46 protein-coding genes and 2 pseudogenes (1 of these 48 cut by a window edge) are annotated in these 56,643 nt (G+C 62.1%); 9 read left to right on the forward strand and 39 right to left on the reverse strand.

Features of this window, described 5'->3' with window-relative positions; genetic code table 11:
• Together OEG82_RS23325 and OEG82_RS23330 are read right to left on the reverse strand one after the other, a co-directional pair.
• Positions 1–374, reverse strand: the 5' end (the start) of a protein-coding gene (locus OEG82_RS23325) for a TRAP transporter permease (protein ID WP_267614753.1). It extends 1,555 nt beyond the left edge of the window; 374 of the gene's 1,929 nt are visible here — the first part of the coding sequence; the start codon lies at positions 372–374; its stop codon lies off the left edge, out of view.
• A gap of 73 nt (positions 375–447) precedes the next feature.
• Entirely contained in the window at positions 448–1,437 is a 990-nt protein-coding gene (locus OEG82_RS23330) for a TAXI family TRAP transporter solute-binding subunit (RefSeq protein WP_267614754.1), read from the reverse strand.
• 293 nt (positions 1,438–1,730) lie between these two features.
• On the opposite strand from OEG82_RS23330, the gene OEG82_RS23335 reads away from it, so the two are divergent.
• Positions 1,731–2,456 carry a class II aldolase/adducin family protein gene (locus OEG82_RS23335; protein ID WP_267614755.1) on the forward strand — a complete coding sequence of 242 codons (726 nt, stop codon included), beginning with the start codon at positions 1,731–1,733 and terminating at the stop codon, positions 2,454–2,456.
• A gap of 37 nt (positions 2,457–2,493) precedes the next feature.
• On the opposite strand, the gene OEG82_RS23340 is transcribed toward OEG82_RS23335, so the two are convergent.
• From OEG82_RS23340 to OEG82_RS23395, 12 genes and pseudogenes are all read right to left on the reverse strand, one after another.
• Complete coding sequence (locus OEG82_RS23340; RefSeq protein ID WP_267614756.1) at positions 2,494–2,718, reverse strand: hypothetical protein; 225 nt, start codon at positions 2,716–2,718, stop codon at positions 2,494–2,496.
• Positions 2,715–2,921 (reverse strand): hypothetical protein, encoded by a 207-nt coding sequence (locus OEG82_RS23345; protein WP_267614757.1) that lies wholly within the window; start codon positions 2,919–2,921, stop codon positions 2,715–2,717. The genes OEG82_RS23340 and OEG82_RS23345 overlap by 4 nt, the downstream gene beginning before the upstream one ends.
• 63 nt (positions 2,922–2,984) lie before the next feature.
• Entirely contained in the window at positions 2,985–3,248 is a 264-nt protein-coding gene (locus tag OEG82_RS23350) for a DUF2934 domain-containing protein (RefSeq protein WP_267614758.1), read from the reverse strand.
• A gap of 60 nt (positions 3,249–3,308) precedes the next feature.
• Positions 3,309–5,783 (reverse strand): malto-oligosyltrehalose synthase, encoded by a 2,475-nt coding sequence (gene treY / locus OEG82_RS23355; RefSeq protein ID WP_267614759.1) that lies wholly within the window; start codon positions 5,781–5,783, stop codon positions 3,309–3,311.
• Positions 5,780–6,430 (reverse strand): 4-alpha-glucanotransferase, encoded by a 651-nt coding sequence (locus tag OEG82_RS23360; protein ID WP_324288991.1) that lies wholly within the window; start codon positions 6,428–6,430, stop codon positions 5,780–5,782. The genes treY and OEG82_RS23360 overlap by 4 nt, the downstream gene beginning before the upstream one ends.
• Before the next feature lie 28 nt (positions 6,431–6,458).
• Positions 6,459–7,877: pseudogene (locus OEG82_RS23365) on the reverse strand (4-alpha-glucanotransferase); the annotation flags it as partial.
• Entirely contained in the window at positions 7,784–9,484 is a 1,701-nt protein-coding gene (gene treZ / locus OEG82_RS23370; RefSeq protein WP_267614760.1) for a malto-oligosyltrehalose trehalohydrolase, read from the reverse strand. The pseudogene OEG82_RS23365 and the gene treZ, both read right to left, overlap by 94 nt.
• A gap of 107 nt (positions 9,485–9,591) precedes the next feature.
• Positions 9,592–11,586, reverse strand: coding sequence for a glycogen debranching protein GlgX (gene glgX, locus OEG82_RS23375; protein WP_267614761.1), 1,995 nt, complete (start codon positions 11,584–11,586; stop codon positions 9,592–9,594).
• On the reverse strand, positions 11,583–13,775 hold the full coding sequence (gene glgB / locus OEG82_RS23380; RefSeq protein ID WP_267614762.1) for a 1,4-alpha-glucan branching protein GlgB: 2,193 nt from the start codon (positions 13,773–13,775) through the stop codon (positions 11,583–11,585). The genes glgX and glgB overlap by 4 nt, the downstream gene beginning before the upstream one ends.
• Entirely contained in the window at positions 13,772–17,074 is a 3,303-nt protein-coding gene (gene treS / locus OEG82_RS23385; protein ID WP_267614763.1) for a maltose alpha-D-glucosyltransferase, read from the reverse strand. The genes glgB and treS overlap by 4 nt, the downstream gene beginning before the upstream one ends.
• Positions 17,071–20,145, reverse strand: a complete 3,075-nt coding sequence (locus OEG82_RS23390) for an alpha-1,4-glucan--maltose-1-phosphate maltosyltransferase (RefSeq protein WP_267614764.1) — start codon at positions 20,143–20,145, stop codon at positions 17,071–17,073. The genes treS and OEG82_RS23390 overlap by 4 nt, the downstream gene beginning before the upstream one ends.
• 155 nt (positions 20,146–20,300) lie before the next feature.
• A complete protein-coding gene (locus OEG82_RS23395) occupies positions 20,301–20,579 on the reverse strand; it encodes a DUF2934 domain-containing protein (RefSeq protein ID WP_267614765.1) in 279 nt (92 codons plus the stop codon).
• Between the two features lie 215 nt (positions 20,580–20,794).
• On the opposite strand from OEG82_RS23395, the gene OEG82_RS23400 reads away from it, so the two are divergent.
• The 3 genes and pseudogenes from OEG82_RS23400 (at position 20,795) to OEG82_RS23410 (ending at position 22,208) form a co-directional block, all read left to right on the forward strand.
• The gene (locus OEG82_RS23400; protein ID WP_267614766.1) at positions 20,795–21,043 is read left to right on the forward strand and encodes a hypothetical protein; all 249 of its coding nucleotides are present in this window, start codon (positions 20,795–20,797) and stop codon (positions 21,041–21,043) included.
• 149 nt (positions 21,044–21,192) lie between these two features.
• Positions 21,193–21,861, forward strand: a pseudogene (locus OEG82_RS24260) (DNA topoisomerase IB); the annotation flags it as partial.
• A gap of 152 nt (positions 21,862–22,013) precedes the next feature.
• Positions 22,014–22,208 (forward strand): hypothetical protein, encoded by a 195-nt coding sequence (locus OEG82_RS23410; protein ID WP_267615061.1) that lies wholly within the window; start codon positions 22,014–22,016, stop codon positions 22,206–22,208.
• A 104-nt stretch (positions 22,209–22,312) separates the two neighbouring features.
• On the opposite strand, the gene OEG82_RS23415 is transcribed toward OEG82_RS23410, so the two are convergent.
• The 4 genes from OEG82_RS23415 to OEG82_RS23430 form a co-directional block, all read right to left on the reverse strand.
• Positions 22,313–22,585, reverse strand: coding sequence for a BON domain-containing protein (locus OEG82_RS23415; protein ID WP_267614767.1), 273 nt, complete (start codon positions 22,583–22,585; stop codon positions 22,313–22,315).
• Positions 22,586–22,689: 104 nt separating this feature from the next.
• Positions 22,690–22,860 carry a hypothetical protein gene (locus tag OEG82_RS23420; RefSeq protein ID WP_267614768.1) on the reverse strand — a complete coding sequence of 57 codons (171 nt, stop codon included), beginning with the start codon at positions 22,858–22,860 and terminating at the stop codon, positions 22,690–22,692.
• Between the two features lie 104 nt (positions 22,861–22,964).
• A complete protein-coding gene (locus tag OEG82_RS23425; protein WP_267614769.1) occupies positions 22,965–23,258 on the reverse strand; it encodes a hypothetical protein in 294 nt (97 codons plus the stop codon).
• 42 nt (positions 23,259–23,300) lie between these two features.
• A complete protein-coding gene (locus OEG82_RS23430) occupies positions 23,301–23,822 on the reverse strand; it encodes a superoxide dismutase family protein (protein WP_267614770.1) in 522 nt (173 codons plus the stop codon).
• 243 nt (positions 23,823–24,065) lie between these two features.
• Between OEG82_RS23430 and OEG82_RS23435 the strand changes: the two genes are divergently transcribed.
• Positions 24,066–24,263, forward strand: a complete 198-nt coding sequence (locus tag OEG82_RS23435) for a VirB8 family type IV secretion system protein (RefSeq protein ID WP_267614771.1) — start codon at positions 24,066–24,068, stop codon at positions 24,261–24,263.
• 185 nt (positions 24,264–24,448) lie between these two features.
• Here OEG82_RS23435 and OEG82_RS23440 read toward each other — a convergent pair whose 3' ends face one another.
• Positions 24,449–24,904 (reverse strand): hypothetical protein, encoded by a 456-nt coding sequence (locus tag OEG82_RS23440; protein ID WP_267614772.1) that lies wholly within the window; start codon positions 24,902–24,904, stop codon positions 24,449–24,451.
• A 309-nt stretch (positions 24,905–25,213) separates the two neighbouring features.
• Here OEG82_RS23440 and OEG82_RS23445 point away from each other — a divergent pair, with 309 nt between their 5' ends.
• Positions 25,214–25,702 (forward strand): MgtC/SapB family protein, encoded by a 489-nt coding sequence (locus OEG82_RS23445; protein ID WP_267614773.1) that lies wholly within the window; start codon positions 25,214–25,216, stop codon positions 25,700–25,702.
• Positions 25,703–25,708: 6 nt separating this feature from the next.
• Here OEG82_RS23445 and OEG82_RS23450 read toward each other — a convergent pair whose 3' ends face one another.
• From OEG82_RS23450 to OEG82_RS23510, 13 genes are all read right to left on the reverse strand, one after another.
• The gene (locus tag OEG82_RS23450; protein WP_267614774.1) at positions 25,709–26,458 is read right to left on the reverse strand and encodes a c-type cytochrome; all 750 of its coding nucleotides are present in this window, start codon (positions 26,456–26,458) and stop codon (positions 25,709–25,711) included.
• The gene (locus OEG82_RS23455) at positions 26,431–26,811 is read right to left on the reverse strand and encodes a hypothetical protein (RefSeq protein WP_267614775.1); all 381 of its coding nucleotides are present in this window, start codon (positions 26,809–26,811) and stop codon (positions 26,431–26,433) included. The genes OEG82_RS23450 and OEG82_RS23455 overlap by 28 nt, the downstream gene beginning before the upstream one ends.
• The gene (locus OEG82_RS23460) at positions 26,808–27,398 is read right to left on the reverse strand and encodes a cytochrome c oxidase assembly protein (RefSeq protein WP_267614776.1); all 591 of its coding nucleotides are present in this window, start codon (positions 27,396–27,398) and stop codon (positions 26,808–26,810) included. Before OEG82_RS23460 ends, OEG82_RS23455 begins: the two co-directional genes overlap by 4 nt.
• Entirely contained in the window at positions 27,395–27,802 is a 408-nt protein-coding gene (locus OEG82_RS23465; protein ID WP_267614777.1) for a hypothetical protein, read from the reverse strand. Before OEG82_RS23465 ends, OEG82_RS23460 begins: the two co-directional genes overlap by 4 nt.
• On the reverse strand, positions 27,802–30,318 hold the full coding sequence (gene ctaD, locus OEG82_RS23470) for a cytochrome c oxidase subunit I (RefSeq protein WP_267615055.1): 2,517 nt from the start codon (positions 30,316–30,318) through the stop codon (positions 27,802–27,804). The genes OEG82_RS23465 and ctaD overlap by 1 nt, the downstream gene beginning before the upstream one ends.
• Before the next feature lie 65 nt (positions 30,319–30,383).
• Positions 30,384–31,370: a cytochrome c oxidase subunit II gene (locus OEG82_RS23475; protein WP_267614778.1), complete on the reverse strand. Its 987-nt coding sequence runs from the start codon at positions 31,368–31,370 to the stop codon at positions 30,384–30,386.
• A 1-nt stretch (position 31,371) separates the two neighbouring features.
• Positions 31,372–33,930: a membrane-bound PQQ-dependent dehydrogenase, glucose/quinate/shikimate family gene (locus tag OEG82_RS23480; RefSeq protein WP_267614779.1), complete on the reverse strand. Its 2,559-nt coding sequence runs from the start codon at positions 33,928–33,930 to the stop codon at positions 31,372–31,374.
• Positions 33,931–34,112: 182 nt separating this feature from the next.
• Positions 34,113–35,636: a DUF5060 domain-containing protein gene (locus OEG82_RS23485; RefSeq protein ID WP_267614780.1), complete on the reverse strand. Its 1,524-nt coding sequence runs from the start codon at positions 35,634–35,636 to the stop codon at positions 34,113–34,115.
• A complete protein-coding gene (locus OEG82_RS23490; protein ID WP_267614781.1) occupies positions 35,633–36,733 on the reverse strand; it encodes an ABC transporter ATP-binding protein in 1,101 nt (366 codons plus the stop codon). Before OEG82_RS23490 ends, OEG82_RS23485 begins: the two co-directional genes overlap by 4 nt.
• A gap of 41 nt (positions 36,734–36,774) precedes the next feature.
• Positions 36,775–37,638 carry a carbohydrate ABC transporter permease gene (locus OEG82_RS23495; RefSeq protein ID WP_425497616.1) on the reverse strand — a complete coding sequence of 288 codons (864 nt, stop codon included), beginning with the start codon at positions 37,636–37,638 and terminating at the stop codon, positions 36,775–36,777.
• Positions 37,635–38,534, reverse strand: a complete 900-nt coding sequence (locus tag OEG82_RS23500) for a carbohydrate ABC transporter permease (protein WP_267614783.1) — start codon at positions 38,532–38,534, stop codon at positions 37,635–37,637. Before OEG82_RS23500 ends, OEG82_RS23495 begins: the two co-directional genes overlap by 4 nt.
• A gap of 90 nt (positions 38,535–38,624) precedes the next feature.
• A complete protein-coding gene (locus tag OEG82_RS23505) occupies positions 38,625–39,866 on the reverse strand; it encodes an ABC transporter substrate-binding protein (protein WP_425497617.1) in 1,242 nt (413 codons plus the stop codon).
• A 92-nt stretch (positions 39,867–39,958) separates the two neighbouring features.
• On the reverse strand, positions 39,959–41,134 hold the full coding sequence (locus OEG82_RS23510; RefSeq protein WP_267614785.1) for an enolase C-terminal domain-like protein: 1,176 nt from the start codon (positions 41,132–41,134) through the stop codon (positions 39,959–39,961).
• A 297-nt stretch (positions 41,135–41,431) separates the two neighbouring features.
• Here OEG82_RS23510 and OEG82_RS23515 point away from each other — a divergent pair, with 297 nt between their 5' ends.
• A complete protein-coding gene (locus OEG82_RS23515; RefSeq protein ID WP_267614786.1) occupies positions 41,432–42,202 on the forward strand; it encodes a FadR/GntR family transcriptional regulator in 771 nt (256 codons plus the stop codon).
• A gap of 54 nt (positions 42,203–42,256) precedes the next feature.
• On the opposite strand, the gene OEG82_RS23520 is transcribed toward OEG82_RS23515, so the two are convergent.
• The 6 genes from OEG82_RS23520 to OEG82_RS23545 form a co-directional block, all read right to left on the reverse strand.
• Complete coding sequence (locus OEG82_RS23520; protein ID WP_267614787.1) at positions 42,257–43,705, reverse strand: xylulokinase; 1,449 nt, start codon at positions 43,703–43,705, stop codon at positions 42,257–42,259.
• A 27-nt stretch (positions 43,706–43,732) separates the two neighbouring features.
• Positions 43,733–44,485, reverse strand: coding sequence for an ATP-binding cassette domain-containing protein (locus OEG82_RS23525; protein WP_267614788.1), 753 nt, complete (start codon positions 44,483–44,485; stop codon positions 43,733–43,735).
• A gap of 42 nt (positions 44,486–44,527) precedes the next feature.
• Complete coding sequence (locus OEG82_RS23530) at positions 44,528–45,475, reverse strand: sugar ABC transporter substrate-binding protein (RefSeq protein ID WP_267614789.1); 948 nt, start codon at positions 45,473–45,475, stop codon at positions 44,528–44,530.
• Positions 45,476–45,495: 20 nt separating this feature from the next.
• Complete coding sequence (locus OEG82_RS23535) at positions 45,496–46,443, reverse strand: ABC transporter permease (protein ID WP_267614790.1); 948 nt, start codon at positions 46,441–46,443, stop codon at positions 45,496–45,498.
• 61 nt (positions 46,444–46,504) lie between these two features.
• A complete protein-coding gene (locus OEG82_RS23540; protein ID WP_267614791.1) occupies positions 46,505–47,011 on the reverse strand; it encodes a hypothetical protein in 507 nt (168 codons plus the stop codon).
• Positions 47,008–47,973, reverse strand: a complete 966-nt coding sequence (locus OEG82_RS23545; RefSeq protein WP_267614792.1) for a nucleoside hydrolase — start codon at positions 47,971–47,973, stop codon at positions 47,008–47,010. The genes OEG82_RS23540 and OEG82_RS23545 overlap by 4 nt, the downstream gene beginning before the upstream one ends.
• 94 nt (positions 47,974–48,067) lie before the next feature.
• Here OEG82_RS23545 and OEG82_RS23550 point away from each other — a divergent pair, with 94 nt between their 5' ends.
• Entirely contained in the window at positions 48,068–48,565 is a 498-nt protein-coding gene (locus OEG82_RS23550; protein ID WP_267614793.1) for a MarR family winged helix-turn-helix transcriptional regulator, read from the forward strand.
• A gap of 112 nt (positions 48,566–48,677) precedes the next feature.
• On the opposite strand, the gene OEG82_RS23555 is transcribed toward OEG82_RS23550, so the two are convergent.
• Entirely contained in the window at positions 48,678–50,240 is a 1,563-nt protein-coding gene (locus OEG82_RS23555) for a bifunctional helix-turn-helix transcriptional regulator/alpha/beta hydrolase (protein WP_267614794.1), read from the reverse strand.
• A gap of 622 nt (positions 50,241–50,862) precedes the next feature.
• Here OEG82_RS23555 and OEG82_RS23560 point away from each other — a divergent pair.
• Positions 50,863–56,571: an autotransporter outer membrane beta-barrel domain-containing protein gene (locus OEG82_RS23560; protein WP_267614795.1), complete on the forward strand. Its 5,709-nt coding sequence runs from the start codon at positions 50,863–50,865 to the stop codon at positions 56,569–56,571.
• Positions 56,572–56,643: the final 72 nt, after the last annotated feature.

The following is a 56,643-nucleotide window of genomic DNA, read 5'->3' on the forward strand; positions in this document are numbered from 1 at the left end:
ATCGTCAAGGCCAGGATCAGCGAGGCGAACACGACATCATAGGTCGACAACGGATCGAGCAGGGTGATGCGCTGGGCGATGATGTCGGCTTGCGAGACGAAATAGATGCCGGTCAGACCCGACGCGAGCGCCAGCGCCCAGTCGAAAAAGGGAATCCGGTCACGCGCGGAATTCGCCGTGGCCCCGGTCATGACAAATGTCAGAACCAGCATCAGGGACAGGAATGTCATGATGAGAGTCAGCGAATCGGCGCGCGAAAACGCCGCCGCATACACCGTCCAGACGGCAGTGCCGGCAGCAAAGGCCTTCACCAGGTGGCCGACGGCACCATCGGGGGTACGACGGGCCCCGGTGTCAAAAAACAGTCTGATCATGTGGCTCGGTGCCTGTCCTTGCAGTCTCGAAGAGGACATGCCGGGGCGGTTGGCTGCCCCGGCATGGGATGGATCAGTAGCCTGCGTCTTCGTAGATCTTCTTCGCAGCCGCATGGTAGGGCACCGTCTTGGCGCCTGCCATCAGTTCCACATCGAGCGGAGCCATCGCCTTGTGCACCGACTGCAACTGACCGGCATTGTCGGTCAGCGCCTTGGCGATGTCATGCACCATCTGCTCGTCGGCATCGGCACGCACGAACAGCTGCGCCGAAACGGTGACGGTGAGGATGTCCTCGTCGGTCCAGTCATAGGCGGCATTGGGGATGGTGAAGCTCTTGATGTCCCACTCATCCACCACCTTCTGGGCGGTCTCTTCCGTGATCGGCAGCAATTTGACATCGATCGCCGATGCAAGTTCGCGGATCGAGCTGTGATTGACGAAGAGCGAATTCAGGATCATGTCGATGCGCCGGTCGCGCATCAGGTCGCCCTGCTCGCCGGATGCCGCGAACTGCACGTCGCCGCCCCAGGAATCGATCTCTTCCGCGCTGGCGCCGATGGCATTGAGCATCGATTCGCCCACGGAACTGACGACATTGCCACGCCGGTTGAGCGCAATGCGGATCGGCAGCTTCTGCGCCGCGATATCCTCGAGTGTGGTCAGATTGTGCTCTTTGGCGTAATCGGCGCTGACAATCGCCTGCATCGGCGCCCAGGTATAGAGCTGTGCGATCGTCGCCATGCTGTCGATCGGCGCCTTGAACGGAGCCTTTCCACCCAGCGCCAGCTTGGCTTCGGCATCGTGAATGATCGCCAGATCACAGGTACCCTTGTCGAGAAGCCCGACATTGGCCAGTCCGCCGCCGGAGGTCTGATAGGTGACGGTCGATCCCGGATACGACGTCTTCACCGCCGCATCGATGCCAGCGCCCAGCAGGCTCCACAGCCCGCCCGGGCTCGCCCCGCAAAGCGTAAGATTGTAGGTTTGTGCCGAAGCCGATGCCGCCGAAGCAAGCAACAGCGCCGCCGCACCGGCAAGGGTGCTCTTGAACGATAGTGTCATGAAATTCCTCCCTCAAGCTGCAATCTTTAGATTGCTAACTGTTTCAGCATAGAGGGCGCTTGACGACATTGTCAACGCACCACCAGCGGGCTTCATGCCCCCTCGACAGCCACCTGCAAAACGCGATAGTAGCTACTCTCTTAGAATGCTAAGGATCGGGGATCGGAAGATGGCTGGCCACCGGTCGGGAAAGGGACGCGGAGAATTGCCCCGACCGCTTAGCAGAGAAAACAGGAAAACAAGGCCTCACGGCCTGTCATGACCGAGCAGTTTCACACCAGAGGGAGACAGAAATGAGCGAAGCGACATTGAGAGATCATGCCATCCAGCAACTCGTCCTGGCCAACAGGATCCTCGCCCATGAGAACGTCATTGACGGATTCGGCCATGTCAGTGTCCGCCACCCGACCAAACCGGACCGCTTTCTGCTGTCGCGATCGCGCAGCCCGGAAGTCGTGACCCGCGATGATATCATGGAGTTCGCGCTCGACGGCACCCTGGTCTCGGACGACCCGCGCCGTCCCTATGCCGAGCGCTTCATTCACGGTGCGGTCTATGAGGCACGCTCGGACGTCATGTCGGTGTCCCACCACCATGCGCCGGCGGTGATCCCGTTTTCCCTCACCGACATCGCCCTGCGGCCGGCCTTCCACATGGCGTCGGTGATCGGCGCCCATGTTCCGGTCTGGGACAGCCAGCCGGAATTCGGCGACACCAACATGATCGTTGATACACTCGAGATGGGCCGTTCCCTGGCCAAAACGCTGGGCAATGGCCGAACCGCGCTGCTGCGCGGACATGGCGCCATCTGCGCTGCGCCGGACCTTCGCGCCATCTGCATGGTATCGATCTTCATGAAGGACAATGCAGAGCTGGTCCTGAACACGCTGCCGCTGGGGCAGCCGAAATATCTCACCGGGGGCGAGATCGACAAGGCCGGTGCGATGCTGCTGGGCGACATGCCTCTGGCCCGCGCATGGGACTACTGGACCGCCAGAGCCGGCTTCCCCGGCATCTGACACCGGGGCCGCAGTCACCAGTCCCGGCGACTGAGAATCAGCCGCGAAATTCGCCTTCGTTGTTCTCGTGCTCGTCGTGGTGAAGTTTCCAGTCTCCGCCTGCCGGCTTTTCGGTGGTGGCGTCGTCGGACCCGGTGATCACCCGCGGCGTCGCGCTTGCGACGCCGTTGTTGGTGCTGTGCTTTTTCGGCCTTGCAAACTGTCCTTCCGCATCCTTGTGGATGGTCTCAGCCTGCGTCTTGCCCTTTTTCTGCTCGGTCATTGCGCGTCGCTCCCCGTCTTTCCTGCGTCAGCAAGGGTGTTGCGATCAGGATCATTGAGGTTTTCGTCATTGGCATCGCGATCTTCCTCCGGGTTATCCTTCGCCGGCAGGTAGCCACTCGGACGTGATTCCTCCGGCCCCTCCCATCGGGGCTTCTGCGCGGTCGTTCCGGCCGCGCCGTTTTCGGGATCTTCCTTTTCCATTGTCCTGTCTCCATTGCTTCTCATGGATCAAACCTGCACCTGCCGGTGTCCGCGCGCGGGCTGCTATGGCTGCTCCCTCACACCGGGCGCGGCTTCGCGTATATCGGCATCTTCCAGATCGCTGGGAACCACATAAACATCACCGTGCTGACGGATGGCCTCGCGCCTGGCGGCAAGATCGGGCGACTGCTCCGGGCCTGCTTCGCCCTGCTCCATGTCATATTCCCTTTCCGCCTGGGCCCAGTGTTCGGCGTGCTTGCCTTGGGGAAAGCCTTCAGCTTCCCAAAGCTGGTGAGCGCGCTCGCGGATCGTCGTTTCCCTGTCCATCACATGTCTCCTTGTCTTTCCTATCAACAAGGGTTGTGGCGAAAAGTTCCGCGAAAGGGATCAAGCCGGTGCGGAACCCGCTTCACTCACAAAGACAGGGCTTTGGGCCAGCAGTTCGGCGACCGGTGACCCGTCTTCCAGCACCGTCTCTCCCCACCATTCAGGCGGCGGAACACAACGATCGCCCGGAACCAGCACCTGGCCGCAATGCAGCACCACCACGCATAGAAACTGCTCGGCCCCATGGACCCGCCGAAAGGCAAGCACGTGATCGGCGCGGGGACCGCTAACCGTGACCGGGAGATAGCTGCCTTGAGCAAACAGGTCCGGATTATGGCGTCGCAATTGCAGCAATTGCCGGATCAACCTCAATTTGCCACCTCCAGCCAGCCTGTCATCGGGGGCGGGCGCGCCTGCAAGAAGACCCTTGCGCTGCTCGTAATCCACGGCACGACGATTGTCGGGATCGACCAGGCTGAAATCGGCAAGCTCGCAGCCCTGGTAGAGATCCGGCACGCCGGGCATGGTGTACCGCAACGCCACCTGCACCAGCATATTGCCGAGCGCCGCACTTGAGGTCATCGAGACCAGGTCCTGAAGATCGGCAAGAAAACCTGACCGGTCGGCGGGATCGAGCAGCGTCCGGACCAATGTTTCACAGCGCTGCTCATAGGCTTCCTGCGGCGCCTGCCAGGAGGACCGCAGCTTCGCCTCCCGCAAGGCCTTTTGCTGCCAGGCAACTATCCGGTCAGCAAAGGCATCAAGCCCGGCGCGGTCCGGGACCTGCAGCTCTGGTGGCCATGCGCCAAACAGCGTCTGGTAGAGCATGTAGCGATCAGCCGCATCGACACCCTCCGCTGCGGCACCGGCCAGCCGGTCCCACTGCGTCACCCGTTCGCGCCACATATCCGGGATGTCGCCGAGCACCGCCAACCGGGCGCGGACATCCTCTCCGCGTTTGTGATCATGGGTTGCCGTGGCGAGCATAGCTCCCGGAAAATCCTTCGCCCGCGCCATCGCCAGGCGGTGAAATTCTGTTGCCGGCAAGGCGAAGCGCGCCGCGTCGAACCCCACATCGGTGCGCGAAAGCAACAGGCCGTAACGATAGAACGCCGTGTCCTCGACGGATTTTGCGGCAATCGGCGCCGACAACTGCTGGAAGCGCTGCACGGCCCTGGCGGCAAGACCCGCATCGCCCGGCCCCGTGCCAGCGAGCCAGTCCAGGATCCGATCGACCACCATGCCTTCACCCGGTGGGGTGAAACGCGCGGCGCGCTGGCGTACTGTGTCCCGGATGCCGGCGTCACTGGACGGCGCTGCGGTCCCGGTGCCATAGGTGCGATAGACTGGAAACACCCACAACATGCGCCGGATCGCCCGGCGCAGCATTCCGCCGGTCAGACCTGCAGTCTCGTCCCTTGAGCGGGCGAGCGCCTCAAAGGCTGCCACACAGGCGTCGAGTTGTCCGGTAAATGCCCAGTCCAGCATCTCCTGCCGGGCCAGAAGTTCCTCCTGGTGAAAATCGAGTTCGCGTCCGCTGAACGCCCGCCACAAGTCCTTCATCGGCGCTTCCCCCGCCGGATCGTGCAGCAATGCCGATACCTGCTCCATGAAATCATAGCCGCTGGTGCCGTTTACGCCCCAGTCTGCGGCGAGGGCTTCACCCGGCCCGAGGATCTTCTCGATGATGATATAGGCGGGACCCTGCGGCGCGCTTTCCGGACGAGAAATGGCATCAAGCCGGGTCCGCAGCAGACGGCAATAGCCGGCCGGATCGGTCAATCCATCGACATGGTCGACGCGGACGCCATCGATCAGCCCTTCACCATAAAGGCGAAAATAGAGCGCATGCGTGGCCTCGAAAACCTCCGGGTCTTCGATCCGAAGTCCGGCAAGCTCGCTGATGGTGAAGAAGCGCCGCCAGTTGAGCACGTCATCCGCCGTCCGCCACCACCCGAGACGGTAATGCTGGCGTTCGAGCAGCGACGACAGTTCATAGCCTTCCGCATTGTCCCGGACGAAATCATGATCTTCCGGCCGCAGCGGAACCCTCTGCTCGCCATAAAGCACCACTGCCGGTTCGTCACCGGAAACGTCGACAGCTATATGACCATCGGCAAGTGTTTCGGGCAGCGGCGCCCCGAGCAATGGCAGCAACAGCTTGCGGCTCCAGTCGATATCGAAGAATGACGCATAGCGGCTCGAACGGCCGTTTCGCAGCACATCATTCCAATAGAGATTTTCCCCACCGGCCACACCCATGTGGTTGGGCACGATATCGATGATGATCCCCATCCCGCGGGCGCGCAATTCGGCAACCAGGCTGCGGAAGGCCTCCTCGCCGCCCAGTTCGGGATTGATCTCCGTCGGGTCCACGACATCATAGCCGTGCATCGAGCCGCGTGTCGCCACCGTGATCGGAGAGCTGTAGACATGGCTGATTCCGAGGCTGTCCAGATAGCCGACAAGAGCCTGGGCATCGGCAAATGTGAAACCCTTGTGGAACTGGAAACGGTAGGTGGCGCGCGGGGTCATCGGGTCCTTGCCTTGTTGAGCCGGTCAAGCCGGGCGGCGACGTTCGGGCGAGAGAGCATAGTGTTTGTGGTGTCAGGCATGCGGCGGCGCCAGTTGGGATGCTCGTCAATGGTTCCCGGCAGATTGGGCTGTTCCACCAGACCAAGCACGTCCTCCATCGGGATTATGGCAAGCTGGCTCGCGGTCGCGCCGACATGGGTGACGGCGGCATCGACGAAATCGTCCGTGGATTCCGGGTCGGGTTGCACGCCGGCAGCGTTGCCGGCCGCCTCGAAACTGTCCCAGAGCAGGCGACGGTCCCGGGCACGCACGGCGCGATCGGCTGCCTCGTCCCCGGCGCGGGAGGTCCGGCCCAGTTGCCATGTCCAGTCGATGTCGCGGCCCCGCCACCAGCCTGCCACCGTCGGCAGATCGTGGGTACCGGTCATCGACGCGGCCCGGCGGTCCCACTGCTGCGGCGGTATGAAACCGCCCTTCTCGTCGCGCTCGAACCAGAGAACGCGCATGCCCAGGATCTCCCGCGCCTCCAGCCTGTCGCGCAAGCCCTCCGGGACGGTTCCCAGATCCTCTCCGATGACAATGGCGCGGGCACGGTGTGATTCGATGGCGAGGATCTCGCAACATGTCCTCGAGCGGAGAGCCCAGATAGGCGCCCTCGCTTGCGGCTTCGCCGGCCGGCACCACCCAGAGCCGGCTCAGACCGAGCGCGTGATCGATGCGAATTCCGCCGGCATGGTCCAGCCCGGCGCGCAGGGTGGCAATGAAGGGCGCAAAGCCCGTCCGCCGCAGCGCCGCAGGGGAAAAGCTGGTTATCCCCCAGTTCTGGCCATCAGGCCCCAGAACATCCGTCGGCGCACCCACCGACACCCCGGTGAGCAATTCGTCCCGCTCACTCCAGGCGTGACTGCCGCCGGGATCGAGCCCCACGGCAAGATCGCTGATCAGGCCGATAGCCATGCCCGCCTTGATGGCCGCCTTCTGGGCAGCATCGAGACTGGACTTGGCGAGCCATTGGCCGAAAATGAAAAACTCCACCTCATCGCGATACGCATCGGCAAATTCCTTGACCGCAGCATTCTCGGGATTTTGGTAAGCCACCGGCCAATCCTGCCAGCTTGTGGCGCCAGTGGCATGAAAATGCTGGTGCAGCACATCAAAAACGGCGTGTTTTTCGAGCGCAGCTCCGCCCCTGGAGCAATAGGCGTCAACCTCTGTCCGGACCTGATCGCTACGGTTCGCAAAGGCTGTCCGCAGAGCGGCCAGCTTCTCGGGAATGGCGCGCTGCCAGTCGATGAATTCGCCGGTGAGCTCTGAGGCGGGAACCGGATGGCCGACCAGGGCCGGATCGCCGAACAGGATGTTGAGAAAGGAACGGCTCGACGGTGCGTAAGGACTGAACCGGCGGGAATCGGCGGGAAACAGCGCGTGAGTCGGACTGATCGCCAGCGCGTCGGCGCCGGTGGCGGCGAAGCTTATTGCAGCGTCCGCAAGCGTTCCGAAATCGCCAAAGCCGAGCTGGCGGTTATCGCGCAAGGCCGGCACCTGCACAGCCGCACCCCATGGTTTTCGGTCCGGGGCGATGTCAGCAATCGAATAACACCGCGATGGAGCAACCGCGACGCGGAGCATCCGCCCCCCTGCATGCAATTGGTGATAGCCGGTCACGGCAACCGGCGGAAGGATCAGGCCGCGCCGGTCCCGGCGCACTTTTATCGCAACTTCCTCGCCGGTTTCCAACATCAGCGTCGCCGCGCCGGGCTCGCACCAGTTCCGGGGCAAGACCACCGCCTGACCGGCATCGGCGGAAACAAAATTCGTTTCCTGTTCCGCAGCGCGCAAATGCTCAAGGCTGCGCGCGATCTCCGCCGCAGACCCGGCCGGCAGGTCGAGAGCTGCCAGCACCTTGCGCAGCGCATCGTCACCGACGCGCTGGCCGATGCCTGTCGCGTCCACCCAGTCGATCTGCAATCCGGCACGGCGGGCGAGTTGATGCAGCGCGGTCATCGGTTCAGCCATGCAGCAAAACTGGCCGGGCCTCCGGCTTCGCCGAGAGCGAAGAGAAGAGCGCCGGAAGGCGCCGGAAACTTCACCCATCCATCGCCGAGATTGAGCGCAATAGTGAGTGTCGACCCGTCAGCCATGCGCCAGCGTGCTGAAACCGCCTTGTCGCCCAGAACCTGCGCGTCCTCTCCCCGCGCACCTTTGAGCCGGGGGACGATATGCTGGTGCCGCAACGCGATCAGGTCTGCGTAGAAGCGGAGCCATTGCGCGCCGTCCGGTCCCGGTCGCGGCACCGAGGCCTCGAAGGTGGCATGCGCATTCGGATCGGGTATCTGCTGCCTTGTCTCAGGGTCGGAGAAAGCCTCGAATCGGGAGAACTCTTCGCGCCGGCCATTGCGCACCGCCTCGGCCAGTTCGTCATGGAAATCGGTGAAGAACAGGAAGGGCGAATGGCTACCGACTTCGTCGCCCATGAACATCATCGGGATCTGCGGGCACAGAAGCAGCAGCGCCGTGGCGGCACGAAGCCGCGCCGGATCGGCGAGCAGCAGCAGGCGCTCGCCCAAAGCCCGGTTGCCGACCTGATCGTGGTTTTGCAGAAACGAGACAAAGGACGTGGCTACCAGATGGCCGCTTGGCTTGCCGCGCGGGCCGTGGCCGGCGTCCTCGCCCTGATAGACAAAGCCTTGCGACAGGCAGCGCGCCAGCATGACGGTGGGATCATCCGCAAAGCCTGCGTAATAGGCCTCGATTTCCCCTGTCAGCAGCACATGCATCACATTGTGAAAATCGTCGTTCCACTGTGCATCATACTGCCCCGGTAGAAGACGATCGGCGTCATTGTGCTCGTTCTCCAGCACCAGGTGGATCTGGCGGTCGGGCAGGGCCGAACGGATCTCGGCCGCCATCTCGTCAAGAAACGCTGTATTGCCGATCGCGTGCACGGCGTCGAAGCGGAGCCCGTCGAAACGGTACTCGTCCAGCCACATCAACGCATTCTCGATGAAATAGCGACGCACCGGGTGGCGCATCACCGCCACTGCCCCGCCCCAGGGCGTGCTGGCGCGATCATCGAAAAAGCCGCTGGCATAGGAGCCGATGTAATTTCCGTCCGGACCGAAGTGATTGTAGACCACGTCCAGCATGACCATCATTCCAAGCCCGTGAGCCCGGTCGATGAGCGCCTTGAGCTCATCGGGTGTGCCATAGTCTTCCGCCACCGCATAGGGCAGCACGCCGTCATAACCCCAGTTGCGGGTGCCGCCGAAATCTCCCACCGGCATCAGCTCGATGACGGTGATGCCGAGATCCCGCCAGTGCTCGAGCTGGTGGGAGACCCCGGCAAAACCGCCCAGCACCCCGGCATGCAGCTCGAGAATGACCGCTTCCTCCCATGGCCGCCCGCACCAGTCTGTATTTGTCCACCGGTAGGCGTCCGGGTCTGTCACCACGCTCCACCCGTGCACGCCGCCTGACTGCTGGCGCGAGGCGGGATCGGGAACAGCAAGATCATTGTCGAGGATGAACCGGTAGCGCGTGCCCGGCGGCATCACGGCATCGACCTCGAACCAGCCCTCCGGCGCGCGGTTCATCGGCAACACTGCACCGTCGCCGATCTCCAGGTCCACGGTTTCCCGGTCCGGCGCCCAGAGCCGGAACCGGGCCTTTCCATTTGCTGTGCCTTTCGGTCCCCAGTGCATCTATTCCACCTTGTCAGTTCCGGCGACAAGCATGACGGCCCGGTCACGCACCTCGATCTCGCCGCCGATTTCGTATTCTTCGCCTTCGGGATCGGCACTGTCGATGATCAGCTTGCGTCGCAGGTCCGGGGTGGCAACCTGAATGTCAGCGTGTCGCCCGATCCGTTCATCAGCATTGTCACCGTTTCCAGCGAACCGTCCGGCTTGCGCCGGCAGCGGCGCATGACAAGCGCCCGGCCTTCGGCATTGTTCCAGTCCTCTTCCGACAGGTGCTCGCCGCGCTCGTCGAACCAGTCAATGTCGAGAATGCCCGGAGCGACCTCGACTTCGCCATGCAGAAACCGGTTGGCGCGGATCAGCGGATAGTCGCGGCGCACCGCGGTCAGCCGGCCGACGAATTCGGTCAGCTTGCGGCCATGCTCGCTTTCCAGCAGGGACCAGTCGAACCAGCTGATCTCGTTGTCCTGGCAATAGGCATTGTTGTTGCCATGCTGGGTACGGCCGAATTCGTCCCCGCCCAGCAGCATCGGTGTGCCAAGCGAGGTCATCAGCGTGGTCAGCAATGACCGGGACACGCGGTCGCGGATATCTTCAATGGCCGGATCATCGGACGGGCCCTCCGCGCCCCAGTTGCAGGAATAGTTTTCCGAATGGCCGTCGCGGTTTTCCTCGCCATTGGCCTCGTTGTGCTTGCCCTCGAAGCTCACGAGATCGCGCAGCGTCTGGCCGTCATGGGCGGCGAGGAAATTGACGCTGGCCCAGGGGCGGCGCGCGCGGCGGTCAAACAGGTCGGCGGAGCCGGCGATGCGCTTGGCGAATTCGGCCCGCTCGCCGCTTTCGCCACGCCAGAACTTGCGCGCCGAATCCCGGAACTTGTCGTTCCACTCGGCAAATCCCGGCGGGTGCTGGCCGAGCTGATAGCCGCCCGGGCCGATATCCCAGGGCTCGGAGATCAGCTTGAGCTGATTGAGCACCGGATCCTGGCGCAGAACGTCGAAGAAGCCGGAGCGCGGGTCAAAACCATTGTTGCCGTCGCGGCCCAGCGTGACGCCGAGATCGAACCGGAAACCGTCGACGCGGTAGCTTTCAGCCCAGTGGCGCAGGGAATCGACCACCATCTGCAGCACCCGCGGATGGCTCAGATCGAGTGTATTGCCTGTGCCGGTATCATTGATGCAGTAGCGCGCATCGCCTTCGACCAGCCGGTAATAGCTGGCATTGTCGAGCCCGCGAAGATTGAAGGTCGGGCCGAGTTCGCTGCCTTCGGCGGTGTGGTTGTAGACCACGTCGAGAATCACCTCGATGCCTGCAGCATGCAGCTTGCGGATGGCAATCCGCAGCTCGTCGCCGCTGTCGGTCGACATGTACCGGCCTTCCGGAGCGAAGAAGGACAAGGTGTTGTAGCCCCAGTAATTGGTCAGCCCTGCTTCCTGCAGCCGGCGGTCCTGAACAAAGCTGTGGATCGGCAGCAGTTCGAGCGCCGTGGCGCCGACACGCTTGAGGTGCTCGATCACCTTGGGATGCGACAGCGCCGCATAGGTTCCGCGCTGTTGCCGGGGCACATCCTCGAGCAGCTTGGTCAGGCCTTTGGTATGGGCCTCGTAGATCACGGTCTCGTCCCAGGGCGTCTTGGGCCGGACGTCCTGGGACCAGTCGAACGCGCTGCTGGTGACCACGCCCTTGGGCATGGCCGGTGCGCTGTCGCGACGGTCGAAACTCAGATCCTTACGCTTGGACCGGACCGAATAGGAATGCAGCGCGTCGGTCCAGCGCACCTCGCCTGAAAGCTGCTTGGCATAGGGATCGAGAAGCAGCTTGTTGGGGTTGAAGCGGTGACCGTTTTCCGGTTCGTATCGGCCATGGGCGCGGAAGCCGTACAGCAGACCCGGACCGGCATCGGGAAGATAGCCGTGCCAGACCTCGTCGGTGCATTCCGGCAATTCCAGGCACAGGATCTGCCGCCGGCCCGAGGGTTCGAACAGACAAAGCTCGATCTTGTCGGCATTGGCCGAAAAAACCGCGAAATTGACCCCGAGGCCATCGAAAGTGGCGCCGAGCGGATAGGGATAGCCGGGTTCGAGCCGGTCGATCTGAGGGTTCACGTGCGTGTTCCTTGATGGCGCAGAAGGATGGCGCCGAGTGGTGGAAGGGTGAGTTCGGCCGAGAAAGGCTGGCCATGCAGAGGCTGGTCGTCGGCGACAACTGCGCCGCCATTGCCGATATTGACACCGCCATATCTGGCGGCGTCGGAATTGAGAATTTCGTGCCATTGACCCGGACCGGGCAGACCGATCCGGTAGCTTTCGTGCGGTTGCGGCGTCATGTTCAGCACGACCACGACAGGTGCGCCGTCACCGGAACGGACAAAGGCGAAGACACTGTTGTCGCTGTCATCGGCAATCAGCCAGCGGAAGCCGGTCGGATCGCTGTCCTTTTGGTGCAGCGCAGGCTCGTTTCTGTAGAGGCGGTTGAGATCGCGAACCAGCATCTGGATTGCGGCATGCTCCGGCTTGTCGAGCAGGTGCCATGGCAGCGATTGGTCGTGGTTCCATTCAGTTTCCATCCCCAGTTCCGAGCCCATGAACAGAAGCTTCCGCCCGGGATGCGTCCAGAGCAAGGCAAGGTAGAGCCGCAGATTGGCAAATTTGCGCCAGCGGTCGCCCGGCATCTTGTTCCACAGCGACCCCTTTCCATGAACCACTTCATCGTGGCTGATCGGCAGGATATAGGACTCCGAATAGGCATAGACCATGGGGAAGGTGAGATCGCCTGCATGCCATTTGCGGTACAGCGGGTCGCGCTCGATATAGTGCAGTGTGTCGTGCATCCAGCCCATGTTCCACTTGTAGCTGAACCCGAGACCACCTTGGTCCACCGGTGCGGACACGCCGGGCCAGGCCGTGGATTCTTCCGCAATCGTGACAGCGCCCGGGCACCGCTCGGCAACAATCGCGTTCATGCGCTTGAGGAAGTCGACCGATTCGAGATTTTCCCGTCCGCCATTAACATTGGCAACCCACTCGCCCGCCTTGCGGCTGTAATCGCGATAGAGCATCGAAGCCACCGCGTCGACACGCAGGCCGTCGACATGAAACACCTCCAGCCACCAGATCGCCGAGGCCAGCAGAAAGCCCGACACCTCGCGCCGGCCGAGATTGTAGATCAGCGTGTTCCAGTCCTGGTGAAACCCTTCGCGCGGGTCGGCATGCTCATACAGATGCGTGCCGTCAAAGCGGGCCAGTCCATGGGCATCCGTGGGAAAATGCGCAGGCACCCAATCAAGAATGACACCGATCCCCTCGCGGTGGCAGGCATCGACGAAGCCCGCAAAATCCTGCGGCCGTCCGAAGCGGGCGGAGGGAGCGAACTGGGACAGCGGCTGGTAGCCCCAGGAGCCGCCGAAGGGATGCTCCATGATCGGCAACAGTTCGACATGGGTGAACCCCATCTCGGCGACATAGGGTATGAGCCTTTCGGCCAGTTCGCGCCAGTCAAGCGCCCGGTCCCCGTCGCCGTCCGGTTTCATCCAGGATCCGGCGTGAACCTCGTAGATCGAGATCGGCGCGTCCCCGGACTGGCGGCGGGCGCGCTCGTCCTTCCAGTCCGCGTCATGCCATATGAAATCCGGGCGCGCCGCTACCACGGAGGCCGTGGCCGGCGGGGGCTCGGTCTGGCGCGCCATCGGATCGGCCTTCTGGGACCGGCTGCCGTCAGCGCCGATGATTTCGAACTTGTAGCGATCGCCCGGTCCCAGCCTGGGCACGAACAGTTCCCATATGCCGGCCGGCTGCCTGTGCCGCATCGGATGGCGGCGGCCGTCCCAGCTGTTGAAATCGCCGACGACGGAAACCCTTCGGGCATTTGGCGCCCAGACTGAAAAACCAACGCCTGCAACGCCGTCCATCACCATCGGCTGAGCGCCCATGACGCTAGCGAGATCAAGGTGGCGCCCTTCCGAAAAGAGATACAGGTCGAGGTCCCCGAGCACGAGACCGAAACTGTAGGGATCCTCGGTTTCCTGCACGATGCCTGCCGGCCAGACCATGCGCAGCACATAGGGCGTCCCGCCGGGGATCTCGCCGGCGAAGAATCCCGGTGCCACCTGCTCCAGCGTGCCCAGTTCGTCACCGGTGTCCGCCGAAATCACGCAAACGCTGTCGGCGCCGGGCTGGAAGGTTCGCACGACGCGCGCATCCGAACCATGCGGCCCCAGCAAGGCGAAGGGGTCGTCGAGCCGGCCTTCAAGCAGCATTGCCGCCGCCGCGTCGAAACTGGTGTTGCCACCGCTCATCGCATCTCCTCCCCCAGCAGACGGCGCACCGCGCGCACAAGTCCGGCCGTGGGCACGCCGATCCAGTCTGGACGGTTGGCCGCCTCGTACATGACTTCGTAAGCAGCCTTTTCCATGATGAAGAGATCGAGCACCGGGTCGATCTCGACCAGCCGCCGCATCGGGTCGTCCGCCTGGTCCTCATCCGCGTGAGCGACCGGGTCGATGCCGTAATAGCCCGCAAGGAATGCCGCCTTGGCGCGGACACGGAAATCGTCTGCCACGGCTTCACTCAGAGAGTCTGCGTCCGCCGGTCCGGTTTTTTCCGCCACAGCGGCGGCATAGTCGAAGGACCGCATCATGCCGGCGACATCGCGAAGCGCCAGATCCTTGGCGCGCCGCTCCTCCAGCGGACGGGTCGGTTCGCCCTCGAAATCGATGAACATGACATCGGCTCCGGTGACGAGCACCTGCCCAAGATGAAGGTCGCCGTGGACGCGCGTGCGATTGCGCCCCACCACATGACGGACCAGCGCGCCGATCTTCGCAATCAGCGCATCGCGGTGATTGAAGAGGTAGGCGGCGTGAACTGCATCCGCCTCGCTCAGCTCTGCACTGCGCAACTGCGCCAGGGCCTTGTCGACCTGCCCCTTGATCCGGCCTCCAAGCTTGTCCGCCTGTTCCAGGGTGACAGGCTCGGGAGCAAAGTCCGGATTGTCCGCAGGGCTGGCCAGTGCTTCGTGCATGGCGGCCAGGCGCTGGCCGAGATTGGTTGCAAAGTTCTCGTAATTGCTGAAATTCGGCTCGGGTTCCGTCGCAAGCCGGCTTAAGAAACCCATGGTCCACTGCCATCCGTCGCCATGATTGTGGACAAAGGCCTGGAGCAGCATCAGCAGCGTCTCCTCGCCGTTCTCCACTCGTGTCACGGTTCCAAGCATCGGCGGCACGCTCGCAAAACCCTTGTCGCAGAGATAGCGGACCATCTCGACATCCGGATGAACGCCCGGCGTCACCTTGCGCAGAAGTTTCAGCACCGCCTTGCGGCCGAGCACCATGGTGCTGTTGGACTGTTCGGCCGCCAGCCACTCGACCTCGGCCTCGGGTTCAAGATCAAATCCGGAGAAGGCAGAAAACCGCATTTCGGCCTCACCGCCGGGTATCGAGAGCCCGTCGCGAAGAGCAGTGATCACGGATCGCGCAAATCCGGACAGGGCCGACCCGTCGGTGAGCAGGCCGACATCACGTCCGCGGCGCACCCGGGCAATGGCTAGGTTCGAAGCATAAGGGCCCTGCGGAAGATTGGCCCAGGCAATGCCGAGCGGAACCGTATAGACCGCCTCCCCTGCCGAGGTCTCGACCCTGAACTCGCCAAGCAGCAGATCCTCGACAGCCGGCATCGGCGTGACCCGCGTCAGCGACACTTTCGGAATTGATCCGTCCTTGCCGCCAAACCAGCGCCTTTGCGCGATGTAGTCTGGCAGGACTTCTGCTTCCAGAAGCTCCCGGTTGCCGCTGCGCACGATATCATCAAGCTCGGGGCGCAGAACAAAGGTGTGGCGTTCGATCTCGACCCCGGGAGCAGACGTGGCCCATTCCGGGGCATCCACCCCTTCGGCCAGCTTGAACCAGAGAAAGCCGTAGGGTTGCAGGGTCAGCAGATAGGGCAGCTGGCCGATCTTGGGAAAGGCTGCACCGCCGGTCAGTTCCACCGGCGTCCGGCCTTCGAAGTCGTGCAGATCGAGCTCGACCGCCTGTGCCCTCCGGCACAGATTGGCAACACAAAGGATCGACTCGCCTTCATATTCGCGCAGATAGGCCAGGATATGCCTGTTGGGCGGCCGCAGGAAGGTCTGCGTGCCGCGCCCGAAGGCCTTGTGGCCGCGCCGCACTGCCAACATGCGCTTGATCCAGTTGAGCAGCGAATGCCGGTCGCGTTCCTGCGCCTCGACATTGATGGCCTCATATCCGTACAGCGGATCCTGAATGGCGGGCAGCGTCAGCGAGGCCGGATCCGCGCGGGAAAAGCCGCCATTGCGATCGGGAGACCATTGCATCGGCGTACGCACGCCGTCCCGGTCGCCCAGAAAGATGTTGTCGCCCATTCCGATCTCGTCGCCATAATAGAGCACCGGCGTCCCCGGCATGGTCAGAAGCATGGCGTTCATCAGCTCGATGCGGCTGCGATCCCGTTCCATCAGCGGCGCAAGACGCCGGCGGATGCCCAGATTGATGCGGGCGCGCTTGTCCGAGGCATAGGTGTTCCACAGATAGTCGCGCTCGGCATCGGTCACCATTTCCAGCGTCAGCTCATCATGGTTGCGCAGGAAGATGGCCCATTGCGCATCTTCCGGAATGGATGGCGTCTGCCGCATGATGTCGGTGATCGGAAAGCGATCTTCCTGGGCCACCGCCATGTACATGCGCGGCATCAGCGGGAAGTGGAACGCCATGTGACACTCGTCGGTCACCACTGGCCCGGTCTCGGGGAGGGCTGAATTGCCGCCGAAATATTGCTGCGTGTCCTCCGGCCACATATTGGCTTCGGCGAGCAGCATCCGCCCCGGGTAATGGGTGTCGAGATCGGCGCGTATTTTCTTGAGCACATCATGGGTTTCGCGCAGGTTCTCGTTCGAGGTCCCGTCACGCTCGATGAGATAGGGCACGGCGTCGAGGCGCAGGCCGTCAATGCCTGCATCGAGCCAGAAATGCATGACTTCGAGCACCTTTTCGAGCACTGCAGGATTGTCGAAATTCAGATCCGGCTGATGCGAGTAGAACCGGTGCCAGAAATAGGCGCCCGCCTCCTCGTCCCAGGTCCAGTTCGACTTCTCGGTGTCGAGGAAGATGATGCGGGTGCCGGAATAGAGCTGGTCGTCATCCGACCAGACATAGAAATCCCGCTCGGGGCTGCCGGCGGGCGCCTTGCGCGCAGCCTGGAACCACGGATGCTGATCGCTGGTGTGATTGATCACCAGTTCGGTGATCACCCTGATATTGCGGGCATGCGCCGCCTCGATGAAGGCCCTGGCCTCCTCAATGGTGCCGTAATCGGGACTGACGGCGCAATATTCGGCGATGTCATAGCCGTCATCGCGGCGCGGCGACGGATAGAACGGCAGCAACCAGATCGCCGTGACACCGAGATTTGCGACATAATCGAGCTTCTGCATGAGGCCTGCAAAGTCGCCGATTCCATCATTGTTGGAATCGAAGAACGACTTGACGTGGACCTGGTAGATGATCGCGTCCTTGTACCACAGCGGATCATCCATGTCGGTGACAAGCGCAGGCGCCAGCAGTGAGGGAGATGTCTGGTTCATGCGAGTCCTCCCGGCGCGCGCAGGCGCCATATCCGATAGGGCAGATCAGGGGTGATGCGGATCCACTGGATTTTGCCGTGCCAGTCGAACCGGTGACCCAGCACCAGATCCTCAACAGATATGCCGGCGGTGTCAGGGAGACCGAACTCCCACAGCGGAACCTCGAAATGGCATTCCTGGGCATGGTGCGGATCGAGATTGACCATCACCATGATCAGCTCGTCGCCATCCGGGGAGGCCTTGCCGTACCAGATGATGTTGTCGTTATGGGCGAGGTAGAAGCGGGTGTTGAGATGGGTCTGCAATGCCGGGTGCAGGCGGCGCAGTCGGTTGAGCAAGGTGATATCGGCGATGACATTGCCCGCAGCCGTGTGATCGCGCGGACGGATTTCGTATTTTTCGGAATCAAGATATTCCTCGCGGCCCGGCAGGGCGGCGGATTCACACAATTCAAAGCCGGAATAGACACCGAACAGGCCGGACAGGGTGGCAGCAAGAACTGCTCGGATCCGGAACCCGGGCCGGCCCGAGCTCTGCAGAAACATCGGGTTGATGTCGGGCGTGTTGACGAAGAAATGCGGGCGATAGAATTCCTTCGGCGCGGTATCGGTCAGCTCGGTGATGTAGTCGATGAGCTCGTGCTTGCCGTCGCGCCAGGTGAAATAGGTGTAGCTCTGCGAAAAGCCGACCTTGGCGAGGCGGTACATCATTGTCGGCCTGGTGAAGGCCTCGGCAAGGAATATGACCTCGGGATGCTGATGGCGGATATCGGCAATCATCCACTCCCAGAACGGCAGCGGCTTGGTGTGCGGATTGTCGACCCGGAAGGTCTTCACGCCGTGGCTGATCCACAGCAGCACCACGTCGCGAAGTGCGAGCCACAGATCGGGCACCGCGTCGGGGCCGTAGAAGTCGAGATTGACGATGTCCTGGTATTTCTTCGGCGGATTCTCGGCATATTTCATCGAGCCGTCGGACCGCCAGGAAAACCAGCCGGGATGATCCTCAAGCCAAGGGTGGTCGGGCGAGGCCTGGATGGCGAAATCCAGCGCGACCTCCAGCCCGTGGTCACGCGCTGCGACAACCAGGCGGTCGAAATCCTCGAAACTGCCCAGTTCCGGGTGAATCGCGTCATGACCGCCATCGGGGCTGCCGATGGCGTAGGGGCTGCCGACGTCATGCGGTTCGGGCGTCAGTGTATTATTAGGCCCCTTCCGGTTGGTCTTGCCGATCGGATGGATCGGCGGAAAGTAGACCGTGTCGAAACCCATGTCGCGGATGCGCGCGAGATGCGGAATCACATCCTCCAGCCTGCCGTGGCGGGCCTTGTCGGTGGTCATCGAGCGGGGGAACAGCTCGTACCAGCTCGAAAACCGTGCTGCCAGCCGTTCGGAATCCACGCGCTGCGGATCCGTGACGATGCGGAAAGGCCGATCATCGACCGCAGTCATCTTCTGAGCCAGATCGTCGTCAAGCAGCACATCAGCGCTGGCTTCGCTGTCGGCGGCGGTGTCGAACCGGCGAAGAAATGCGCTGAGCTCTTGCCCTGCCTCGCCTCCGCTCCGCGCCACGGCCTCCCCGATAAGGACCTTGCCATCGGCAAGGTCGACGAGTTGCGCCACGCCGGCATCGCGCTTCTTGACGAGGTCCCGGCGGAAGCCGCCGAAACGGTCGAGCCAGGCTTCGACGAAAAATTCGTACGGACCAAGCCGGTCGAGCGTAAAGCGCCCAGTCCACAGATCGTTCTTGCCGACTTCTTCCATGCGCACGGACTGCCAGGACGTGCTGTCGAGGCTGCGCCAGTGCAGCTCCACCGCCAGCTGTTCGTGACCGTCCGCAAAGACCGCAGCCGTAACCTCGACATCGTCGCCAACAACCCGCTTGACCGCGAAATCGCCGCCATCGACGCGCGGAGATCTAATCTCGGCCACAAGACGGGGCATGGCGGCGCCGCAGTCGACGTCGAGAGCCGGCGCATCTGCAATGATTGTGCGGGACGGCGCAAGCTCGATGATCCGGACCTCGCCGGGCAACAAGGGAGAGAGGTCTGCCGGACCCAGATCCAGCGCCGTGCCTGTCCGCTGGACGAGGGCGCCCCTGCCGGGCGCCGGCCGTTCCTCAGCATCGCCATTGACGAGCACCAAAAGAGCACCGTCATGGGCGCGCGCGTCACCGTTTCGGGTCCGCGCCAGCGCAACAACATTGTCGCGCGTTCTCGCGAGAAGCTGCACTGTTCCGTCATAGGGCGCGGCCCGTTGCGCCAGCCCGGCAGCCTTTACGACAAGCGCGCGGGCGTCATCGCCACCTCCAAGGAAGCTTTCGGGGATGATGAGTCCGGAAAAAACCGCTGCTGCGGTGAGAACCAGAGCTTCCATCCCTCGGGCATCAAGATCTCCGGCGAGCTGATCAATATCGAGCTCCCCGAGGACCGGCGCGGTCGCTGCACCTGTTCCGATCCTGTCCGACACCCGCCCCTCTTTCAGGTCGGGCAGGCTGAACGCCACGATCTGCCGATCAAGCCCGGCCGCCGATGCAGCACCGTCGCTGGCCGGTGCGGGACCGGCAAGGATCATCACGCCATGCGGCTCCAGTTGCTTGCGGACGAGCTGGAGAAACCGGCTTCCCAACCGATGCGGATTGGCAAGGCGGAATCCCTCGATGCCATTCGCCGCCGTGCTGATCAGCCGTTCACAAACCGGACGCGCGAGGAACTCGACAGCCTCATTCAAGTGCAGCCGGGCGATCGCCCTGCCTGCGGCAGGCATCGGCTTGCGCGGATCGATCGGGGCTTCGGACTGGCCGGACCGGCGGATGGAGAAAAGCTGCGGGAATTCTGCGACGAGTTCATGATGAACGGGAAAATCCGCGATATCGATCTCGACCATCGGCGCAAGTCCCGCCGCGCGGACATCCTTGATCAAGGTGGCCATTTCGGGCGCGTCCATAAGCCAGTCGGCACGCCACAGCACCCCGGTCATCCCGGCAGCGCGTGCATGGTCAATCATGTCCGCGCCGACGCTAGCGGCTTCCTCGGTGCGCAATAGCAGGATGGGGGAAAGGGCAGATGCCAAGGTCACGCGTCTCCATTCTCTGGCATTGCACTGGCCAGAGCGGTTGTTGAAACTGTTTGCTGTTTTGCGCCAGGGCTGCTGTCGGGGATGATCAGCTGGCGTCGGGCCCGAAAGCCGCCGCCGCAGTTGCCATCCTGAGGACAGGAGCCTCCGGACTAGGCTTTGTCCGGCGCAACGCCGGTCTTGCGAGCGCTTCGCTTCTTCGGTGCCTTGGCCTTCTCGGCCTTTCCATCCGGCGGAGGGTCCGCGAGGTCAGCTGCTTGCTGCTTGGACCCGATGAGGGGCGCCGATGACAGCACGCTCTGTGCCAGATCATCAGCAGGGAGTTCGGAGCGCGCCTGTTCCCAGTGCTGCGCTTCCCTGCCTTCCGGTCGGCCTTCCGATTCCCATATTTCATAGGCGCGTTCGCGAATGCTCTTGTCTTGCGGCTGCATCGGGGGCTCCTTTCGTCAATCCGGCTTTTGAAACGTAAATTCATTCAGCCGGAAATTGTTCCGCGTGCTGGAGAGGATTTGATCACGCATAATCGCGGCATGCTCTGGCGATCGAGCCACTGTCCGGGAAAGACAATTTGCCGTTTTCCCGGGGAACCAATTCCGAAGTGGAAAGTTTTTCCACACGACGGGTTTGCCGCCGGGAGGAGGGTTTCATGGAGAAGCTTTTTTGCGATTTCGTTCCGGATTGCGACGGCTGGAGCGTGCTGATCGACGGACGCTGGATCGCAACCTACCGGAGCCTGCATCTGGCAAGGGAGGCGGCGAGAACCATGTTCGGCTTTCCCGGTAATGCCCTGACGATGCGTCAGATGGCAGTTGACGGCAAGCTCTACGAATTGCGCGCTGCGCTAGCCTCGCCGGAACCGGAAAATACAATCCGCGCTCAACCCTGCCGGAACTGATGACGCCTTGAAAATTCACGTCCATCCACGCGGCTCAGGTCCGTGCAAGGCCCAGGATGCGAGGCTCGCCCCTGGTTTGAAAAGAGGATACGACACTGCGCCACTCCGGGAATGATGCCTATTCAGGCGCAACCTCGACACCAGCCCCTTTGTGCATCGGCCTGGTTCACGTCACCGATTCCGATCCCGGCTATGGCCGAAGGCGGCGGGGCAAGGGCTTCCAGTATCTCGATGACAAGGGGCAGACCCTCAAGGATCCCGACCACCTCGCCCGGATCAAGGCACTGGCGATACCACCCGCCTGGACGCAAGTGTGGATTTCACCGCTGCCGAACGGCCACATCCAGGCGACGGGAAGGGATGCCCGGGGCAGAAAGCAATATCGCTATCACGCAGATTGGACGTCGTTTCGCGAGGAGCAGAAATTCTCCACCCTGATGCAGTTCGCAAGGCTCCTCCCCAGGCTCAGGGACCGGGTCGAGAAGGACTTGCGCAAGCGCAGCCTCACTTGGGAACGCGTCATCGCATCGCTGGTCTGGCTGCTGGACAACACCATGATCCGGATCGGCAATGACATCTATGCCCGCGAGAACCGCAGTTACGGACTGACCACCTTGCTCAACCGCCATGTGGCCGGCGAGGGTGCCGCGCTCAATCTGCGCTTTGTCGGCAAGTCGGGAATGAAATGGAAACTGAAACTGACCGACCGCCGTGTCGTCTCGGTCATTCGCTCGCTGCAGGAACTGCCGGGGCAGCGCCTGTTTCAGCTTCCCGGCGACAATGGCGACCGGACCGACATCCGCTCTCAGGACGTCAACGACTACATTCGCGATGTGATCGGCGAGCAGTTCTCATCGCGGCATTTCCGCACCTGGGGGCGACCACTGAGGCCGCGAGACTGCTTGCGGCAACGCCCCTGCCGGACACGGCCCGCGCGCGCACGATCGAGCTCAACAGCATCATCGACACGGTGGCCCGACGACTTAACAACACCCGCGCCGTGTGCAGGCGATGCTACATCCATCCTGGCGTCATTGACGCCTGGAATGACCAGACGCTGCAGCTCGAGCTTCAGGCTCTCAAGCGCCGCTATCCGCGTCCGTTCAAGGGGCTGGACATCGATGAGACCATCGTCCTGCGCTGGCTCAACACTCTTGAAGACTAGGCGCACAGCTGCGTCAAACAGCAGCTCCGGCATGCCAACGCTACCCGGCAGATCGGTCCGCCTGGACCAAGATCAAGACGAAAAAGTCGGCTTCCCCCGGCGGGTCAGCTCTTGCCGCGCGCGAGGATCTTGCTTTCGACGCGATGGACACCCGCAACCGTCATGGCGGTTTCAATGCACCTGCGGATTTCGTCTTCTTCATTGACCCAACCGCTGAGCACAATGCAGGCGTCGGGCAGCACAGTCACCGCGACATCCGTCGCGTCGATTCTGCCGCTTGCTGCAAGCGCGGACGCGACGGCATGTTCCAGCTCCGCATTGCGCTTGCGTTCCACGTCAGCCGGATCCCCGAAATATTCGCGTGGCTTGAACACCATGATGCTATCCTCACTTTTCGATTGTCACAGGCAGGCAAGGGCCGTCATGACGGGCCGGTCAGGTCAGAATTTGCGTTCGGGGCCGGTCGCCTTGACGCTGCCGGTCAGGACTTGTTGATGTCGCTGTCGCTGTCATAAAGCTCGGCGACCCTTTCATGTTGCGCTTGTTTTTCGCCGGGGGACAGGCGCCGCTGCCGCAGCACTGCGTAAATCATCGCAGCTGCCAGCAGCAGCGGCCCGATACCCACAACGAAGCCCCAAAAAAGAAAATCCATGTCATCCCTTTCTTCCGGACGAGATCTGTTTGTCGCCGGTGTAACGATGAGATCAGCGCTTTGGTTCCCGTCGGCAAGACGGAAGCAACCCGGGCCGGCTCACGTCAGCGGTCGTCGGATTTTCGCTTGGTCTGGCGGCTGATCGCATCGGCCTGTATCTCGTCCGGATAGGGCGCAGGCGCACCTGAGCCTGTGTCGCCCGGACCGGCGACCCGATCGCCACCCGAACGTCTGCCGGACCCGCCCGTCGGCGTGGATTCGCCGTCCTTCCACACCTCGGCCGGATCGGAGAGATCTGCACTTTCCGGCGCAGCCTTGTTGTGCTCGTGATTGGACTCCGGTTCCGGAAGCCGGCCTTCGCGTCGTTCATCGGGTGTGTGTTTGTCTGCAGGTTGCATGGTAACCTCCTTTGAGGGATCAGTGCCGGGTGTCGCGCGCGATCACTCGGCCGGGTTCAGGACGGCGCAGGCAATGCGGGCGCCGGAATTGCCTGATGGCTGCGAGATGTAGTCATCGGCACCGGAATGCAGCACCACCGCCGCCCCGTCGTCATCGAGAATGCGCGGATCGCCTTCGGTGCCGAGCGCGAAGCCGCGCACGAAATATTCGGCCTGCACCAGGCCGTCGGCACCGGCACGCACATTCGGCAGATCGCCCGGATGCGGGCCGTTTTCGTTGTGAACGCCGTGGTCCAGACCCAGCGCCAGATGGCCGCCTGCGGATTCGAAATTGTCGGCGCTGTCGCATTTTCCGGTTTCATGCACATGAATGCCGTGCTCGCCTTCGGGAACGCCTTCAGCCTGGATCTCGACAAGAACGGCGCCTGACGCGGTCTCGACCATGCGGATCTCGCCCGTGATGCCCTCGCCTTCCAGTGTGCCCGTTACACGGTCACCTTCGGCGGCATAGGCGCTGGTTGAGCAAAGCAGTGTCATGCACAAAATCGCGATATGTGATTTCATCTCATCCTCCTGTTTTCCGTCGCGAGCTTCTTCGCGGTAAAAAATTCCAACGCCTCAGCCGTCACTTTGTTCGGCTGGTGATGAAAAAATGCGGGCAGCAGGATTTGCGGAAGAAGATCAGGCCCCTTCGCAAGGGTCTCCGTGTCGAACACCTGGCGCAGCAACCCCGACAGCATCACGGATCGGAACTTTTGATCGGGATGCCGGTTTGATAGCAAAAGCAACTGGACAAGGACTGTTCCGATGAAGCGCAAAAGAGAAATATGGGCGTTCGGCATTGCGGCAGCGATCATTCTGCTCAGCCTTGCCGTGTTGTGGGTCAGCCCGCAGCAATCAACCGCACCGGTGACGGTGGAAGAGACCGATCTCGACGTCGACGCTCCAAACGAAGTCGAGGAAGCGCCGCCAAGCGCGACCGGTGATCTGGACGGTGGAAACTGACCATTTCACATTGCCCCACGGGGCCTGAAAAAGCGGCATTGATGCCGGATCCGGATCTCGATTCGGACACGCATCAGCGCCGGGGCGCTCTCTGGCACCGGCAGTCATTCAGAAATCAATTGAATTCAGCGAGAAACGGGAAGCGAGCGGAATCAGGATTCCGCTCGCGTTTTTTGGAGAGAGACTCAGTAGGTTTTGATCTGGTCGCAAAGCTGGGTCATGCTCGCCATGTCCGGCATTGCGGCATCGGATGTTGCCGAAGCTCCGGCAGTTGCGCTGCTGTCGGTGCCGGTCGAGGCGGTGCCGGAAGTGCTGGAGTCGCTGGAGGACGACGAGGAATCAGCCGCAGTATCGGTGCCGGTCGTACCCTCGGTCGAGGTTGCCGCGCTTCCGCTTGTCTGCATAGCCTCGCAGTCGGCACGAACCTTTGCCTGCTGGGCGGTATCAAGCGAATTCCAGCCGGACCGCAGTTCCGAATCCGAGCGCAGAGTCGCGCCGTCACCGAAAAACGCATCGCGGGTGGTCTGATCCCAGCTCATGGAGCCGGAAGCTGCGCCTGTTGCATCGGTGCTGGTTTGGGCGATGGCAGAGACGCCTGTGAACAGCACGATGGTTGTCGCAGAAAGAATATTTCGCATCATGGAAGTGTTCCTTTCCGATTGACTTGGTGGCACCACGCCACCTGCCTGAGGAACTACGATGAGGGTGTTTTGTTCCACCTGTTTTCACAAATTTGACGTCAGGATCTGCGGGTGTCTTCACGGCCGCTCGGGCGCTATGGCAAGGCCCTGATTCATCCGTTTTCCAGCATGTTCTTGCGGCCGCTTGAGATGCCCTCTGCGCCGCGACGGAGAAGCGCCCGGGGCGCGCCTCGTCTTGTCGAGGCCACGGCGCCGATTTATGTAGACAGATACCCGAAACCGGTTTCAGGCACGTCAGGAGGACCCGAAATGTGGCAGCAGATCACCGCTGAGCTGAGCTCGAACGGCGGCCCGCCGATTATCATCATTGCTGTCCGAATTCTCGGGACCATCATCTTCTGCGGATTGATCGGTTACGAACGCGAGCTGCACAAGAACAGCGCCGGCCTGCGCACCAATATCCTTGTCGGTGTCGCCGCCGCAGCCTTTGCCCTCATCACACTGACCATGCTGGACACGCCGATGGCGGGCGATGACGTTCAGGCCGATCCGCTGCGCCTGGTCGAGGCCGTGACCAACGGCGTGGCCTTTCTTGCAGCGGGCATCATCGTCTTTTCCAAGGGCGAAGTCCGGGGCCTGACCACCGGCGCGAGCCTGTGGATTTCGGCATCGATCGGTCTTGCCACCGGCCTGGGCTACTGGGCGATCGCCGCCATGGTGACCATGGTTGGGGTCTTTGTCCTTCTCGTCCTGCGCCAGGCCCAGATCGCCATCGGCCTGAAGGGCAAGGACGAGTAGCCACACTCACCGCCCTGGCGGCAACGAGGCGTAATAGTGGGAAAGGGCGCGGATATCGCCGTCGGTGAGCGCCGGAATCGCTTCATGCATCATCATGGCGCGATCGGTGCCGCCGCGGGTTCCGGACTTCCACAAAGTCAGCTGCGCGCGCAGGAACTCTTCGCTTTGTCCATCGAGCGGCGGGTAGCGGTCCGATCTGGGGCGGGAAACCGGTCCGTGGCAGGCACTGCAGGACGGAATATTGGCCTTTTCGTCTCCGCCACGCGCCAGCAGCTCCCCGCGCGCAACAAGCGCCGGGTCAAGCGTGCCGTTCTCGTATCTGTCAGGACCCTCGCTTCCGAAGTCCGCGATGTGAGCAGCGAGCTGTGATATATCCTCGTCGCTCAGTTGCGATGTCGCATGCTGCATGAAGCCGCTCTGCCGCGCTGCGCTGCGATAGGCCTGAAGGCTCGCGGCAATATAGGCGGCAGACAGGGTATTCAGGCGCGGGATGTGGACATTTCCATTGGCGAACCCGGTCTCGCCGTGGCAGCGCCCGCAGCCGGCCTGGTAGAGAGCCGCTACCGGCGCAGCCCGGTCATCATCGCCTACTGGCAAGCCGGCTGCAGATTCGGCCTCTGCCCCCGGATTGGCCTGCTCGCCCTGCTTCACCGCATTGAGAAAGGCCACCACCGACCAGACATCATCATCGCGCCGCTGAGACGGCCACGCCGGCATGCCGCTCATCTTCACGCCGTTCTTGACGATCCAGTACATGTGCCGCGGCTCCCAGTCCGAAACCGCTTCGGTGACATGCGGGGGGCGGGCAGCATCGACAGCGCGGTTTGTGACCGGGATTGATCCGGCATCGCATGGCAGAACGCGCAGGCATCCTGGTAATGTCTCCTCCCCAGCGCGATCAGCGACGGCGACGAAAGCTCCGGCACCTCATCCTCGGATGGGGCACGCAGCCAGACAGCGCTGCGATAGGCGTTGTGCAGCACCCAGGACACGCCGGGCAGGTGGCCCTGGCGGGCCGAGACATTGTACAGGCCAAGCCAGACCACGAGAAAGGCGCCGACTGCCGCGATACTGGCCCAGATCAGGGTCGCTTTCAGGAACGATCTCATGGTGCCATCTCGCCTTTCCTGCCGCTGCGCAGCTCCCCGGACAAGAGCACCAGGCTTGCAGCCAGATAGACCGGCGTGCCGATTGCCAGCATGATCATCCCGCCCATCTGCTGGTCGGGCACCCCGCCCAGACGGCACACATCCGCCTGGTACAGCAGTCGCGGGCTCAGGATCAGGATGGCCCCGAGCAGGGTCATGTGCATCGAGGTGAGAAACAGGCCGCCGGCGCCGGCCAGGGCCTCGCGCGGCTTGAGCACCGATGCCCACAGCAGCAGCCCGGCCAGCAGGAACGAAAGCTGCTCGGAGGCGAGCATCGCCGGATTGGCCCGTGCATGGTCGTGAAAGGCGGGCAGATGCCAGCCCCAGACAATCAGGAATTCAACCACCGAAGCAAGCAGCGGCGACACCCTGACATCTGCGAAAAACCCCGGCGCACCCAGAACGATCAGCGGTGTCGCAAGCGCCACCACCGTCATGTGCCGCAGCATATGGGCCGAAAAATAGCCGCCCGTCGCGCTTTCGACGGGAACCAGCCAGACCAGCAGCAACAGGCCCAGGCCACCCAGCAGAAAACCATGCTGTTTCATTGGCACGTCTCCAGAACCAGCACCGGCAGCGACACATAGATCACGCCAATGAAGGAGATGATCGACAGCAGGAACGAGGCATGGCCAAGGAACTCATGCCGGTGCTCCTTGCCGGCAAGCGCGTGCTCGTAATTCCAGTCGTTAAGAAAATCCCACTGCACCCACGAGCGCCAGCCGACAAATGCGATACCGGCCAGCGCCAGCAGGGTGAAGCCGCCCAGCGCCAGCCTCAATGTCATGATTGCAGCAGCGTCACCGCCCAGCTTGGCGCAGACGGCGGCCGTCGCGCCGTAGCAGACCACGAAATGCACAGCCCAGATCGAGCCGGCAAATGTGATCATCCAGAGGCTGTCAGCCTCCTCAGACAGCGTTCTGCGTTCCTCGTCCTGTTCGGTCTTGGCCATCACATCACCCTCGGCATCAGTCCGATGGTCAATCCGGCGACCACCACCGTCAGACAGACAAAGTGCCAGTACAACGTCACGTTCCACAGATCGGCGTCATGCTCGGGCGTCACCTTGCCAAACACAGCACCCGCCAGGCAGTAGCACTGCATGATCACCCCGCCGCCGGTGTGGACAATGGTCCAGATCATCACCGCCCAGACGATCGCCGGATAGACATGCCTGGTCGGATCCAGATCCGCATTGGCAACAGAGAGATAGAACAATCCGCTTCCCGCGATCGCCAGCAGCGGCGCAGCCACAAGCAGTGTCCGAGTGGTCGCCACCTTGCCTTGGTGGTTGACGATGCGCGCGCGATAGATCGAAGCCCAGGACGCCACCAGTGCGGCGACACCCAGCGCAAGATAGCTCAGCATGGCGTGCTCGGTTCCCGCCGGCGGGAAATCCGGCTTGGCCGTCCAGTAGAAGACGAACCCGAACACCAGGCTGGCAAATGCCGTCGCATCGCCAAGCATGGTAATCCAGACGCCCCACCAGCCGACGGAGGCCGGGCCGGAAGCGTAGACCGGGAGCTTGAGCGACAGGCCGGCGTCACGCACGTCCTTGCCTTTCTCGGGAATCTGCGAGGTCGCCGTCCACAGCCAGTAGATCACGCTGGCAATCGCCACACCGCCGCAGAAGATGGCCGGCGGGTACCAGTGAAAGGTCGGAAAGATGAACGCCCCGCCGGTAAACACCGCCGCCACAATGGTGATCCAGGTCGGTCCGGTCACCCGCAGGCACTGGATCGGCTTTGCATCGAGAACGGTGGTCACCAGCGTCTCGCGTTTCAGCTCCGGCGCATCGGGCAGATAGAACCGCCCCTCGTCCATCCGCTCGACCAGGTTCTCCTGCTCCCAGAGCGGGTAGCGGCTGGTGATATAGGGAACCGAGCGCACGCCCCAGTTTTCCTCGGGCACGTCGTGCGACCATTCCAGGGTCCCCGCGTTCCACGGGTTGCGCGGCGCAAATGGCTGCCTGCCGCGCGGGCGCAGCAGATCGATGGCGAACACCACGAAGCCTGCAGCGACAATGAAGGCGCCCACCGAGGAAATCAGGTTGAGTAGATCCCATCCCATAACCGATGGATAGGTATAGACCCGGCGCGGCATCCCCATCAGGCCGGTGAGATGCATCGGCAGGAAGGTCACGTTGAAGCCGACGAACAACAGCCAGAACACGATCCGCCCGGCCCGCTTCGACAGTGTTTTCTTGGTGATGAACGGGAAGAAATAATAGACCCCCGCCATCAGCGGAAACACCATCCCGCCAAACAGCGTGTAATGCAGGTGGGCGACAACGAAATAGGTGTCATGCGCCTGCCAGTCGAACGGCGCCAGCGCCACCATTACGCCTGTCAGGCCACCGGCGGTGAAGATCGCCAACGCGCCGGAGATGAACAGCATCGGCAGGCTCATCTTCACCCGCCCGACCATCAGCGTCGCCACGAAGGCGAAGAGCTGGATGCCCGTCGGGATAACCACCGCCTCTGACGCCGCCGAGAAGAAGCCGAGCGACATCGAAGGCAGGCCGGTGGTGAACATGTGATGCACCCACAGACCAAACGACAGGAACCCGGTGCCCACAGCCGACAACACGATCCACGAATAGCCGACGATCGGCCGTTGTGCCGCGGTCGGCACCACCATCGCGGCAATGGCAATCGAGGGCAAAAAGATGATGTAGACTTCCGGGTGGCCGAAGATCCAGAACAGATGCTGCCACAGCATCGGATCGCCGCCGCGCTCGGGATCGAAGAACGGCCAGTCGAAACTCCGCTGCAATTCGAACAGGAAATCGCCGGCGATCAGTGGCGGAAATGCAAACAGGATCATGCCGCCCACGACCAGCACGTACCAGGCGTAAAGCGGCATCAGGTTGATGCGCATGCCTGGTGGCCGGCATTTCAGAACACCCACGATCAGCTCCACCGCAGCCGCGATGGAGGCCACCTCGATGAATGACAGCCCCAGCAGCCAGATGTCGGAGCCCATCCCCTCGGCCTCGGTGGCAAGCGGCGGATACATGAACCAGCCGCTGTTGGGTGCGACCCCGAACAGGACCGAGCTCATAACGAAGATACCGCCGATGAGGAAGCACCAGAAACCATAGGCCGACAGCCGCGGGAACGGCATGTCCCGCGCCCCGAGAAAGCCCGGCAGCAGCAGGATCGAGATGGCCTCGAACATCGGCACGGCAAAGAGGAACATCATGGCCGAGCCATGCATGGTGAAAAACTGGTTGAAGCGGTCGGCCGACAGGAAATCATTGTCCGGCACGGCAAGCTGCACCCGGATCAGCAGGCCGAGCACGCCGGCGCACATCATGAAGAAGAAGGCGCTGAGCGCGTACCACTTTCCGATCTCGGAATTGTTGACCGCCGTACAGTAGCGGAACCCTTTCGGCGTCTTCCAGGTCTCGCGCAACTGCTCCGCACCGCGGTCCCGGGCCTCCTTGTCCACCGGCGCGGCCAGCATCTCCTCGGTGGGCGGGTAGACAGTGTCCGGGTGCGGCCCGGTGCCGGCCAGATTGCTCGCCATGATCACTTCAACCCCTCAAGATAGGCACTCAACGCTGAGAGCTTGTCCTCGGACAGGTGGAGGAAAGGCGGCATCTTCACCCCCGGCTTGATGATCTTGGTATGGCGGACCCACTCGCCAAAGGATTCGCTGTCCGTCGGCAGTATCCCGGCGCCCAGCGACAGCCGGCCGCCGACATGGGTAAGGTCGGGACCGGTCCGTCCTCCGGCCTCCGTTCCGCGCACCGCATGGCACGCGCCGCAGCCTTCCTCGAAAAAGATGTCTTCGCCCCGCCGCGCCAGATAGGTCGACGGCGGCACCGCGTCCTGCCGCTCCTTCTCCAGCCAGGCCGCAAATTCGTCCTGCTCAAGAACCACGGCCTGGAATGACATCAGCGCATGGGCTTCGCCGCAAAATTCGGCGCACTGGCCGCGATAGACGCCCACCCTGGTCGGCTCCACCGCAAGCCGGGTCTGGCGCCCCGGGAACATGTCCATCTTCCCCGCCAGCGCCGGGATCCAGAACGAATGGATGACCTTGTCGGCACCGAGCTTGATCTCGGTACGATGATTGGCCGGCAGGCGTATCTCGTTGGCGGCCACGATCGGCGCCGCCCCCGGCTCGGGGATATATTCAACCCGCCACCACCATTGTTCGCCCGTGACCCGAACCTCGACGCCGGTGCCCTCCAGCCGCTGGTCGGGCATGATCGACAGCGCGTAATAGAGCAGCCCCGACAGCAAAAGGACCGGAAACACGATGCCACCGCCAATGACCAGCGTTTCCGCCAGCCGCCGCGACAGCGAGCGAGGCTCGATGCGGGTCACGTAGAAGAACAGGCCGTTGATCGCCAGCCACAGCACGACAGCGCCGATCAGCAGAACCCAGAACAGATCGGCCAGCACGCTGGCATCCTTGCCTGCGGGATCGAGAGCCGATTGCGACCCCGTGCACCCCGCAAGCAATAGCAGCGACAGGACTGACGGAAGAAGCGCCCCGCTGCTGCGCACGTCACTGACCTTCGGGCAGCGCGTAGGCGATGACGTGATCTCCGATCTTGGTTTCCATGAAGTGATGGCCACCCGGCGCAATGACGATATACTGGCGGCCATCCACCTCATAGGTCATCGGCGTCGTCTGGCCGCCGGCCGGCAAGACGGTCTGCCACACCACTTCGCCGGTCTCGATATCGATGGCACGCAGCAGATCATCGGTTGCCGCGGCAATGAAGATCAGCCCGCCGGCGGTGACCAGCGGCCCGCCATTATTGGGTGTCCCGATCTTGAGCGGCAGCATCGACGGGATCCCGAAGGGGCCATTGTTGCGCGCCGTGCCGATCGGCTGGTCCCACAGGGTCTCGCCGGTCTTCAGGTCAATCGCCGTGATGCCACCATAGGGGGGCTGCTTGCACAACAGACCGGTGGGCATGCGCCAGCCTGCATTGACCGCGATCGCATAGGGCGATCCGGCCTGGGCGCCGGCCTCACCGCCACCGCCTTCGCCACCCTCGTTGATCGGCTTGATGCCCTGTTCGTCAGCCTCTTCACGCGGGATCAGCTGGTTGTAGTTGGGCATGTCGTTGTAATTGGCGATGATGATGCCGCGCTCGACATCGACGGCGATGCCGCCCCAGTCCGATCCGCCATTGTAGCCCGGATACTGGATCCAGCGCCGGTCAGCGGTCGGCGGCGTGTATTCGCCGTCATAGGCCGCGCGGTGAAACTGGATCCGGCACCAGAGCTGGTCCAGAGGGCTCATGCCCCACATGTCCCTTTCCGTCAGCGGAGGCTTGTTGAGCGCCGCATAGCTGGAATAGGGCTGGGTCGGAGACAGGTTTTCAGGCTCGACGCCACCCGTGGGCACCTCGCGCTCTTCCACCGGGAACAGCGGCTCGCCCGTCTCCCGGTTCAACACATAGATCTGTCCCTGCTTGCTGGGCAGAATCAGTGCCGGAACCGATCCATCCTCGACGGGAAAATCGATCAGCGTCGGCTGCGATCCGAGGTCATAGTCCCAGACGTCGTAATGCACCGTCTGGAAGTTCCACGCCACCTCGCCGGTGGCCACATCCAGAGCGACCAGCGCTGTCGAATATTCATTCTCCGCTTCGGAGCGATTGGCGCCGTAATAGTCGACCGAGGAATTGCCCATCGGCAGATAGACCAGTCCCAGCTCTTCGTCACCGGCCGCAAGGGTCCACATGTTGGGCGTGCCGCGTGTATAGGCCTCGCCTTCCGGCGGCAGTCCCTTGAGGTCGGGCTTACCCATGTCCCAGGCCCAGGCCAGCTCGCCTGTCACTGCATCATAGCCCCGGATCACACCGGAGGGGGCGTCTTCGGCCTGCCCGTCCTTGACCTGCGCGCCGGTTACAGCGATGCCGCGCACGATGGTCGGCGGACCGGAGACGGCATACCATCCCGGCACGGTTTCACCGATGCCGTCATTCAGATCGACAATGCCGTTCTGGCCAAAATCGCTGCAGAGCTGGCCGGTGGCGGCGTCGACTGCGATCATCCGCGCATCCAGCGTGGTCTCGATCACCCGCGCGGCGCAGAGCGCGTCGGGCTCCGCCGCCTCATCACGGTAATAGGCCACACCCCGGCAGGTCGCGCCATAGGGGATGGCGTCATCCGACACCACCGGATCATAGCGCCATTCTTCCTTGCCGGTGCCGGCATCAATCGAGATCATGATGTTCTTGGCGGTGCAGACAAACAGGCTGTCGCCGACCTTGAGGGGCGTGTTCTCAGGCGAATATTTGCCTTCGGCACCCTCGGAGGGCATGTCGCCTGTGCGGAATTGCCAGACCTGCTCGAGATCCGCCACATTGTCGCGGTTGATCTGGCTCAGCGGCGAATAGCGGCGGCCCTCATAGGTGCCGCCATAGGCCGGCCAGTCCGTCCCGGCTTCAAGCACTTGCGGCGGACGCAGCGGCATGTTCTCGCCCGCCTGCCCCTCGCCCAAAGCGGCTTCGGAACCTGCAGCATCTGCAGGTTCCCCGGTGGTTTCTGCGCCATCAACCGCGCCAGGAGTGGTCTGACCCGGTCCTCCAATCTGCTCGTCCTGCTGCTGGGCCTTGGCGCCGTCCGTCACAATCCCCGACATCGCGAGGGCGCCCGCCAGCATCAACAGAGCGGTTCGGCCACGATGCGAGCCATATCTGCCGGAAGCGGGCCGCGCTGAGAACGCGGGAATCGTCAGGGCGACGAGAACAAGAATAACCGTGGGAGCCACGACCCGGGGAACCAGCGGCCAGAGTTCGAAGCCGACTTCCCAAACCGCCCAGATCAGCGTTCCGATCCAGATCAGGAAATAGACACCGACACCGAGAATCTTGCGCCGGAACAGCAGGTAACCGCTGATGATAAGACCGGCGCCTGCAATCGCGTAATACCAGGACCCGCCCAGCGACATCAGCCAGACCCCGCCTGCGCCAATCACCAGTCCGAGCAGAAGAACAATCAAACCTATGGCTGAAGTGTATATTGAACCAAGGGAGGTCGCCGACCCCCTCGAATCCGAATGAGTTTCGAACTGCTGGTGGCCGGTGACGGATTCGCCCGTGGTCATGATGATCTCCCCGATTCCAAGTCAGGTATTCCAACGCGGAAAGCTGCCAAAGGTTCCAGGGAAGCTGAATTTTGCGAATTTCCGGTCTCGAAATGGCGGCAATCAGGCCGCCGGTCGGAGTTTGGAGATGCTGAAGATCAGGGGCAGGCGCGTCGCCCGAATCCGGTGCGACGCGCCGTGCTTCAGTGCTTTCTGGCGGGCCGCACCCTGACGCAGAGCCTTGGCTTGCCCGGGAGCTCGATGCCGAAGGCCGCGTCGGCCTTGCCTCCAACGGTGCGCTCGGCATGCTTGATGGCGACCGGCACCGGGGCGGTAACGCGTTTGGCCGGGGTGATCGTCATGTTCCAGGTGTCGATCACATCGACCTCCCAGTCGCCATCCTCGACCGGCAGGCCGAGCGACCAGATGACGGGGCGATGTTCACCGAAATAGATATAGGTAACGTCCCCGTCGCGGGCCGTGCCCAGGCTGCGCCAGGCCTTCAGCCCGTCAACTTCCTCGGCCGGGGTCAGCCCATGGGTCGCGTCCTCTTCGACGATTTTCCGCAAAAACGCGATCCGCTCGGCGCTTTGACCGCGCAACTCCCCGCCCTTGGCCCACCACAGCAGATCCTGCGGGTGGCTGTAGGTCTCGCCGTGACCGGCATAGCCGCCCTTCATCACCGTCATCCAGAAGCGGTCAACCATGGTCTCGGCGGTGATGCTGCCCCAGCACTGGATGATGTCGCCTTCGTAGTGCATCTCGTCATTGACGATCGGCTTGCCGTAGTCCGCGCGCCATTGTGCCGTCCGCGCGGTTTCGAAATGCTGGATCGACACATGATCGACCCAGGGCTTGCGGTGATCATAGAGCATGGCCGGATTGCCTTGGTGAATCGACTTGGGATGGCGCAGCGGATCGCCCTCCTCGATGATCGAGAAGAACCGGTCCCAGCGCCCCATCGGCTTGATGTCGAGCATGAAATCATATTCGTTTGCCAGCGACCACCAGACATTCCGGTAGGCCGCGATCCGCGCCACCAGGTAGCGCAAATACCGGTAATCCTGCTCTTCGCTCCAGGCGCAGTGACCCCAGCGGTCATAGGGGTGGAAGATGATCACATCAGCTTCGATTCCCATCTCGCCCAGTCTGGCGATCTGGTTTTCGAAATGCCGGAAGGCCTCGAAATTCGGCTTGTCGGGATCGTATTTGCCGTTGGCGTCCAGCTCATAGACATGGTGCAGCGGCTCGTTCTCGTTATAGGGATAGTGCTTGGGAAACACGCACATGCGCATCTTGTTGAAGGCGCCGCACTCGAGCGATTTCAAGGTCTGTTCCTGCAGCTCCAGCGGCTGATGGGTCCAGGCGTAGCAGGTGGTGGTGAAAGGCTTGAACGGTGTGCCGTCGGCATGGCCGAAGTGGAACCGGTTGCGCACGCTGACCGGGCCATGCACGCCATCGCGTGGTCCGGTGACTTCAAAACTGGCGGTCTGGCCATCCAGCGCCGCGGTCTCGGATTGTGTGCGCAGCGACCATGTCCCGGGCCGGTCCGGGCAGAAGCGAACCTTGAAGCTTCCCTCGCCATCATAGAAGCCGGGGACCCGGATGTGACGGTTGTCCTGCGAGAACACACCCCAGAATTCCGTGTCGAGATAGGGATTGCCGGAAATGCCGGTCTTGATCTCGTGTTCGATCACGTCCCATTGAGCGGTTGTTGCGTCGGTCATGCCTTGTGTCCCTCGTCTTGGTTGAAGCCGGCCTCAAGCCGTGCTTCGGTTTCTGCATCAAAGAAATGGGCCGCCGGTGTCCTGAACGACAGCCGGATATGATCGCCGGGCTTCATGTCGAGCCGTGCGTCGAGAACGCAGGTGACCTCCTGCCCGGCAATTTCCACCAGCACATGGGTGTCGGCGCCGGTCGGCTCGATCACCTTGACCGTGGCCGCTGTGCCGTCTTCAGGATCCAGCGAAATATCCTGCGGGCGCACGCCCAGCACGATGCCGCCATCATCGCCGACCTCGGGACGGCGTGCCAGCGCCACCCTTTCGCCATTGCTCAGCACCAGCGTCGCGCTGCCATCCGCGGCAAGCTTGCCGGGCAGGAAATTCATGGCGGGAGAGCCGAGGAAGCCGGCGACGAACATGTTTTTCGGATAATCGAACAATTCCATCGGCGTGCCGATCTGTTCGACATTACCCGACCGCAGCACCACGATCCGGTCCGCCATGGTCATCGCCTCGATCTGGTCGTGGGTGACATAGACGATGGTGGAGCCCAGCCGCTGGTGCAGCGCCTTGATCTCGGCGCGCATCTTGACCCGCAGATTGGCATCCAGGTTGGAGAGCGGCTCGTCGAACAGGAAGACCTGAGGATCACGCACGATGGCGCGGCCCATGGCCACCCGCTGGCGCTGGCCGCCCGAAAGCTGTGACGGTTTGCGATCGAGAAGCGGTGTCAGCCCCAGGATCTCGGCCGATTCATTGACTTTGGCGGCGATCTCGGCCTTGGGCACCTTGCTCAGTTCAAGCGAGAACCCAAGGTTCTGCGCCACCGTCATCTGCGGATAGAGCGCGTAGTTCTGGAACACCATCGCGATATTGCGCTCCTTGGGCGAAAGCGTGTTGACCACCCTGCCGTCGATCGAAATCGTGCCCGAAGTGACATCCTCGAGCCCGGCGATCATCCGCAACAGCGTGGACTTGCCGCAGCCCGACGGCCCCACCAGGATGATGAACTCGCCATCCTTGAAGTCCATGGAAACACCATGCACCACGGGAAACGCGCCGAAACTCTTTCTCAGATCCGCGATTTCTACTGTTGCCATTTCTCAAGCCTTTTTGGTCGTCTCTGGTGGTTTTGCATGGCTCAGCCTTTCACCGCGCCCGATGTCAGGCCGCTGACGAAGTAGCGCTGGAAAATCAGGTACACGATTGTCGCCGGCAGCACCGTCATCACGATGGCCGCATTCAGCTGCCCGTAATTGTTGGAAAACTGGCCCTGGTAGGACATCAGTCCGAGCGGCAGGTTCCACATGTTCTTGTCCTGCAACAGCACCAGCGCCATGGCGAATTCGTTCCAGGTCGACACAAAATCGAGGATCAGCAGAGCGGACAGCACCGGCAGCGAGACCGGCAGAAAAATCCGCCGGAAGATGGTGAAATGGCTGGCTCCGTCGATCAGCGCGGCTTCCGTGAGCTCCTTGGGCACCGCCCGGAAGAAGCCGTGCAGGATGAACACCTGGTAGGGCACGCCGAAGGCCAGATAGGGCAGGATGATGCCGGGATAGGTGTCGATCAGGCCCATCGAATTGACCAGCGTGAACAGCGGCGCCAGCATCACCTGGAACGGGATCATGGCGCCGAACAGCACAAACACCAAGAGCAGCTTGTTCCAGCCCATATTGATCTGCGCCAGCGCATAGGCCGCCATCGCCGAGATCAGCAGGCCGAGCGGCACCTTGACCACGGTGATGACCGAGCTGTTGACGAATGTCTGGTTGAAATTGCCCTTGGCCCAGGCCACGCTGTAATTGCTCCACTGCACGTCCGCTGGAAAGGCAAAGGCGGCGGAACTGAAGATCTCGGCTTCTGATTTCAGCGAGGTGAAGGTGATGAACACCACCGGAGCCAGCCAGATCAGCGCCACGGCCACCAGCGATATCCACAGCCCGATCAGAACCGGGTCGCGGCGCTTGCGCGGGGTCTCGGTCGAAGACATGTCATCCATCATCGGACCTCCTCCTCGCGGCGTTGCGACCAGCGCATATAGGGCACGACGATCATCAGGGTGATTGCGAGCAGCACCACCGAGACGGCAGAACCGCGGCCGTAATCGAAGATCTGCATGGATTGGGTAAAGGCCCACAACGCCAGCATCTGGGTCGATTGGGCAGGCCCGCCGCCGGTCATGCCGTAGACGATGTCAAAGGCCTTGAGCGAGGAGATTGTCGAAAGCACAATGACGATGGTCATCGTCGGCCGCAACGCGGGCAAGGTCACATGCTTGAAGATCTCGCGGCGGTTGGCGCCATCGATATGGGCGGCATCGACCAGCGACTTGTCCACGCTTTGCAGACCGGCCAGAAACAGCACCATGGAAAAACCGACGCTCTGCCAGACATAGGCGACGAAGATGGAATAGAGCGCGACATCCTTGTCGCCGAGCCAGTCGACGACCCATCCGGACAGACCCATGTCGGTCAACAATTGCGTGAACAGGCCGAAGAACGGATCATACATCCAGCGCCACATGGTCGCCACCGCAATGGGCGCGATGATGACAGGCAGGTAGTAGATCGCCCGCAGCGGCGCACGCCCGATCAGCCGCTGGTTCAGACCCAGCGCCAGCAACAGCCCGAGCAGCGGCGGAAACACCACCGACAGCACCGTCCAGATCACGGTATTCTGGAACGCGACCCAGAACACCGGATCATTGTAGAGGATGTGATAGTAATTTTGCAGGCCGACCCAGTCGCGGTGATCCCGGATCCCGTTCCAGTCCTGAAAGCTCAGGATCACCACATCGATCATCGGCCAGATGGCGAAGAGGGAATAGACGGCCAGCGCCGGGGCCATCAGGACGATGGCCTGACCGCGCGGTGTTCGAAACGGATCCATTTTCGGCATGGTGAGGACTTCCAGCACATTTTCTCGGAGAGGCACTGCCCGAACGGGTTCCGCGGGGCCGGAATTGCCCCGCGGAACCCTGGTTCACGATTACCGGTTGGCGATGAACCGGGCCATCGCGTCAGCCGCTGCCTGCGGCTCCAGATTGCCCGAGGCCAGCTCGTTGATGATCCGGAAATACTCGGTCGTCACATCCAGCGGAAAGGCCTGGTCGCCATTGACGAAGGTGCCCTTGGCATTGGCAAACACGTCGAGCCACTCCTTGTGCAGCTCCAGCGCATCGTCGCCCTGCTTGACGTTGCGGTTCACCGACAATGCGCCAAAGGCACCGATATGTGCTGCCTGGAATTCGTCCGAGGTGAACATGTCGAGGAACTTCGCCGCCAGATCGGCCTTGTCCGACTTGGTCGAGATATACATGTATTCCGCAAATCCGTAGAGGCGCCCGGTGCCGGTCGGGAACGGGAACATGCCGTATTTCGACATCTCCGAATTCTCGTCGATGGTCGGCACGTGCCAGTCGCCCTCAAGCATCATGGCTGCACGGTCGGCGAACCACAGCGTTGTGGCCTGGCGGTTGTCGATGCCCATGAACGGCTTGAGGAAATGGTCGTCGGTCCACCACTTCATCTCGGTGAAGGCGGCCAGGGCGCAGGGTTCGGTGGCCCAGTCACTTTCCATGGCCATCAGCGCATCATGTTTTTCGGCGCCGCAGGTGGTTTCAAGGATCACGTCCATCAGGCGCATCACATGCCAGTTGACCGTGCCACCGAAGGTGAAGGCCGGGATCCCGGCTTCCTTCAGCTTGACCGCGGCGGCCTTGAGCTCGTCATAGCTTTGCGGTTCCCCCTCGATTCCGGCCTTGGCGAAGAGATCCTTGTTGTAATAGACGACCTCACCCGAAAAGCGGAACGGGATGCCGTGCCTGCCCTCGGCAAAGCTTTCGGTGAATGCCAGTGACGGGACCGTGAGGCGGTCGCCCCAGCCATAGCTCTCGTAATATTTCGACAGATCGGCGCTCATGCCGGCCTGGACATATTCGCCGCCCAGGCCGAGACCGGCCCAATAGGCATAGATATCGGGGCCCGTGTCGGAACCGGACGCCACGCGCAGCGCGGTCTTGTGCTCATCGGTGCCGCGCATGACGATCTCGACATCGACACCCGGATTGAGTTTCTCGAATTCGGCCTCCGCGGCTGTCAGCGCCGAAACCTGCTTTTCGGACGTGTAGTTGATGGTCCAGATCTTGAGCTCTTCGGCACCGGCCACGGCGGTTGACAGAAAAGTTGCGGCCATGAGGCCAAATAGTGTCGTTTTGAGTTTCATTGTCATTCCTCCCAGATTGATTGAAGTCAAAAGTCGAGTGTCCTACCTCTTCCCTAGTGATCACTTCGCATGCGTTGGTCTTGCCGCGCTTTCCTCCCTCACCAGTTGGCGATTGTTCCGTCCGGCAGGATCGCATCCAACGCCAGAATCCGCTCCTGTCTGAACGGGTGCCTTGCAGCCTCGGTCTCGTCGATCTCGATGCCTGTTCCCGGCGCGTCGGGTAACTGCCAGCAGCCATCCACCAGACTGACCGGATAGGCAGAACAGATGTCCTCGAACCAGGGGACCAGGCCGGAGCATTCTTCCTGGATGACGAAATTGGTGGTCGCCGCATCGAACTGCAGCGCAACGGCGCTGGCCACCGGGCCCATCGGGTTGTGCGGACAGATGCCGACATTGCGCGCCTCCGCAATCGCCGCGATCCGGCGGGCGCCGGAAAACCCCATGCAGTGCGCAAGGTCGGGCTGCACATAGGTGACGGCGTCCTGCTCAACCAGGTCCGAAAACTGCTCGGGCTGCAAGAGCCGTTCTCCCGTTGCCAGCGGGCATCCGACCTGCCGGTTCAACTCGGCCATCAGCCGGGCATTGCCGGGCTGGATCGGTTCTTCCACGAACAGCGGCGCGATCGGCGCAATCACATCGATAAAGGCCTTGGCAGCACGTGTGGATTCGGGCCGGCCGTGAAAATCGGTCATCAGGGCGATGTCGTCTCCCACCCGCTCGCGGATTGCTTCCGCCAGCTTGGCGACATGGCGAACAGCGGATATCGGCGCGTCATACCCGGTATAGGGGATCATCCCGACCTTGATGGCCGAATATCCCATCTCGACGGTTTGCTGGATGTCATCGCAAATAGCTGAAATGTCGCCATCCGCAGCGGCATCTTCGAGGCGTCCGCGCAGTGGATGGGTATAGACCCTGATGCTGTCGCGGACCCGCCCGCCAAGCAACTGCCAGACCGGCACACCCAGGGCTTTCCCCTTGATGTCCCACAGCGCCTGTTCGATGCCTGAAGCCGCACTCATCCCGATGGCGCCCAGCCTCCAGAAGCTGAACCGGGCCATGCGGCTGGCAATATGCTCGATCCGCATCGGATCCTCGCCGACGACCAGTGGCGCCAGATCATCGACGCATCCGGTCACGGCGCGGGTCTTCCATTCCAGCGTTGCCTCGCCCCAGCCCCACAGGCCGGGCTGGTCGGTAACGACTTTGACGAACACCCAGTTGCGAATGTCGGCATTGACCACGATGGTCTTGATCGAGGTGATCTTCATGCGCCGGCGCACCTGATCCGGGCTTCGCCGCCTGCCTGACCGGCAGGCCCTTGCCCGACGAGGCCATTGCTTCGCGCGCCGTGTGCTGCACACATGCGACCGCAATCCCGTCCTGGCGTCTGGATGCCGGACATGTACCACCCCCTTGAAATCCCAACTCGTCTGGCCACTCTGGCTAACCTCGGGAAATTGTTCTATATGCTTCTAGATGTGATCTAGCACAGATCATACCTAGCGTCTAGATGTGATGTAGAAGATTCGAACATGACGGTCGCGGAGACCGCGGATTGGGGAAAAATGACTGTGAAGCACTCGTATCCGTCTGCGCCAACCGAAGTGGCAGCCTCATTGCCGCGCGGTGCGGCGCGGGATGCCGTCGAGGAACTGGGCCGCAGAATCGTCAATGATGTCTACCCCCAGGGCGAACCGATCCCGACCGAGCCGGAACTGGCGGAGTCGCTTGGTGTCAGCCGGACCACCATCCGCGACGCCATCAAGGTTCTGTCCGGCAAGGGCATGATCCGCACGGCGCGGCGATACGGAACCAAGGTCCGCCCGATCAGCGAGTGGCACCTTCTCGATTCCGACGTCATTTCCTGGCACGAGCCGACCCATAGCCGCCTCGGCCAGATGTTCGTGGAAACCACCGAACTGCGCTGCATCTTCGAACCGGCCGCCGCCGAGCTCGCAGCCCAGCGCGCCACGCCCGAGCAGGTGCGGAACATCCTTGAATCGGCGCACGCCCTGCTACCCGGCACATTGAGCACCACCGAGCTCTATGCCGAAGACAGCCGGTTCCACTGCACCATTCTGGATGCCACCTGCAATCTGATGATGCGGCAATTGCGCCCGATGATCATCAGCATCCTGCGGATTTCCTATGAATTCGGCGTGCAGACCGAAAATGGCGGCACCCCGTTTCGCGAAGGTCACATCCGCGTCGCCGAAGCCATTCGCGACCGCAACGGAGCCCTGGCCCGGCATGAAATGGAACATATGCTGGAAGCCAACCGGGAGACCGCCAACGCCTATTGGAGCACGCGCAACGCCCGGGCAACGGGTGGCTAGTCAGAGTCTCTGCCGGCGATCCGCGCGCGACAGGGCGCAGCGTTCTTCGAAAGATCAACCGAGCGCACGCATCCTGTGGGAGATCGGGGCAACGGCCTTGGACGCCACCCGGAACAGGGAAAACCTGTCGTCGTGATAGACCCGCCTTGCGGGATCGGGCCTGTAAAGGGTCCCGGTCTCGCTGACCGTCGCCTGATCCCGGACTGCATGCCACGAAGCCAGCCTGGCCGCACCGGCGAGCCCGGTCTCCGGATTGCCCGGAACCACGACATCCCGGTTCAGCACATCCGCCTTGAGCTGGCACAGCAAGGGGCTCCTGGCCAGGCCTCCGGAAAAACAGACATGGCTGACCGGCGTTCCGATCGCCTCCTCTGCGCGAACCAGAACCTCGCGCGCGAGATAATTGATGCCTTCGGCCACGCCGCGCAGGAAATCCTTGGCGGTGTGGGCGGCACTCAGCCCCAGGAATGCGCCCTTGAGGTCAGGGTCCCACATCGGTGTCCGCTCTCCATCGAGAAAGGGCAGGAAAAGCGGCGCCGGATCACCCGATGCAAAGGCCGCATCGAGAGATGCCTGCAGCGCCATGCCGGGGCTGAACTGGTCCAAGGCCCATTGCAGCCGGGTTGCCGCACCTTGGCTCGGCCCGCCCAGCTGCCAGAGCCCGGGCCCCCACTCCACGCTGAGCAGACCTTCCGCGGACGTCTGCACCCCGCAGATGACGCCCGAGACATCACTGGTTCCCGAAATGCTGTAGCCCACCCCGGCCTTCAGCCCGCCCGAGCCTAGAACGCAGCTCCATGTGTCGATGGAACCGCTGTGAACGGGCCGCCCGGCAAGCTCGGACAGCGGGTAAGCCAGTCCCGGCCGGACCGGCGCAAGCGGATCAAAGGGGGAATGAAGATCAGGCAGGATCGCCGGATCCATCCCGAGAATGGCGAACACATCCTCGGCACTTGCCCGGATCGCGCGGGTCATCGGCGTCTGCGAGATCGCATCCGATGCGGCGACGCCGGTGAGCATCATGTTGAGGTAGTCCTTGGGCTCGACGACCTTGCGCAGCCGCGCCCAGTGCTCCGGCTCCTCCTGTTTCAGCCACAGCAGCCGGGCCAGAGGATCGAACGGCCCGAGCGTGTCGATCGCATCAGATCCCGATGCCGATATTTCAGAGCGTGTGCGATCGACGACCCCGGCGGCCCGGGAATCCTGAAACGTGATCGCGGGCCGGATGACATGGCCCATCCCGTCGAGAAAGACCTGGGTTCGTGTGAAGCCGCAGCCCGCCACGGCATCGATGCCGGCAAAGTCATGACCGCCGCCGGCAAGCTCGCGACACCCGTGCTCGAACGCACGCCACCAGTCCATCGGATCCACCTCATAGTGGTGATCGCCAATGGTGTGGATGTCGAGCGGAACACGGGTCTGTCCGAGAAAGGCCCCCGTTTCGTCGACGATCGCAAGTTTGAGGCTACTGCCACCCAGATCGAAGGCAAGCGTTCGTGCCATGTCCGCCTCCGCTTCGCTTTGTGTTGGTCAATGAACCCGGCTTGCTTCGCCGCTCAGAATATAGTGGGAAAGGGCATCGGCGGTCAGGTCGCCGCCCGTCAGGGTGATCTGGTTTTCGCCGATCCGCAGAATCGAGATCCGGTCGGCCACCGCCGCAATATCCTTCATCGCGTGGCTGATCAGGATGACGGTCTTGCCATTGGCCTTGAGCGAGCGAATGAGGCCGAGCACCTGTTCGGTCTCGCGAACCCCGAGCGCAGCCGTCGGTTCGTCCAGTATCACGACATTGGCGTTCCAGCGCAGCGCCCGGCAGATGGCGACGGCCTGCCGCTGTCCGCCCGACAGCGCATTGACCTTGCTGTTCATGTTGGTGATCGCCCCGTTGAGCTGGGACATGTATCCAACCGCCTCGCGCCGCATCCGGGCCTTGTCGAGAAGCCGAAGACCCAGCACGCTGCGGGTGAGCTCCGCCCCCATGAAGATGTTCTGGTAGATCGACATCTCCGGCGCGACGGCAAGATCCTGATGGATCGTGGCCAGCCCGGCCCGCAAGGACGCGCTGGGGGAATCGAAGCGTTTTGGTTCGCCATCAATCATGATCTCGCCCCGGTCCGGCTGTTCCACCCCGGCCAGTATCTTGATCAGGGTGGATTTGCCGGCTCCGTTGTCGCCGCAGATCGCGTGGATCTCGCCTTCATGCACATCAACGCTCACACCGCGCAGGGCTTCGACTGCGCCGTAGTTCTTGTAGATGTTGCGGGCCGAAATCTTGACCGGCATGGTGTCCTCGCGATCTGCTTTTTCAGTGCTGCCGGCCGTAGCCTACTTCAGGAACTCGTCAACATTGGACTTGTCGACCAGTGTCGCGGGAATGAAGAGATACGGACCAGGCACCAGCTCTTCCTTGGCTTTGCCCTCGACCGCGATCTGGTTCATCATCGTCACGGCCGACTTGGCCATGTTCTCGAACGGGATCGCAATGGTTGCTGTCATCATCGATTCGGGATCCTTGATCCGGCGATAGACTTCCTGTCCGCCGTCGATGGAAACCAGCGATACGTCGCCCTTGTTCAATCCGCTCTCCTTGAGCAGATCGTCTATGATCAGCGCCTGGCCGTCAAAGGACGCCCACACACCGTCGAAATTCCCGGCGTTCTGCAGGATCAATGCGCTCATGCCGTTGCGGACATCGTCCTGCCAGCTCTTGGTACGGGCCATGGAATGCTCGCCGACAATCTTGACCGTCGGGTTTTCCACCAGAACGGCGTCGAGAATGCTGCCGCGAATGCGCGCACCGGTGTTGGATTCAAACCGCTGCAGAAGCACATTGCCTTCGTAATTGATGGTGCCCAGCAGATAGATCGCCGCCTCGGCTGCCATGATGTATTCGTTCGGCGTGACATCGAACAGCGTATGCGGGCTTGCTCCGCTCGAGATGGTGATGACCGGGATGCCGGCACTCTTGGCAGCTTCGAACTGCGCGTCGAACTGAACCGGTTTCGACATGCACAGGATCAGGCCGTCGACACCTTTCTGGATGAGGTTGTCGAGCTGCGAGGCATGGGTCTCGAGCGCCCCGTTGGAATTGAGAACCTGGGCTTCCCAACCCAGCTTGGCGGCTTCCTCGCCCACCGTGTTGGCGCAGCGCGCCTGGGTTTCCGCCGACATCTGGAATGCCACGACGCCGAGTTCGAAGGCGGACGCCTGTCCGGCGCCCAGTGTGACGCCGGCAATGCCGGCGGCTGCGATGAGTGTCTTCCACGTTTTCATTCTTATTCTCCCCTTGTTGATTACAGAGCGAATGCGGCTCTCTTCAGAACCGAGGCCGAAACAGCGACCGATACGATGATGATGATGCCGAGCATGATGTCCTGGATGTAATATTGCGCACCCAGCAGAATCAGGCCGTTGGACAGGCAGACGATGATCAGCGCGCCGACGAAGGTGCCCAGTATGTTGGGTTTGGCGGGCGTGAACATGGTCATGCCGAGAAGGGTGGCGGCAATGCCGTTGAGCAGGAAGTCTCCGGCCATCTGGGGTGCTGCCGAGGACAGGTTGGCGACGAGAAACACCGCTGTCAGCCCGGCGGCGAGCCCGGACAGGGTCAGCCCGAGGATCTTGCAATTGCGGGTGTTGATCCCCGACCGGCGGGCGGCTTCCTCGTTCTCGCCGGTGGCCTGCAGATGCACGCCTGTCCGCGTCTGGGTCGACAGGATGAGGGCAATGAAGAACAGGACCACCGTGATGAGAATGATCACCGGCACAGGCCCGATCTTGCCGCGGCCCAGGAACAGGAAGTTCGGATCCCAGCGCCCGACAAAGGCCACGCCGCCGGTGATCATGAACGCCAGCCCGTTGGCCACCGACGCCGTGCCGAGCGTGGAGATCAGCGAAGGCACCTTCAGGACGGTGACCAGCAAGCCGTTGAGCAAGCCCGCGGCAATGCCCACACCGATGCCCGCAGCCACGGCCGCCGGCCAGGCGGTATCCGTCGAGATCAGGCTGCCGATCACCACCGCCGCCAGACTGCAGACATTGGCAAAGGACAGATCGAGCTCGGAGGTGATCAGCGCGAAGGTGAAGCCGATGGCAAGGATCGACAGGAAGCTGACCTGCTTGAGCACATTGAGAAGATTGGCCGTCGAGGCGAAATTGTTCGCGAAGATCAGCAGAAACACGAACAATGTGATGCCGGCAACAAAGGTCCCGTAGACTTCGATGAATGACTTGAGGCTCACACCGGCCGCCTTTCCTGAGCGGCGGCGCCTTTTATCAAGGCTTCCTTCCTGCTCAACATGGTCATCCCAGGCACTCCGGCGGACAGGCCTTGTCCCAAAACGGTGATGTCGCGCGGCCCAGATCATGATCGCGATATCCGTCCGGCGCCGGACTGACATCGCCCCACCATCCATGGGCGCAGACCGATCGCCAGGCCATCTGGTCCTCGAGCGTGCGGTCTTCGGTGTCGTGCACGGCCTTGAGCTTGAGCCAGGCTGCGCGCACCGCCTGGTCGGCGACGTCCGAGGGCTCCATGCAATAGTCATAGAACGCACCGGTCAGAGCTTCCATCTCCGCTGCAATTTCGGGCCAGTCGCCGCGTTGCAGGTGCCATGCGCCCAGCCAGTCCGCAACCACGGCCTCGACGGCCTTGTCCTTGCCCAGAGGCGCGAACTTCCGGGTGGTCAGCAACATGTGCCGCACCAGTTCGGCAGCCGCGTGATCCCTCCGCGCAGTCCGTGCCGCCGTCTTCATCTCGTCGATGGCGCGGTCTGCATTTTGTGAGAAGTCGTCGAGCATATGGGTCATGACAGGGCTTCCATTGGCCTTGAAGGTGTTGCGTCAAGCGAGCGGACACTTTGTGCAATGCGCGCGAACATGGCGTCTGCATCCACCGTTTCGATGACATGTGCATTGGCTGGCTCGCCGCTGCGCCCCCACCAGTCAATGGTCGAACGGCCGACGGTCGGCCCTTCCGCGGTTTCAATTGCAACATTGCAATCGCGCCCCTGGAACAGCTCCGGCCACAGCAGCCAGGCGATGACGCAGGGATCATGCATCGGATGTCCGTCATTGCCACCCAGCGAGGCGCCGCCGGGACGCTCGCGCTTGAGCATCGACACGATCGGACCGCCGACGACGCCTTGGGCATCGAAATCCTTGAGACGAGCCGGGGTGGCGACGGCCTGATAGGTGGCGCTCAGCGGAAAGAGCGTGATCGGCAGGCCGGCCTGAAAGACCACTGCGGCGGCATGGGGATCAACAAAGAAGTTGAACTCGGCTGCTGCCGTGATGTTGCCGAGATCGCGGGCGCCGCCCATGATCACGATCCGGTCGATCTTCGCCTTGATGTCTGGAGCCTGAAGCAGCGCGAGTGCGATATTTGTAAGAGGCCCCAGCGCACACAGCGTCATGGTGGTGGGGCTCGCGCGCAATGTCTCGATCAGGAAGGTGACAGCATGCTCGGCTCGGGCAGCTTGCCGCGGCGGCGCCAGCTCCATGCCGGCCAGTCCGTCCGTTCCGCAAATGAATTCCGCCGTGTGCAACGGCCGCAGGATGGGTTGCGCGCATCCGCTGTAGACACCCAGATCGCTGCGGCCCGCAAGCTGGCAGATCCGCAGCGCATTCATGGTGGTCTGGGCGATGCCGACATTGCCCGCCACGGTGGTGATCCCCGCCACTTCAAGCTCGGCATCGGCGCTCAGCGCCAGCAAAACGGCAAGCGCGTCATCCTGACCGGGGTCGGTATCTATGATCACCCGCGTGCTCATTGTGTACAAGATCCCCCTGATCTGCCTTCCCGGTTGCCTTGTGCGCGTTATTATCTTAGTCACTAAGACAATGAACAGCTAAGAGATATTTCGGATGTCTGTCAAGCAGCAAAAAACGGCGCCGCCGGCGCCCGGCATCGACGACCGGATCACGCAACTCGAGCGCAAGATCAGGGCGGCCAGCGCCCAGCGCACGCTCTACAGTGGCGTTCTGGCCAGCAAGCTCGGCATGCACCAGACCGACCTCGAATGTCTTTTCATCATCACGCTGGGCGAAAATGTAACGCCTGGACAGCTTGCAAGCGAAACGGGTCTGACCACAGGCGCGATCACCGGCGTGGTCGATCGCATCGAAAGGGCTGGCTATATCCGGCGCCAGCGGGATCCCGCCGACCGCCGCCGCCTGTTCCTCGAACCTGTGCCGGAGCGGATAGAAGAGATCAGGGCCATCAACCGGCGCGCCTACAAGCCATGGATGGAAGAGCTTGCCCGCTATAGCGAAGCCGAACTGGAAATCCTGCTCGACTTCGCCGACCGCAATTACCAGGCCGCCGTGCAGGCCACGATCGCGCTGCGCCGCGAGATCAGCTGAGTTCCAGGAGCGGATGCGGACCGGCGCGGGATCCCGAGGGGCTGAGCCCCCGACGGCTCAATCCTTTGCCTAAAAAGTCAGATCACTGGAGACCGGAACCTGGCACCGGGGTTCACGAAACGCTTTCCCGCAGCTGGATTTGCAGACCGGCCGCGACAGCGTCCCAGAACAGCTCCGGGTGCGACGCCCCCACCAGATGCCCGCCATCCGGCAGGGTTTTGACAATCGTTGCAGGCTGGTCCCTGACCAGATCCTCGACCTGATCGGGGCGGGTAAACCCGTCATGGGGCCCGTGCACGAATGTAACGGGCGAACCATATTCACGCAGCAGACTGGTCGCTTCGGAGATCACCAGCTTGAAATCCGACGAGATGCCCAGTGGCGAGTGCTTGTGAAGCTCCATGTACCAGGCAAATCCCGGCCCGGAACCGATCTTGCCGTCAAGCACCGCAACGTCCGTCGCACAGTCCCGAAAAAGCCTGCGCAGCACGAATTTGGCCGTCTGCTGGTTTGCGAAGATGCTCTTCTGGAATTGCCGGATAATCGGTTCGTAAATATTGGTATCATTGGCCAGTTTTCGAATGCCGGTGAAGAAATTGGCGGCATATGACTTCTTGTCAGGCCTTATCGAAAGAATATTGATCGAGGCGACAACGAGGCTGGCAAACAGGTCGGGATTGGCCGCCGCCATCTTCATCGCCACAAGGCCACCCGTCGCATGGCCGAGCAGCGGCACGGGCGCCTTCCAGGTCTGGCGCGTGAACTGCGTCAGATCCTCGACCGCCTGTTCCGTCAATCTCCCGTCATAGAAAATATCGGCGCAGGCGTGGTCGTCCAGATAACCTTGCCGGACCGGAACAGTGAGACGGATATTCAGCCGCTGCAGGCTTTCCCCGGCATTGAGCAGAATGAACGGAAACAGGTAGCCATGGATGAGGAGAACCGGCTGTCCGTCCGGCGGCCCAAGCTCCCAGAAGCGCATCAGCCGTCCGCTGTGCAGACGCTGCACCGACAAGCTGGCCGCACGTCCCAGATGGTCGGTGGTGAAGGTCTCGACCACCCGCATATGCGAGGTTTCCGCTTCACACAAATGCAGGATATGGATCATCTGGCCCAGGATCAGCCGCATGATTTCGGACTGTTTCACGCAATTGAGCTTCGAGCAGGCATTCTTGAGATGCGCCCTTTTGGTTTCGACAGAAACCGAATCGACGCTCGCAGCTTGGGCGGGCGTCAGGCCGACGACGATCTGGAAGATCAGCCGCATTTCGGCATTGGTGAGACCTGCATCCACATTGAACATTTCGATGATGCCGACCACCAGCTCCTGGGTGATGACAACGGCCTTGAGACGGCTGCTCTGGATCACTTTCTGGTCCGCCGGCATATAGGGCACGAACCAGAAGAGAATTTCGCTGTTGACGCTCTGAACGAGCTCTCCCGCGCGGACATCTCCGCCTTCGGCCAGAAGGACCATTTCCGAGATTGTTTCGTCATCGCGCCAGTTTGACGTCAGATGGGTGGACATCGACCGGGCCTGGGACACGCCGCAGCGCAGCAGCCGTCCGCCAAAGTCGAATTCAGCCCATTTTATGGTGTTGGTCGCTCCGGAATTCTTGCGGCGATACGCATCAAGCACCTCTCTTCGTGCCGCAGTGGACATTTCACTGGGCATCAAGGAGAAAATATCCTCAACACTTCGTCGAAGATCGTCATCTTTGCGTTTCATGCCGCTATTCCAAAACTCTCATCCTATCGCTGTCGCGATCATGATTATGACCTGCATTTTTCTTCTGAAGTCCCGACTGCCTCCACGAAATCAATACAGAAATGTGCGCACCAAGACAGATCTCGTCACATTTTCTCAAAACCATTCAAATGACAACGAAGTTTCGCCAAAGTGTCTCAAGCTCCTATTGATACACCAAGGCACACCTGCGCCGCATCATACTGCGCGTCTTCGTACGATTCCTGACTTAATTCAGTAACCCCGTATTCCGCGTCCCGCATTACCAAAATGGGTAATGCGGGATTCGAAATACTGTTCGAATGTTGCGCTCGACACCGGCGACGTACTGATTCCCATCACGACCAGGCGACAGGCCAAGCCGGATTTCGGGGGCGAGCGAATTCATTCGCGACGAGACAGACGAGGTACCATCAGGATGTTCAGCGCAAGGAAACCCAGACCGCATCTTCCATTGCTCTCCGGTACGGCAATTTTGCTCCTGATGGTCTGTGGCCACGGGCCGGCACTGGCTGGATGTTCCGACGACACCCCGGCTGCGGGGGATACCGTGACCTGCGATGTGAACGCACCCAATCCCGACACGCTGGGAGTCAATGGCTTCAGCATATCGGGCGTAACCGTCAACCTGCTTGATGGTGCGGGTATCGATGTCGCCGGCCGCAGAGCGATCGGGCTTGGCGCCAACACCACGGTCATCCTGGCGCCCAACAGCTTCATCAATGCCGACGCGACGGGTGGCTTCTCGACGGGAATTTTCGCAAATGGCGACAATGCGGATATCCGGGTCGACGGTGCCATTTCCACCACCGGAACCAATGTCGATGGCGTTGCTTTTCAAGGTGACAACAATCTGCGGCTGATCGTGACCGGCACCGGATCAATCGTGACCACCGGCGACCAGTCCGACGCGGTTGCAAGCCGGTTCAATCCGAATCTCACCGCAACCATCGAGGCGGGCGCCACGCTTCGGACCGAGGGCGCTGATTCCCATGGCATCGGCGCTGGCTTCAATTCGACACTCGATATTTCCGGCTCGATCACCACGCTTGGCGACAATTCGAATGCCGTCGACGGCGGCAGCATGATGGTCGTCACCCTGCGCGACGGCGCCGTTCTCTCGACAGCCGGACGCGGCTCGGAAGGCATCCGGGCACGTGGAACCATCACGATCGAGAATGGGGCGCAGGTTGCGACCACCGGCGATTTTGCTGACGCGCTGTTTGCGGATTCGGATTCGATGATCACCATAGGAGGTGTGCTTTCGGCAACGGGCGACAGCGCCGAATCCCTCTTTGTCCTGGACAATTCCACGGTACTGCTGACCGGCACGGCCGATCTGACCGGTGATGTCTTCATCCGGGAGGGCAGCTCGCTTACCGCCCGCGACGGCGCGACGATCGACGGGTTGGTCACACTGCGCAACAATTCGCAGACGGATTTCGCAGGGAGCGCGGAAGCCATCCGCTCCATTTCGAGCGGGGTCCGGATCAACCTCGAACAGACAGGCCGCCTTACAGGAAATGCCGACAGCAGCGCGACCGTACAGGGAGATGAGCTTGCAGACATCACCATAGCCGGCGCGGTTACTGGCGGGGCGGCGGGCGGCATAGAGGCCCGAACCGGCGCCACGGTAAGGGTTGCGCCGACCGGGAATGTGTCGGTGAGCAATGGCGGGACCGGCATCAACATTGATGAATCATCCGGCACTGCGCCGCAAGGTGCTTCGGTGGTTGTGGAGGGAACAGTTTCGGCAACTGGGTCTTCCGCAAGGGGCGTGCGCATCAGGGCCGCTTCGCTGGATGCCGCCGCCACCCGCAGCGTCTCTATCGCCGGTACGGTGGACGTCGATGGCGAGAATTCCGTGGGTGTCTTTCTGCCGGTGCCGATACTCGGCCCGCCGAATATCGCTCCCAATTTTGATCTCGACATCAGCGGAACTCTCGCCGCGCGCGGTACCGGAGCTGTCGCGATCGGCATCTCGAGCCCGTTCATTTCGGATGATCAGTTCGAATCGGGCTTCGACATTGACGTGGCGGCCGGCGCCAGTGTGACCTCTCAATCGAGCGCCGCAATTGCCGCGATCCTGCCTGGTCCCCTGGGCGGCCCGCCGCAAAGCGGACAGGCCGGCTTCAACACCAATATTTCCATCGCCGGCACGGTGTCGACAGGGGTTTTGGGCGGCAAGGTCATCGACCTGCAGGCCGGTACGGATGTGGTGACGCTCACGCCCGGCGCGGCAATCACCGGCATCATCGACGTCGGGTTCGACGAGGATGACTTCATTCTGACGGGCGCGACGGGCACGACTGGCACCTTCGACTTCGACCAGAGTCCGCTCCTGAACTTCGAGAATTTCTTCAAGCGTGGCGAAGGGACATGGATTCTTGACGGCTCCGGCGCCACGGCCGGCGGAACGTTCAACGTCGACAGCGGCACCCTGATCGTCAACGGTTCCCTTCCGGCCTTCGTCTTTGATGTCGCACCGGCCGCAACTGTGGGCGGAAGCGGCATCATCGGGGGCTTGCCTCCGATCGCCGGCACGATCGCGCCAGGAAGCAGCGGCATCGGAACGCTTTCTGTTGCAGGAGACCTGACCTTTCTTGCAGGAAGCGTGTTCCAGACCGAAATCGCGGGCAATGGCATGTCGGATCTCCTGGCCACCACGGGAACCGCCACCCTCAATGGTGGCACTGTTTCCGTCATCGCGCTTGATCCGGCGACCAGCTACCAGAATGGCCAGCGCTTTACCATTCTGACTGCCGCTGGCGGGGTCACGGGTCAGTTTGCCGGGGCTATCTCCCAGTCGGCCTTCATCACCCCGACGCTCGATTACACCGATCCGAACGCGGTGGCGCTGATGATCAGCCTGGCCGGCGCTCCTGTCAGCAACGGATGCAATCCAGATCCGGTGGGCAATGGCGGAAGGGTGACATGTACAGCGACGGATGTGGACGGGTTCCGCACAACCAGCACAGAGGTGAGCGTGACGGTGAATGCCGGAGCGACGGTGCTTGGCGAAAGTACATTTCTGCCGCCGATCTCGGTGGGCGACAATGGCAAGATCACCAATAACGGCACCATTGATGGCGGCAATGCTACGACCAGCATTTTTGCAGGGATAGGAGCAGAGACGGAAATCATAAACAATGGCACGATTTCCAATCTCAAACCCAATACCGATGTGGTGAAAGGACTTCAGGCCGCCGGGACGATCATCAACAACGGCCTGATCGACGTAGCCGGTGGGATACTCACGACAGGCGTTCGAGCGGAGAACGGGGCAATGGCGACCAATAACGCCGAAGTGCGCTTTGTTGCCAAAAGGGGCACTGCGATGGAAGCCGCAGGGGATGGTGCGACTGTCGTGAACAGCATGGATGGCTTTGTCACGGTTACAAGTACCTCAACATCAAGCGCCGACCGTGTTGTAGGACTAGAGGCTGGTTCCGCGGGCAGCAAGGCAGTCAATGCGGGCACTATTACATTGACCGCCACTTTGGGCGGCGGCTTTGCAGCAGGACTTGCTTCCAATACGCGTGAGACAGCACTGGAAAATACTGAGACCGGCAAGATCAACCTGACGGGGTCTGGCGTTGGTATTCAGGTCAACAATAGCAAAGATGCTGTCAACAAGGGCGAGGTTGTGGTGGATGCCAGCTCTTTGGTGGCTGATCAATACGCCATAGGCGCCCGTCTGGGCTCGGCGGGCGTATTCACGAATTCCGGCACGATCCGCACAATTAGCTCCGGGTCGAGAGGGACAGGAATATTTTTTACTCAGCGTGGTGGAGGGCAGGTCTTCACCAATACCGGGCTGATCGAAAGTACCGGGGTGGGGGCGAGCGGTGTTCTGAACTATTCGACCGATGTTGTGTTGACCAACAGCGGAACCATCAGCGCCGCCGGCACCGGATCCTCCGGGATACAGGTGGGAACCACGGCCGATGGCGTGTTCGTGGACCGCGAGACGCCGGTTCCATTCGTCAGAAACACCATCACCAATGCCGGTCTGATCGAAGGCGGGGCGACTGGCATCCAGATGACAGGCCGGCCGGCTGCCGGTGTTCCGACCCTGACCATCAACAACACGGCCGCCGGCATAATCCGCGCCACCGCCGGCGATGGTGATGGTGTAAGCGCGATCGATGCCAATCTGGACCTGACCAATGCGGGCGAGATTGCCGGGATAGGCTCAGGCAAAGCGATCCGCACCGGGGGCGGTAACGATGTGATCAGGCTGCTGGAGGGGTCCAGAACTCTTGGCGGGATCAATTTCGGCGCCGGCGACGATACGGTCGTGCTGTACCCGACCACCCAGGTCTCGGGGTCGCTCAATTTCGGGTCGGGCACCGATACGCTGGCCTTTGACGGTGCGGCGGGCACGACCGGCACCATTGCGCTGTTTGAAGCCGCCCGGGTCTTTGCCAATGGTTTTGAGAAGATCGAGAAACGCGGGGCCGGCACCTGGATTTTCGGTGGCGATGACCTGCCGGCCGCTACACCTGTATCGAACGCGCGACTCCTCGAAGGGACGACCATCGTCAACGCCAATTTCCGGACCGTCAGTGCGACCGTTGACGCCGGGGCACGCCTTGAAGGCCGCGGCGGCTCCGGCACCTTGACCGTCAACGGCACCATCGCGCCCGGCAATTCGATCGGGACCTTTTCCGTGACCGGCGATCTGGTAATTGGCCCCACCGGCACGCTCGAGGCCGAAATCTCGAACACCGGCTTGTCCGATCTTCTGGCGGTGAGCGGGACGGCGACTCTCAATGGTGGCACAGTTTCCATGATCGCGCTCGACCCGGCAACCAGTTACCGGACCGGCCAGACCTACACGATCCTCACCGCCGATGGCGGGATCACCGGTCGATTTGCCAGCGCCACGACGCAGTCGGCCTTTCTCACCCCTACGCTCGACTACACCGATCCCGGCTCCGTGAAGCTTGCAATTGCGGTCGGACCCGTCCCGCTCCCCGGCCCCGGTGCTGGTCCCAATCCTGGCCCCGTTCCCGTGCCCGGCTCGCTGCCCGAGCTGTTTCCGACCGTGGCGCAGAGCTTCAACCAGTTCCAGTCAGCGACCGGGCTTGATGATCTCGGCCAGACGCCGGGTTCGGACGCGCTCGCTGTCTACAATCAGATCCTGATGCTGAATGCCACGCAGGCGCGCAATGGCTTTGATCTCGCTTCCGGTGAGGTCCATGCGTCAGCCCGGAGTGTGGCCGAGCGGAGTGCAGGTCTGTTCCTGCAGACCTTGCTCAATCAGGGCCGTACCGGCCTGGCTGCTGGTGGAACCGGCACGCCCGGCGCCAGCGTGGCTCTCGGCTATGCCAGAACGAAGCGTCCCGACAAAATCCCGTCATTCCGGGCTGCAGCAGGCACACCCGGCATGCCTGCCGACGTCGATGTTCCGAGCGCCCCCACCGCATGGCTTGCGCCGCTCGCCGGTGGCGGCTCGATCGATGGCGACGGCAATGCCGCTGGTCTGGACTGGTATGCCGGCGGGTTTGCCGGTGGCTATGAAGGTCGGGACTATGCCGGTTCCGGAAGCTTTCTCGGCGGCTTGGCATTCGGCTATGTCAGGAGCGGTGCCGACATCGAGCAGCGCCTGTCGACCATCAGGAGCGATGCATTGAACCTCGGCATCTATGGTGTCTGGACTGATGCCGACTGGACGATATCCGGTGCGGCTGGCTATACAGCCGCGCAGATCTCGACAGAGCGCAGAATTGCCTTCGGAACGCTCGACCGGCTGGCAGAAGCCCGGTATTGGAACCATACGATCGCAATGTCCGGTGAAGTCGCGCGCAATTTCGCACTCGGCGGGGTCATCCTGTCGCCCTTCGTTTCCGTCCATACCGGCTGGTCGGGTCATGATTCGGCCCATGAAATCGGGGCGGGCGCGCTCAACCTGGCTGTCGCCTCCGCCGGCGAGGGCTGGTTCGATACAGGCCTGGGCCTTGCGGTGGCCCGGCAGTATGTCACGGAGGGCGGATCCGCGATCCGGCTGGAAGCGCGCGCGGCCTATGAGCACGGCTTCGGCAGCAGCATCAAGGATCAGCAGCTTTCCTTTGCCGGCAGCCCCACCGCTTTTGCCGTCCGCGGCCCCGAAACCGGCGCGGACCGGTACCGGTTCGGACTTGGCGCAGCCGTCCAGGCCAGCCCCACCATCCACTTCCGCGCCCGCTACGACGGCATGATCTCATCCCGCGAAACATCTCACGGCGGCAGCGTCGGATTGACGGTGAAATTCTGAGAGCCGGTCAGGGAAACACTTCCGCTACGCGGCCGAGCCTCGTCCTACCCTCAAAACGCAAAAAGCGCCCCA

The organism is Hoeflea ulvae (assembly GCF_026619435.1).
GTDB classification, from domain to species: domain Bacteria; phylum Pseudomonadota; class Alphaproteobacteria; order Rhizobiales; family Rhizobiaceae; genus Hoeflea; species Hoeflea ulvae.

Coding starts and splice junctions, on each gene's coding strand:
- OEG82_RS23330 (WP_267614754.1), bottom strand. CDS start 1,437: ATGACACTATCGTTCAAGAGCACCCTTGCCGGTGCGGCGGCGCTGTTG.
- OEG82_RS23335 (WP_267614755.1), top strand. CDS start 1,731: ATGAGCGAAGCGACATTGAGAGATCATGCCATCCAGCAACTCGTCCTG.
- OEG82_RS23340 (WP_267614756.1), bottom strand. CDS start 2,718: ATGACCGAGCAGAAAAAGGGCAAGACGCAGGCTGAGACCATCCACAAG.
- OEG82_RS23345 (WP_267614757.1), bottom strand. CDS start 2,921: ATGGAAAAGGAAGATCCCGAAAACGGCGCGGCCGGAACGACCGCGCAG.
- OEG82_RS23350 (WP_267614758.1), bottom strand. CDS start 3,248: ATGGACAGGGAAACGACGATCCGCGAGCGCGCTCACCAGCTTTGGGAA.
- treY (WP_267614759.1), bottom strand. CDS start 5,783: ATGACCCCGCGCGCCACCTACCGTTTCCAGTTCCACAAGGGTTTCACA.
- treZ (WP_267614760.1), bottom strand. CDS start 9,484: ATGCACTGGGGACCGAAAGGCACAGCAAATGGAAAGGCCCGGTTCCGG.
- glgB (WP_267614762.1), bottom strand. CDS start 13,775: ATGAGCGGTGGCAACACCAGTTTCGACGCGGCGGCGGCAATGCTGCTT.
- treS (WP_267614763.1), bottom strand. CDS start 17,074: ATGAACCAGACATCTCCCTCACTGCTGGCGCCTGCGCTTGTCACCGAC.
- OEG82_RS23395 (WP_267614765.1), bottom strand. CDS start 20,579: ATGCAGCCGCAAGACAAGAGCATTCGCGAACGCGCCTATGAAATATGG.
- OEG82_RS23400 (WP_267614766.1), top strand. CDS start 20,795: ATGGAGAAGCTTTTTTGCGATTTCGTTCCGGATTGCGACGGCTGGAGC.
- OEG82_RS23415 (WP_267614767.1), bottom strand. CDS start 22,585: ATGGTGTTCAAGCCACGCGAATATTTCGGGGATCCGGCTGACGTGGAA.
- OEG82_RS23420 (WP_267614768.1), bottom strand. CDS start 22,860: ATGGATTTTCTTTTTTGGGGCTTCGTTGTGGGTATCGGGCCGCTGCTG.
- OEG82_RS23425 (WP_267614769.1), bottom strand. CDS start 23,258: ATGCAACCTGCAGACAAACACACACCCGATGAACGACGCGAAGGCCGG.
- OEG82_RS23430 (WP_267614770.1), bottom strand. CDS start 23,822: ATGAAATCACATATCGCGATTTTGTGCATGACACTGCTTTGCTCAACC.
- OEG82_RS23435 (WP_267614771.1), top strand. CDS start 24,066: ATGAAGCGCAAAAGAGAAATATGGGCGTTCGGCATTGCGGCAGCGATC.
- OEG82_RS23440 (WP_267614772.1), bottom strand. CDS start 24,904: ATGATGCGAAATATTCTTTCTGCGACAACCATCGTGCTGTTCACAGGC.
- OEG82_RS23445 (WP_267614773.1), top strand. CDS start 25,214: ATGTGGCAGCAGATCACCGCTGAGCTGAGCTCGAACGGCGGCCCGCCG.
- OEG82_RS23450 (WP_267614774.1), bottom strand. CDS start 26,458: ATGTACTGGATCGTCAAGAACGGCGTGAAGATGAGCGGCATGCCGGCG.
- OEG82_RS23455 (WP_267614775.1), bottom strand. CDS start 26,811: ATGAGATCGTTCCTGAAAGCGACCCTGATCTGGGCCAGTATCGCGGCA.
- OEG82_RS23460 (WP_267614776.1), bottom strand. CDS start 27,398: ATGAAACAGCATGGTTTTCTGCTGGGTGGCCTGGGCCTGTTGCTGCTG.
- OEG82_RS23465 (WP_267614777.1), bottom strand. CDS start 27,802: ATGGCCAAGACCGAACAGGACGAGGAACGCAGAACGCTGTCTGAGGAG.
- ctaD (WP_267615055.1), bottom strand. CDS start 30,318: ATGCTGGCCGCGCCGGTGGACAAGGAGGCCCGGGACCGCGGTGCGGAG.
- OEG82_RS23480 (WP_267614779.1), bottom strand. CDS start 33,930: ATGACCACGGGCGAATCCGTCACCGGCCACCAGCAGTTCGAAACTCAT.
- OEG82_RS23485 (WP_267614780.1), bottom strand. CDS start 35,636: ATGACCGACGCAACAACCGCTCAATGGGACGTGATCGAACACGAGATC.
- OEG82_RS23490 (WP_267614781.1), bottom strand. CDS start 36,733: ATGGCAACAGTAGAAATCGCGGATCTGAGAAAGAGTTTCGGCGCGTTT.
- OEG82_RS23495 (WP_425497616.1), bottom strand. CDS start 37,638: ATGATGGATGACATGTCTTCGACCGAGACCCCGCGCAAGCGCCGCGAC.
- OEG82_RS23500 (WP_267614783.1), bottom strand. CDS start 38,534: ATGCCGAAAATGGATCCGTTTCGAACACCGCGCGGTCAGGCCATCGTC.
- OEG82_RS23505 (WP_425497617.1), bottom strand. CDS start 39,866: ATGACAATGAAACTCAAAACGACACTATTTGGCCTCATGGCCGCAACT.
- OEG82_RS23510 (WP_267614785.1), bottom strand. CDS start 41,134: ATGAAGATCACCTCGATCAAGACCATCGTGGTCAATGCCGACATTCGC.
- OEG82_RS23515 (WP_267614786.1), top strand. CDS start 41,432: ATGACTGTGAAGCACTCGTATCCGTCTGCGCCAACCGAAGTGGCAGCC.
- OEG82_RS23520 (WP_267614787.1), bottom strand. CDS start 43,705: ATGGCACGAACGCTTGCCTTCGATCTGGGTGGCAGTAGCCTCAAACTT.
- OEG82_RS23525 (WP_267614788.1), bottom strand. CDS start 44,485: ATGCCGGTCAAGATTTCGGCCCGCAACATCTACAAGAACTACGGCGCA.
- OEG82_RS23530 (WP_267614789.1), bottom strand. CDS start 45,475: ATGAAAACGTGGAAGACACTCATCGCAGCCGCCGGCATTGCCGGCGTC.
- OEG82_RS23540 (WP_267614791.1), bottom strand. CDS start 47,011: ATGACCCATATGCTCGACGACTTCTCACAAAATGCAGACCGCGCCATC.
- OEG82_RS23545 (WP_267614792.1), bottom strand. CDS start 47,973: ATGAGCACGCGGGTGATCATAGATACCGACCCCGGTCAGGATGACGCG.
- OEG82_RS23550 (WP_267614793.1), top strand. CDS start 48,068: ATGTCTGTCAAGCAGCAAAAAACGGCGCCGCCGGCGCCCGGCATCGAC.
- OEG82_RS23555 (WP_267614794.1), bottom strand. CDS start 50,240: ATGCCCAGTGAAATGTCCACTGCGGCACGAAGAGAGGTGCTTGATGCG.